This window comes from Massilia consociata, from assembly GCF_042432755.1.
Classification (GTDB): Bacteria; Pseudomonadota; Gammaproteobacteria; order Burkholderiales; family Burkholderiaceae_D; genus Telluria; species Telluria consociata.
The window spans coordinates 112,202-167,247 of record NZ_JBHLWP010000003.1 but is presented as its reverse complement, the minus strand read 5'-3'; the positions used below and the strand labels follow the sequence as shown (position 1 = coordinate 167,247).

The 55,046-nt window shown below is 65.2% G+C and carries 54 protein-coding genes and 1 pseudogene (2 of these 55 running past the window's edge); 25 read left to right on the top strand and 30 right to left on the bottom strand.

Going from position 1 to position 55,046, the window contains the following annotated elements:
* The 5 genes from ACFFJK_RS02340 to ACFFJK_RS02320 form a co-directional block, all read right to left on the bottom strand.
* On the bottom strand, positions 1-164 hold the 5' portion of the coding sequence (locus tag ACFFJK_RS02340; RefSeq protein ID WP_379677477.1) for an electron transfer flavoprotein subunit beta/FixA family protein. Its footprint begins 586 nt before the window's first position; 164 of the gene's 750 nt are visible here — the first part of the coding sequence; its start codon is at positions 162-164; the stop codon falls past the left edge of the window.
* Between the two features lie 228 nt (positions 165-392).
* Positions 393-620, bottom strand: a complete 228-nt coding sequence (locus ACFFJK_RS02335; protein WP_379677654.1) for a sulfurtransferase TusA family protein — start codon at positions 618-620, stop codon at positions 393-395.
* Positions 621-1,033: 413 nt separating this feature from the next.
* Positions 1,034-3,643, bottom strand: a complete 2,610-nt coding sequence (gene alaS / locus ACFFJK_RS02330) for an alanine--tRNA ligase (RefSeq protein ID WP_379677476.1) — start codon at positions 3,641-3,643, stop codon at positions 1,034-1,036.
* A 150-nt stretch (positions 3,644-3,793) separates the two neighbouring features.
* Complete coding sequence (ugpQ, locus tag ACFFJK_RS02325) at positions 3,794-4,546, bottom strand: glycerophosphodiester phosphodiesterase (RefSeq protein WP_379677475.1); 753 nt, start codon at positions 4,544-4,546, stop codon at positions 3,794-3,796.
* Between the two features lie 22 nt (positions 4,547-4,568).
* Entirely contained in the window at positions 4,569-4,919 is a 351-nt protein-coding gene (locus ACFFJK_RS02320; RefSeq protein WP_379677474.1) for a DUF1294 domain-containing protein, read from the bottom strand.
* A 148-nt stretch (positions 4,920-5,067) separates the two neighbouring features.
* Here ACFFJK_RS02320 and ACFFJK_RS02315 point away from each other — a divergent pair, with 148 nt between their 5' ends.
* Both ACFFJK_RS02315 and ACFFJK_RS02310 read left to right on the top strand, forming a co-directional pair.
* Complete coding sequence (locus tag ACFFJK_RS02315) at positions 5,068-5,607, top strand: hypothetical protein (protein WP_379677473.1); 540 nt, start codon at positions 5,068-5,070, stop codon at positions 5,605-5,607.
* Positions 5,608-6,234: 627 nt separating this feature from the next.
* Positions 6,235-6,702: a DUF3597 domain-containing protein gene (locus ACFFJK_RS02310; RefSeq protein ID WP_379677653.1), complete on the top strand. Its 468-nt coding sequence runs from the start codon at positions 6,235-6,237 to the stop codon at positions 6,700-6,702.
* 4 nt (positions 6,703-6,706) lie between these two features.
* Here the strand turns inward: ACFFJK_RS02310 and ACFFJK_RS02305 are convergent, their stop codons facing one another.
* A complete protein-coding gene (locus tag ACFFJK_RS02305; RefSeq protein WP_379677472.1) occupies positions 6,707-7,756 on the bottom strand; it encodes a serine endopeptidase in 1,050 nt (349 codons plus the stop codon).
* 186 nt (positions 7,757-7,942) lie between these two features.
* On the bottom strand, positions 7,943-8,983 hold the full coding sequence (gene trpS / locus ACFFJK_RS02300; RefSeq protein ID WP_379677471.1) for a tryptophan--tRNA ligase: 1,041 nt from the start codon (positions 8,981-8,983) through the stop codon (positions 7,943-7,945).
* A 319-nt stretch (positions 8,984-9,302) separates the two neighbouring features.
* On the opposite strand from trpS, the gene ACFFJK_RS02295 reads away from it, so the two are divergent.
* Positions 9,303-11,621 (top strand): SDR family oxidoreductase, encoded by a 2,319-nt coding sequence (locus ACFFJK_RS02295; protein ID WP_379677470.1) that lies wholly within the window; start codon positions 9,303-9,305, stop codon positions 11,619-11,621.
* A gap of 145 nt (positions 11,622-11,766) precedes the next feature.
* Here ACFFJK_RS02295 and ACFFJK_RS02290 read toward each other — a convergent pair whose 3' ends face one another.
* A complete protein-coding gene (locus ACFFJK_RS02290; protein WP_379677469.1) occupies positions 11,767-12,093 on the bottom strand; it encodes a hypothetical protein in 327 nt (108 codons plus the stop codon).
* On the opposite strand from ACFFJK_RS02290, the gene ACFFJK_RS02285 reads away from it, so the two are divergent.
* A complete protein-coding gene (locus ACFFJK_RS02285) occupies positions 12,056-13,039 on the top strand; it encodes an NAD-binding protein (RefSeq protein ID WP_379677468.1) in 984 nt (327 codons plus the stop codon). The two genes, ACFFJK_RS02290 and ACFFJK_RS02285, sit on opposite strands and share 38 nt — an antisense overlap.
* 39 nt (positions 13,040-13,078) lie before the next feature.
* Here ACFFJK_RS02285 and ACFFJK_RS02280 read toward each other — a convergent pair whose 3' ends face one another.
* Positions 13,079-14,110: an alpha/beta fold hydrolase gene (locus ACFFJK_RS02280; RefSeq protein WP_379677467.1), complete on the bottom strand. Its 1,032-nt coding sequence runs from the start codon at positions 14,108-14,110 to the stop codon at positions 13,079-13,081.
* Between the two features lie 185 nt (positions 14,111-14,295).
* Between ACFFJK_RS02280 and ACFFJK_RS02275 the strand changes: the two genes are divergently transcribed.
* Positions 14,296-15,549, top strand: a complete 1,254-nt coding sequence (locus ACFFJK_RS02275) for a CaiB/BaiF CoA transferase family protein (RefSeq protein WP_379677466.1) — start codon at positions 14,296-14,298, stop codon at positions 15,547-15,549.
* A 42-nt stretch (positions 15,550-15,591) separates the two neighbouring features.
* Here ACFFJK_RS02275 and ACFFJK_RS02270 read toward each other — a convergent pair whose 3' ends face one another.
* The 4 genes from ACFFJK_RS02270 to ACFFJK_RS02255 all read right to left on the bottom strand — a co-directional run bounded on the left by ACFFJK_RS02270 (position 15,592) and on the right by ACFFJK_RS02255 (position 17,304).
* Entirely contained in the window at positions 15,592-15,915 is a 324-nt protein-coding gene (locus tag ACFFJK_RS02270) for a hypothetical protein (protein WP_379677465.1), read from the bottom strand.
* 144 nt (positions 15,916-16,059) lie between these two features.
* On the bottom strand, positions 16,060-16,452 hold the full coding sequence (locus ACFFJK_RS02265) for a PilZ domain-containing protein (protein ID WP_379677464.1): 393 nt from the start codon (positions 16,450-16,452) through the stop codon (positions 16,060-16,062).
* A gap of 23 nt (positions 16,453-16,475) precedes the next feature.
* Entirely contained in the window at positions 16,476-17,006 is a 531-nt protein-coding gene (locus ACFFJK_RS02260; RefSeq protein WP_379677463.1) for a GAF domain-containing protein, read from the bottom strand.
* Between the two features lie 13 nt (positions 17,007-17,019).
* Positions 17,020-17,304: a hypothetical protein gene (locus ACFFJK_RS02255; protein ID WP_379677462.1), complete on the bottom strand. Its 285-nt coding sequence runs from the start codon at positions 17,302-17,304 to the stop codon at positions 17,020-17,022.
* Between the two features lie 330 nt (positions 17,305-17,634).
* Here ACFFJK_RS02255 and ACFFJK_RS02250 point away from each other — a divergent pair, with 330 nt between their 5' ends.
* The 4 genes from ACFFJK_RS02250 to ACFFJK_RS02235 all read left to right on the top strand — a co-directional run bounded on the left by ACFFJK_RS02250 (position 17,635) and on the right by ACFFJK_RS02235 (position 23,209).
* Entirely contained in the window at positions 17,635-19,653 is a 2,019-nt protein-coding gene (locus ACFFJK_RS02250; protein ID WP_379677461.1) for a TonB-dependent receptor plug domain-containing protein, read from the top strand.
* Between the two features lie 6 nt (positions 19,654-19,659).
* A complete protein-coding gene (locus ACFFJK_RS02245; RefSeq protein WP_379677460.1) occupies positions 19,660-20,157 on the top strand; it encodes a YfiR family protein in 498 nt (165 codons plus the stop codon).
* Entirely contained in the window at positions 20,154-22,001 is a 1,848-nt protein-coding gene (locus tag ACFFJK_RS02240) for a putative bifunctional diguanylate cyclase/phosphodiesterase (RefSeq protein ID WP_379677459.1), read from the top strand. Before ACFFJK_RS02245 ends, ACFFJK_RS02240 begins: the two co-directional genes overlap by 4 nt.
* Before the next feature lie 257 nt (positions 22,002-22,258).
* Positions 22,259-23,209: a hypothetical protein gene (locus tag ACFFJK_RS02235; protein WP_379677458.1), complete on the top strand. Its 951-nt coding sequence runs from the start codon at positions 22,259-22,261 to the stop codon at positions 23,207-23,209.
* 14 nt (positions 23,210-23,223) lie between these two features.
* Here ACFFJK_RS02235 and ACFFJK_RS02230 read toward each other — a convergent pair whose 3' ends face one another.
* From ACFFJK_RS02230 to ACFFJK_RS02210, 5 genes are all read right to left on the bottom strand, one after another.
* Complete coding sequence (locus ACFFJK_RS02230) at positions 23,224-24,423, bottom strand: MFS transporter (RefSeq protein ID WP_379677457.1); 1,200 nt, start codon at positions 24,421-24,423, stop codon at positions 23,224-23,226.
* Between the two features lie 10 nt (positions 24,424-24,433).
* A complete protein-coding gene (locus ACFFJK_RS02225) occupies positions 24,434-25,306 on the bottom strand; it encodes a hypothetical protein (protein WP_379677456.1) in 873 nt (290 codons plus the stop codon).
* Between the two features lie 17 nt (positions 25,307-25,323).
* Positions 25,324-26,118, bottom strand: coding sequence for a hypothetical protein (locus ACFFJK_RS02220; RefSeq protein WP_379677455.1), 795 nt, complete (start codon positions 26,116-26,118; stop codon positions 25,324-25,326).
* Positions 26,115-26,627 (bottom strand): hypothetical protein, encoded by a 513-nt coding sequence (locus ACFFJK_RS02215; RefSeq protein ID WP_379677453.1) that lies wholly within the window; start codon positions 26,625-26,627, stop codon positions 26,115-26,117. The genes ACFFJK_RS02220 and ACFFJK_RS02215 overlap by 4 nt, the downstream gene beginning before the upstream one ends.
* Positions 26,628-26,706: 79 nt before the next feature.
* Complete coding sequence (locus ACFFJK_RS02210; protein ID WP_379677452.1) at positions 26,707-26,997, bottom strand: DnaJ domain-containing protein; 291 nt, start codon at positions 26,995-26,997, stop codon at positions 26,707-26,709.
* A gap of 322 nt (positions 26,998-27,319) precedes the next feature.
* Here ACFFJK_RS02210 and ACFFJK_RS02205 point away from each other — a divergent pair, with 322 nt between their 5' ends.
* From ACFFJK_RS02205 to ACFFJK_RS02195, 3 genes are all read left to right on the top strand, one after another.
* A complete protein-coding gene (locus tag ACFFJK_RS02205; protein WP_379677451.1) occupies positions 27,320-29,077 on the top strand; it encodes a glutamine--tRNA ligase/YqeY domain fusion protein in 1,758 nt (585 codons plus the stop codon).
* A 280-nt stretch (positions 29,078-29,357) separates the two neighbouring features.
* The gene (locus ACFFJK_RS02200) at positions 29,358-31,172 is read left to right on the top strand and encodes a sensor histidine kinase (protein ID WP_379677450.1); all 1,815 of its coding nucleotides are present in this window, start codon (positions 29,358-29,360) and stop codon (positions 31,170-31,172) included.
* Between the two features lie 257 nt (positions 31,173-31,429).
* On the top strand, positions 31,430-32,362 hold the full coding sequence (locus tag ACFFJK_RS02195) for a glycine-rich domain-containing protein (protein WP_379677449.1): 933 nt from the start codon (positions 31,430-31,432) through the stop codon (positions 32,360-32,362).
* A 50-nt stretch (positions 32,363-32,412) separates the two neighbouring features.
* Here the strand turns inward: ACFFJK_RS02195 and ACFFJK_RS02190 are convergent, their stop codons facing one another.
* From ACFFJK_RS02190 to ACFFJK_RS02180, 3 genes are all read right to left on the bottom strand, one after another.
* Complete coding sequence (locus ACFFJK_RS02190; RefSeq protein WP_379677448.1) at positions 32,413-32,556, bottom strand: hypothetical protein; 144 nt, start codon at positions 32,554-32,556, stop codon at positions 32,413-32,415.
* Positions 32,557-32,994: 438 nt separating this feature from the next.
* On the bottom strand, positions 32,995-33,222 hold the full coding sequence (locus ACFFJK_RS02185; protein ID WP_379677447.1) for a hypothetical protein: 228 nt from the start codon (positions 33,220-33,222) through the stop codon (positions 32,995-32,997).
* Positions 33,219-34,124: an NAD(P)H-binding protein gene (locus ACFFJK_RS02180; protein WP_379677446.1), complete on the bottom strand. Its 906-nt coding sequence runs from the start codon at positions 34,122-34,124 to the stop codon at positions 33,219-33,221. The genes ACFFJK_RS02185 and ACFFJK_RS02180 overlap by 4 nt, the downstream gene beginning before the upstream one ends.
* Before the next feature lie 170 nt (positions 34,125-34,294).
* Between ACFFJK_RS02180 and ACFFJK_RS02175 the strand changes: the two genes are divergently transcribed.
* The 3 genes and pseudogenes from ACFFJK_RS02175 (at position 34,295) to ACFFJK_RS02165 (ending at position 36,021) form a co-directional block, all read left to right on the top strand.
* Positions 34,295-35,323, top strand: coding sequence for a CDP-6-deoxy-delta-3,4-glucoseen reductase (locus tag ACFFJK_RS02175; protein WP_379677445.1), 1,029 nt, complete (start codon positions 34,295-34,297; stop codon positions 35,321-35,323).
* A gap of 44 nt (positions 35,324-35,367) precedes the next feature.
* A pseudogene (locus ACFFJK_RS02170) lies at positions 35,368-35,493 on the top strand (MFS transporter); the annotation flags it as partial.
* Positions 35,494-35,643: 150 nt separating this feature from the next.
* Positions 35,644-36,021, top strand: a complete 378-nt coding sequence (locus tag ACFFJK_RS02165) for an HPF/RaiA family ribosome-associated protein (RefSeq protein WP_379677444.1) — start codon at positions 35,644-35,646, stop codon at positions 36,019-36,021.
* A gap of 54 nt (positions 36,022-36,075) precedes the next feature.
* Here the strand turns inward: ACFFJK_RS02165 and ACFFJK_RS02160 are convergent, their stop codons facing one another.
* On the bottom strand, positions 36,076-36,915 hold the full coding sequence (locus ACFFJK_RS02160) for a helical backbone metal receptor (RefSeq protein WP_379677443.1): 840 nt from the start codon (positions 36,913-36,915) through the stop codon (positions 36,076-36,078).
* Positions 36,916-37,019: 104 nt separating this feature from the next.
* On the opposite strand from ACFFJK_RS02160, the gene ACFFJK_RS02155 reads away from it, so the two are divergent.
* Positions 37,020-37,994 carry a GGDEF domain-containing protein gene (locus ACFFJK_RS02155; protein ID WP_379677442.1) on the top strand — a complete coding sequence of 325 codons (975 nt, stop codon included), beginning with the start codon at positions 37,020-37,022 and terminating at the stop codon, positions 37,992-37,994.
* 90 nt (positions 37,995-38,084) lie between these two features.
* Positions 38,085-39,542: an exodeoxyribonuclease I gene (gene sbcB, locus ACFFJK_RS02150; RefSeq protein ID WP_379677441.1), complete on the top strand. Its 1,458-nt coding sequence runs from the start codon at positions 38,085-38,087 to the stop codon at positions 39,540-39,542.
* Between the two features lie 60 nt (positions 39,543-39,602).
* Here sbcB and ACFFJK_RS02145 read toward each other — a convergent pair whose 3' ends face one another.
* The 3 genes from ACFFJK_RS02145 to pyrF form a co-directional block, all read right to left on the bottom strand.
* On the bottom strand, positions 39,603-40,895 hold the full coding sequence (locus tag ACFFJK_RS02145) for a PQQ-dependent sugar dehydrogenase (protein ID WP_379677440.1): 1,293 nt from the start codon (positions 40,893-40,895) through the stop codon (positions 39,603-39,605).
* Positions 40,892-41,323 (bottom strand): DUF2231 domain-containing protein, encoded by a 432-nt coding sequence (locus tag ACFFJK_RS02140; protein WP_379677439.1) that lies wholly within the window; start codon positions 41,321-41,323, stop codon positions 40,892-40,894. The genes ACFFJK_RS02145 and ACFFJK_RS02140 overlap by 4 nt, the downstream gene beginning before the upstream one ends.
* 118 nt (positions 41,324-41,441) lie before the next feature.
* Positions 41,442-42,263, bottom strand: a complete 822-nt coding sequence (gene pyrF, locus ACFFJK_RS02135) for an orotidine-5'-phosphate decarboxylase (RefSeq protein WP_379677438.1) — start codon at positions 42,261-42,263, stop codon at positions 41,442-41,444.
* A gap of 148 nt (positions 42,264-42,411) precedes the next feature.
* Between pyrF and ACFFJK_RS02130 the strand changes: the two genes are divergently transcribed.
* The 8 genes from ACFFJK_RS02130 to ACFFJK_RS02095 all read left to right on the top strand — a co-directional run bounded on the left by ACFFJK_RS02130 (position 42,412) and on the right by ACFFJK_RS02095 (position 48,021).
* Positions 42,412-43,023, top strand: coding sequence for a LemA family protein (locus ACFFJK_RS02130; protein ID WP_379677437.1), 612 nt, complete (start codon positions 42,412-42,414; stop codon positions 43,021-43,023).
* 30 nt (positions 43,024-43,053) lie between these two features.
* A complete protein-coding gene (locus tag ACFFJK_RS02125; protein ID WP_379677436.1) occupies positions 43,054-43,917 on the top strand; it encodes a TPM domain-containing protein in 864 nt (287 codons plus the stop codon).
* Positions 43,918-44,427, top strand: a complete 510-nt coding sequence (locus ACFFJK_RS02120; RefSeq protein ID WP_379677435.1) for a TPM domain-containing protein — start codon at positions 43,918-43,920, stop codon at positions 44,425-44,427.
* A 115-nt stretch (positions 44,428-44,542) separates the two neighbouring features.
* Positions 44,543-44,938, top strand: a complete 396-nt coding sequence (locus ACFFJK_RS02115; RefSeq protein ID WP_379677434.1) for a hypothetical protein — start codon at positions 44,543-44,545, stop codon at positions 44,936-44,938.
* Positions 44,939-45,015: 77 nt separating this feature from the next.
* Complete coding sequence (locus ACFFJK_RS02110; protein ID WP_379677433.1) at positions 45,016-45,780, top strand: SDR family NAD(P)-dependent oxidoreductase; 765 nt, start codon at positions 45,016-45,018, stop codon at positions 45,778-45,780.
* A gap of 595 nt (positions 45,781-46,375) precedes the next feature.
* Positions 46,376-46,690, top strand: a complete 315-nt coding sequence (locus ACFFJK_RS02105) for a hypothetical protein (protein WP_379677432.1) — start codon at positions 46,376-46,378, stop codon at positions 46,688-46,690.
* Between the two features lie 80 nt (positions 46,691-46,770).
* The gene (locus ACFFJK_RS02100; protein WP_379677431.1) at positions 46,771-47,172 is read left to right on the top strand and encodes a VanZ family protein; all 402 of its coding nucleotides are present in this window, start codon (positions 46,771-46,773) and stop codon (positions 47,170-47,172) included.
* A gap of 162 nt (positions 47,173-47,334) precedes the next feature.
* The gene (locus ACFFJK_RS02095) at positions 47,335-48,021 is read left to right on the top strand and encodes a hypothetical protein (protein ID WP_379677430.1); all 687 of its coding nucleotides are present in this window, start codon (positions 47,335-47,337) and stop codon (positions 48,019-48,021) included.
* 225 nt (positions 48,022-48,246) lie between these two features.
* Here the strand turns inward: ACFFJK_RS02095 and ACFFJK_RS02090 are convergent, their stop codons facing one another.
* The 5 genes from ACFFJK_RS02090 to ACFFJK_RS02070 form a co-directional block, all read right to left on the bottom strand.
* Complete coding sequence (locus ACFFJK_RS02090) at positions 48,247-50,073, bottom strand: glycoside hydrolase family 2 protein (RefSeq protein WP_379677429.1); 1,827 nt, start codon at positions 50,071-50,073, stop codon at positions 48,247-48,249.
* Positions 50,070-51,158 (bottom strand): galactokinase, encoded by a 1,089-nt coding sequence (gene galK / locus ACFFJK_RS02085; RefSeq protein WP_379677428.1) that lies wholly within the window; start codon positions 51,156-51,158, stop codon positions 50,070-50,072. The genes ACFFJK_RS02090 and galK overlap by 4 nt, the downstream gene beginning before the upstream one ends.
* Position 51,159: 1 nt before the next feature.
* Positions 51,160-52,296, bottom strand: a complete 1,137-nt coding sequence (locus ACFFJK_RS02080; RefSeq protein WP_379677427.1) for a M24 family metallopeptidase — start codon at positions 52,294-52,296, stop codon at positions 51,160-51,162.
* Positions 52,293-53,387 (bottom strand): galactose-1-phosphate uridylyltransferase, encoded by a 1,095-nt coding sequence (gene galT, locus ACFFJK_RS02075; protein ID WP_379677426.1) that lies wholly within the window; start codon positions 53,385-53,387, stop codon positions 52,293-52,295. The genes ACFFJK_RS02080 and galT overlap by 4 nt, the downstream gene beginning before the upstream one ends.
* 514 nt (positions 53,388-53,901) lie before the next feature.
* On the bottom strand, positions 53,902-55,046 hold the 3' portion of the coding sequence (locus ACFFJK_RS02070; RefSeq protein WP_379677425.1) for a dipeptidase. Its footprint extends 448 nt past the window's final position; only the last 1,145 of its 1,593 coding nucleotides appear in the window; the start codon falls outside the window, past its right edge — the gene reads right to left on this strand; it ends in the stop codon at positions 53,902-53,904.

Here is a 55,046-nt window from a genome sequence, read left to right as displayed (position 1 = left end):
ACCTTGCCGGCTTCCTTCAGGCGCGTGGCTTCTTCCAGCGCGATCTCGTCGAACGGGTTCATCGACATTTTGACGTTGGCGATATCCACGCCGCTGCCGTCGGATTTGACGCGGACCTTGACGTTGTAGTCGACCACGCGTTTGACGGGTACCAGGACTTTCATAGGGTGCCTTTAGAAAATGGAATGGGTGACAGACGAAAATGGCCTAGATTATAAGAGAAATTCGGCTTCAGTTCAGAATTAAAGCACGATCGTGCGATTTTTAGTTAGAGGATTCCGACTAAAACACAATGATGACGGTTTCGGGGAATCGGGTGCGGGGCCGGCGCAGGCCTGCCCCGTTTGCGTGGGTCCTGGGCGTGCGCTCGTGGACGCGCCCAGGATCGCGCCTTACTTGCGGCGCATCAGGAAGGTGAATTCGCCGTTCTCGGCAGTGTGGGCCAACAGGGCGTTGCCGGTCTGCTTGGCAAACGCCTGGAAGTCGCGCACCGAACCGGTGTCGGTCGCCACGATGCGCAGCACCTGTCCGCTCTCCATCTCGGCGAGTGCCTTCTTGGCTTTGAGGATAGGCAGCGGACAATTCAGCCCGCGCGCATCCAGGTCTCTCTGGAAGTCCATGGTGTCAATGTCGATAGTCATGTCGCTCATCGCTTGCCCTACTTAATGGGTGGTGCTGGGAACTCGAATACTACTCCAATTCCGGCAGTATGACGCAGCGCACCAAAATAGTCACACATTGTTGCAGGCCTGCAACCGAATGTCAAATTAACCATGCTTGTGCACTCTTTTGCAACAAAACGGCCGCCGGACGGCACCCGCGTGGTGCGCTGCCACGTAAATGCGGTGTGAGAGCGTGGATTGCAAGCAAGCACGGCGGCAGGAGCAGAGGGGTGCCGACGCTCCTGGCAAGGCCCTTCCTCGTTGCAAATAGTGCAACTCACGCAATATGCATGAATCCTGCGGGTTAGACGGTGCGCAAACGCAAACGCCGCCCGAAGGCGGCGCTTTTCCAGCAGAGGATCGGAACCCGCTTACGCGCGCTCGCCCACCCAGCCGGCGACGCCGGCCAGCGCCTGCGGCAGGCTCGACGGATCGGTGCCGCCCGCCTGCGCCATGTCCGGCCGGCCGCCGCCCTTGCCGCCCACCTGCTGGGCGACGAAGTTCACCAGCTCGCCGGCCTTCACTTTGCCGGTGGCGTCCTTGGTCACGCCCGCGATCAGGCTGACCTTGCCCTCAAGCACGCTGGCCAGCACGATGGCGGCGGTCCCAAGCTTGTCCTTCAGCTTGTCCATGGTCTCGCGCAGCGCGGTGACGTCGGCGCCTTCCATGGTCGCCGCCAGCACCTTGATGCCGTTCACGTCCACTGCCTTGGTCACCAGCTCGTCGCCCTGCCCTGCGGCCAGCTTCGACTTGAGCGCGGCCACTTCCTTCTCCAGCATTTTCACCTGGTCCTGCACCTGGGCGATGCGCGACGGCAGTTCGTCCGGGCTGGTTTTCAGGGCGCCTGCGGCTTCCTGCAGCTTGCGGTTGATCGACTGCACCAGCGCCAGCGCGCCCTCGCCCGTCACCGCTTCCACGCGACGGATGCCGGCGGCGACGCCGCCTTCCGAGACGATCTTGAACAGGCCGATGTCGCCGGTACGGGTGACGTGCACGCCGCCGCACAGTTCCTTCGACGAGCCGATGTCCAGCACGCGCACGGTGTCGCCGTACTTCTCGCCGAACAGCGCCATGGCGCCGTGCTTGACGGCGTCGTCAAAGCTCATGTGCTGCGCCTGGGTCGGGTGGTTCTCCAGGATCTCGCGGTTGACGATCATTTCGACTTTCGCGATTTCGTCAAGCGTGAGCGGCGCGCCGTGGCTGAAGTCGAAGCGGGTCTTGTCCGGATCGACCAGCGAGCCTTTCTGCTGCACGTGGCTGCCCAGCACTTCGCGCAGGGCCTTGTGCATCAGGTGGGTCGCCGAGTGGTTGCGGATGGTGCGCGCGCGCTTGACGGTGTCGACCTGCGCATCCACCGTGTCGCCGACCTTCAGGCTGCCTTCGCGCAGCAGGCCGTGGTGGCCGAAGACGTCGGCCTGGATCTTCAGGGTGTCCTCGACTTCGAACACGTTGACGCCATTACCGATCACACCCTGGTCGCCCACCTGGCCGCCCGATTCGGCGTAGAACGGGGTGGTGTCGAGCACCACGATGCCTTCCTGGCCGGCCTTCAGTTCCTGGACCGACACGCCTTCCGAATACAGGGCCAGCACGTGGGTGTTGTGGGCCAGCGATTCATAGCCGACGAACTTGGTCTTCTCGCCCGCATACTCGACCTTGGCGGCCATCTTGAACTTGCCGGCGGCGCGCGCGGTCCTCTTCTGTTGCTCCATGGCGGCCGCAAAGCCCTCCTCGTCCAGGGTCACGCCGCGCTCGCGGCAGATGTCGGCGGTCAGGTCGAGCGGGAAGCCGTAGGTGTCGTACAGGGTGAAGGCGGTGGCGCCGTCCAGGTTCTTCGCATCCTTGGCCAGTTGGGCTTCCAGGATCTTCATGCCGTTTTCGAGCGTTTCGCCGAAGCGCTCTTCCTCGGCCTTCAGGACCTGGGCGACGCGCGCTTTCGCCTCGCGCAGTTCCGGGTAGGCTTCGCCCATCTCGATGTCGAGATCAAGCACCAGCTTGTGGAAGAACGGTTTCGTCTGGCCCAGCTTGTGGCCGTGGCGCAGCGCGCGGCGGATGATGCGGCGCAGGACGTAGCCATGGCCTTCGCTGCTCGGGATGATGCCGTCGACGATCAGGAAGGAGGCGGCGCGGATATGGTCGGCGATGACCTTCAGCGAATTGTTGGCCAGATCAAGCGCGCCGGTTTCGCGCGCGGCAGCCTTGATCAATGCCTGGAACAGGTCGATCTCGTAGTTGCTGTGCACGTGCTGCAGCACGGCGGCCAGGCGCTCCATGCCCATGCCGGTGTCGATCGACGGCTTCGGCAGCGGGGTCAGGACGCCCTGCTCATCGCGGTTGAACTGCATGAACACCAGGTTCCAGATCTCGATGAAGCGGTCGCCGTCTTCTTCCGGCGAGCCCGGAGGACCGCCCCAGATATCGGCGCCATGGTCGTAGAACACTTCGGTGCAGGGGCCGCACGGGCCGGTGTCGGCCATCTGCCAGAAGTTGTCGGAGGCGTAGCGCGCGCCCTTGTTGTCGCCGATGCGGATGATGCGCTCTTTCGGCACCCCGATCTCGTTGGCCCAGATGTCGTAGGCCTCGTCGTCCTCGAAATAGACGGTCACGGTCAGCTTCTCGGCCGGCAGCATGTACACCTTGGTCAGCAGCTCCCAGCAATACTGGATCGCGTCGCGCTTGAAGTAATCGCCGAAGCTGAAATTACCCAGCATCTCGAAGAAGGTATGGTGGCGCGCGGTATAGCCGACGTTTTCCAGGTCGTTGTGCTTGCCCCCGGCGCGCACGCAGCGCTGCACGGTGGTGGCGCGCGAGTACGGGCGCGTATCCAGGCCCAGGAACACGTCCTTGAACTGCACCATTCCGCTGTTCGTCAGCAGCATGGTCGGGTCGTTGCCCGGCACCAGCGGGCTGGAACGGACGATGGTGTGGCCTTTGGACTCGAAGAACTTGAGGAACTTTTCGCGGATTTCGGAGGATTTCATGTCTTGGGGAGCGGAAATGGGGAGCTTGCGCTATAAAAAAACGATTATAGCGTAGCTGCCTGCGGGATTATTAGTCGGCTGGATATTTACGAAAAGGCAGGTGTGGCGCCGTCAAGGTCGGGCCAGGCCCCGGCCGAAGCCGGGCCGAGGTCAGGCCATTTCGGGGCCGATCAGGTCGATGCGGTCCGTGCAGAAGGCGTCAACACCCCATGCGAGCAGTTCGCGCGCCCTGGCCGGCTCGTTCACGGTGTAGCAGAACAGGCCGAAGCCGGCGTCGCGCACGGCCAGCGCCAGCGCCGGGGTCAGGTGGCTGTGGTTGGCGTGGATGGCCACCGCGTCGACCGAACGCGCCAGCGGTTCCCAGCCGGGCGGCAGTTCGCTCATCAGGATGGCGCGCGGCAGGTCCGGGGCGGCGTCCTTTGCCGCCTGCAGCGCGGCCAGGCTGAACGAGGACAGCAGCGGCGCCCGCTCCCCCTGCCCTGCCGTGATCTCGTCGGCGAACATGGCGCGCGTGATGCGCGCCACGGTCTCGCCGGTTTCACGATCGAAGCCGCGCGCCGGCTTGATCTCGATGTTCATCCAGATGCCGTGCGCCTTGCAGAACTGCGCGTATTCGACGAACAGCGGAACCGGCTCGCCACGGTAGTCGGCGCCGCACCAGCTGCCGGCGTCCATCTGCGCCAGTTCGAGCGCGTCGTAGTCGAAGACATGGCCGGCGCCGCTGACGGTGCGGCCGAGGTAGGGGTCGTGCATCACGACCGGCACGCCGTCGCGCGCCAGCATGACATCGAACTCCACGGCGCGGAAACCGAAGTCCATGCCGCGCCGCAGGCCGGCAAAGGTGTTCTCGGGAGCGAGCGTGCCGCCGCCGCGGTGCGCCAGGATCCGGGGATAAGGCCACATGCTCCACTCCTTCGTGCAGGAATCAGGTCATTGCCGCTGTGCCGAACTGGTGGGACAGGTACAGGAACAGCCCCAGGTTCAGCACGACCGTCACATGAAACTTCCACTGGAACGACGTCTTCGACGTCTTGTGCCGCAGCCACTGCTGCGCCAGCAGGCCGCCGGGCCAACCCCCGACCAGGCCGAGCAGCAGCAGCGTCGTCTCCGGCGTGCGCCAGTTCCCCGCCCGCGCTGCCGACTTGTCGATCGCATAGGCCAGGAAACAGCCGAGGCTGACGGCCAGGTAGGCAAGCCCGGCCAGCAGGGGAAGATCCCAGGCCACGGTGGCGAACCCATACGCGGCGGCGAACAGCAGGAGCGGCAGATAGGACATTCGGAAAGCTTACCCCGGCCAGCGCGTGGATGTCTACATGGAAAGCAAATACTGCTTTTGGACCGCGTCCGTTGAATACCGAACAGAGCGTGCCATCTCAAAGCGCCTACGCTCGATCTTCCTGCATCTGAAAGCAAGGGAGTACGACATGGCATTCGATCTTGGCAATCTCTTGAACCAATACCTGGCCGGCGCAGCCGGTGGCCGCCACCAGCAGGCCAACGACGACTTCGACCGCGTGGCGCAAAACGCCCCACCCGACGTGCTGGCCCGCGGCGTGACCGGGGCGCTGCGCTCCGACCAGACCCCGCCCTTCCCGCAGATGGTGAGCCAGATGTTCGGCCAGAGCAACCCGAACCAGCGTGCCGGCATGCTGAACCAGCTGCTGGCCACCCTCGGCCCGGCGGTGCTGGCACAGCTCGCCAGCGGGCGCTCCGGCGGTCTTGGCGGCCTGGGCAGTATTTTCGGCGGCGGCCGTGCCCCTGCACAGGTGACGCCCGAGCAGGCATCGCAGGTCTCTCCCGAGGAGGTGCGCGAACTGGCCGAAAGGGCCGAGCAGCAAAACCCGAGCATCGTCGACCGCATGGGCGATTTCTACGCCCAGAACCCGACCCTGGTCAAGGCCATCGGCGGTGCCGCCCTTGCCATCGCGCTGGGCCATATGGCGCAGAACATACGCCGCCAATAGCCGGAGCAGAGACTTCTTTGGCCAGCCACCGTTGGGTAGCGAACAGAGCAAACGATGTCAAAACGCCTACGCTCGACCCTCAACCCTTGAAGGCAGGAGAACGAGATGGCATTTGATTTGGGTAATCTCTTATCGCAATACCTCGGCGGTGGCAACCAGGACAAGGCAGCGGACGACTTCGACCGCGTAGCCCAGAGCGCCCCGCGCGCGACGGTTGCCGAAGGCGTCGCCAGCGCGCTGCGCTCCGACCAGACGCCACCCTTCCCGCAGGTGGTCAGCCAGCTGTTCGGGCAAAGCGATCCGAACGGCCGCGCGGGCATGCTGAACCAGATGCTGGGGTCCATGAACCCGGCGTCGCTGTCGTCGGTGGCAGGCGGCGTCTTCGGCAAGCTGTTCGGTGGCGGCCAGGTCACGCCGGAACAGGCGTCGCAGGTCTCCCCGGAGCAGGTACGCGAGCTCGCCGAGAAGGCCGAGCAGCAGAATCCCGGCATCGTCGATCGCATGAGCGCGTTCTATGCCGAGCACCCGACCCTGGTCAAGGCAATCGGCGGCGCCGCGCTGGCGCTGACGCTCGGCCATGTGGCACAACGCATGCGTTCCCAATCCACCATCCACGAAGGAAATGACATGGGCATCCTAAGCAATATCTTTGGCAAAATCTTCCCAAAATCGCATGCGGCCAACAAGGGCCCGCAGGCACAGGCCCAGCCGCAAGCGCAGGCACAGGCCCAGCCGCAAGCGCAAGCCGCTCCTCAGGCTGCTCCGCAAGCCCAGCCACAGGCCCAGCCTCAGGCCCAGCCGCAAGCGCAGCCCCAGGCTGCCCCGGCCATGATGGACCAGGTCGACGTCGAGGCAATCCTGACCGACATGCAGAAGTCGTCCGGCCAGCAGCTGAACTGGCGCACCTCGATCGTCGACCTGCTCAAGCTGCTCGGCCTGGACAGCAGCCTGCAGGCGCGCAAGGAACTGGCCGCCGAGCTGAACTACACCGGCGACACCGGCGACTCGGCCAGGATGAACATCTGGCTGCACCGCCAGGTCATGAACAAGCTGGCGGCCAACGGCGGCAAGGTGCCGGCCGACCTGCGCGACTGACCCCTTAATCGGCCAGGCTGGTGTTTGCCGCGGTGCCGCACGAGAAGCAGAAGCGCGCAAAGGCGTTCTTGCGGCTCGCGCAGCCGCCGCAACGGTCGAACAGTCCGATGCCGCAGTGCGGGCAGTAGTCGATGCCGGTGTCCTTCAGGTCCACGGGCCGCTCGCATCCCGGGCACACGCCCTTGCCCAGCCGGGCAAGGGCCGCGTCGTAGCGCAGCGTCTGGCGGCGCTCGGCGTCGGGCAGGGCCTCGGTTTCCTTCTGGCGGGCCAGGTAGCGCTGCAGCGACCCGATCGCGTAGCGCCCCACCAGCACGGTGATGGCGATGCCGACGATGTAGCGCACGTAGCCGCCGTAGCTGGGCAGGTAGGGCACCAGCTCGAAGAAGAAGGCAACCAGCGCAAAGATGATGAAGCCCCAGGCAAAAGGCCAGTAAGGTCCCTTGCGCTTGTGGGCGAACAGCCAGCCCGCCAGTACCAGCAGCGGCAGCGTCAGCGCCAGGCGGTATCCGAAGACACGCAATTCCTTGCCCCTCGACGCCTTGGCCCAGGCCGTGTAGGCCGGCCCCTCCATCTGCCGCCAGCGTGCCTGCGCACGCTCCAGCGCATGGCTGGCGTCGAGCGCCACCTGCTGCTGGGCCTCGACGGCAGCGAGCGCGGCGCGCTCCGCGGCTTGCAGCGTGTCGAGCGCGCGGGTGCGTTCGATCAGCTCGGGATCCTGGTCGGGCCGTGCGGTGGCGCGGCGCGTGGCCAGCCAGTTGTCGAAGGTCTCGCGCGACGAACGCGTATTGGCCCGTGCGACCTCGTGTTTTTGCTGCGCCTGTTCCAGCGCCAGTTGCGCCGCGTCGCGGCGGTCCTGCGCCCGCGCCTGTTCGGCGCGGACCGCGGCCACCTGGGCCGGGTCCATGAACTGCTCGAGCGTCAGCTGTTCCTCGACGTCCCACAGGTTCTCGACGATCTTGCCGCCCAGGCCGATCAGGAACGCGGCGAACGCGAACGCGACCAGCCACAGGGCGCGCTGCATCCATTTCTCGGTCAGGCGCAGGCCTTTGCTCATGGGGGAATCCTCCAGTGACGATGAAGGCGTCAGCTTGCCACTGGCGGGATGTACGTTCCACCGTGGAACGCAAGGGAGGAGTGCGGCGGTACCGTGGGTATCAGCTCCCGATACCGGCACCTGGTTTTGGTAGCGTGGTTTGAACGCGCGGTCGGCAGAGCCGACCACCCTACGATTCGCGACTAATCAAAAATAGGAAAGACCCAGCGCCTTCTTCACCTCATCGGTGGTTTGCGCCGCCACTTCGCGCGCCTTCATGGTGCCCTCCTTCAGGATCTGCAGCACCTGGCCGCGGTCCTTGGCGAACTCCTCGCGGCGGGCGCGGATCGGGGCCAGCAGCTCCTGCAGGATGCCTTCCAGACGCTTCTTGACCACGCTGTCGCCCAGGCCGCCGCGGGTGTAGTGGGCCTTCATCTCGGCCAGGCCTTCCTTGTCGGTGTCGAAGGCGTCGAGGTAGATGAAGGCCACGTTGCCCTCCAGGTGGCCCGGGTCGGACACCTTCAGGTGCAGCGGGTCGGTGTAGACCTGCTTGACCGCGGCGCGGATCTCGTCGGGCGAGGCCCCCAGGTTGATGGTGTTGCCCAGCGACTTGCTCATCTTGGCGCGGCCGTCGATGCCCGGCAGGCGGCCCACTTCCGGCACGATGGCCTTGCACTCGACCAGGATGTCCTTGTCCTGGCCGTAGGTGCGGTTGAACTTGCGCACGATCTCGTTGCACTGCTCGATCATCGGGATCTGGTCCTCGCCCACCGGCACCACGCTGGCCTTGAAGGCGGTGATGTCGGCGGCCTGGCTGGCCGGGTAGGTCAGGAAGCCGGCCGGGATGTCGCGCTCGAAGCCGCGCTGGATGATTTCCTGCTTCACGGTCGGGTTGCGCTCCAGGCGCGCGACGGTGACCAGGTTCAGGTAATAAAACGTCAATTCCGTCAGTTCCGGAATCTGCGATTGGATCAGGATGGTGGTGCGGGCAGGATCGATGCCGACTGCAAGGTAATCGAGCGCCACTTCGACCACGTTCCGGTGTACCTTACCGATGTCATCCATATTGTCGGTGAGCGCCTGGGCGTCGGCCAGCATGACGAACTGGCGGTAGCTGTCCTGGTAGGCGACACGGTTGCGCAGGCTGCCGACGAAGTGGCCGAGGTGCAGCGGCCCGGTCGGACGGTCGCCGGTCAGGATGATTGGCGCGGAGTTGGAGGGGACTGCGGAAGGGTTTTGCGAGCTCATCGAGTTTCCTTGGTTTATTCTCTAAACTAAGCCCCGACCCGCCTGCGCAAAAAACGAAACGCCACCTGGATCGAGGCGGCGTTAATTGAAATACACATCAATTCCTGTGGCCGCGCGCTGTCAGCGGCGCCACCAGGTCAGAAAAAGATGATGTGTTTTCAGAAAATTCATGGCCTGCATGGTTGCAGGTTGGCGCTCGGCTGTCAACCGCTTCCCGCACCGTGACCTGGCAGGCGCGGCTCCCTTTCAGACATTTTTGTACCGGGATGCCCACCTGTTGTTTTTTTGTTGCAATTATTTTAATAAATTGGTGAAAAGCATGGATTCAAACAAGAGCACGAACAGCCCGGCCCGCCCACTGGAACTCTGGGGCGGCCTCGAATGCACGGTCAACCGTGTGCAGGACGAGTATTTCAGCCAGCTCGACCGCAACGGCCATGCCGGACGCGCCTGCGACATCGCACGCTTCGCGTCCCTCGGCATTCGCGCCATCCGCTATCCCGTGCTATGGGAACGTACCGCGCCCGAAGGCGTGGACAAGGCCGACTGGAGCTGGCCGGACGAGCGCCTGCCGGCCCTGCGCGACGCCGGCGTCACGCCGATCGCCGGCCTGATCCACCACGGCAGCGGCCCGCGCCACACCAGCCTGGTCGACCCGCTGTTTGCCGAGCAGCTCGCCGAATACGCCGGCGCCGTGGCCGCCCGCTATCCATGGCTCGAGTACTACACCCCGGTCAACGAACCCTGCACCACCGCCCGCTTCGCCGGCCTGTACGGCGTGTGGTACCCGCACGGCCGCGACGACCGCACCTTCATCCAGGCCCTGCTGGTGCAGTGCCGCGCGGTGGTGCTGTCGATGCGCGCGATCCGCGCCGTCAACCCCAACGCCAAGCTGGTCCAGACCGACGACCTCGGCAAGAACTACGCCACGCCCGAACTGGCGCATGTCGCCGAGTTCTACAACGAGCGCCGCTGGCTGGCCTGGGACCTGCTGTGCGGCATGGTCGACGAGAAGCACAAGCTGTGGAAGTACCTCGTCAAGACCGGTATCGACGCCTCCGAATTCCTCTGGTTCCGCGACAATCCCTGCCCGCCGGACATCATCGGCGTCAACTATTACGTGACCTCGGAGCGCTGGCTCGACCACCGTCCCGAGCGCTTCCCGGAACACCACCGCGGCGTGGCCGACGGCATCCCCTGCGCCGACATCGAAGCCTCGCGCGTGCTGGCCACGCCGACACCTGGCATCGCTCCCTTGCTGGCCGAGGTCTGGGACCGCTACGGCATCCCGCTGGCCATCACCGAAGCCCACATCGACGCCAACCGCGAAGACCAGCTGCGCTGGCTGCTCGAAATCTGGGAAGCGGCCCAGCAATCGCAGCAGAACGGCGTGGACGTGCGCGCCGTCACCGTCTGGTCGCTGCTCGGTTCCTTCGATTGGAACTGCCTGGTCACCCAGAACAAGGGGTATTACGAACCGGGCCCGCTGGACGTGCGTTCGCCGCTGCCGCGTCCGACCGCGCTGGCGCGGATGATGCAGGAGTTATCCGCCGGCAAGACCCTGTCCCACCCGGTGCTGCGCGGCCAGGGCTGGTGGCGCCGCCCGGGCCGCTTCCTGTGCCACCCGCCGGTGGCCACCCCCGCGGCGCTGACCTCGATCTCCGCCGACGGCCACCGCCTGGTGGGCACGGGCGCGGCACCGATCCTGATCCTGGGCGCCACCGGCACCCTGGGCCGTGCCTTCGCCCGCGTCTGCCGCAAGCGCAACCTGAACTACCGCCTGCTGTCGCGCAAGGAGATGGACATCGCCGATGCGGCATCCGTCGAACGGGCGCTGGCCGAGCACCAGCCGTGGGCCGTCATCAACACCTGCGGCTACGTGCGCGTGGACGAGGCCGAGAACGACATCGAGCGCTGCTTCCGTGAAAACACCGCCGGCCCGGCCATCCTGGCCGCGGCCTGCGCCCGCCACGGCATCCACCTGACGACCTTCTCCAGCGACCTGGTCTTCGACGGCAAGCAAAGCCGCCCGTACGTGGAATCGGACCCGGTCGCGCCACTGAACGTCTATGGCCGCAGCAAGGCCGAGGCCGAGGTGGCGGTGCTGGACGAGAACCCGGCCGCCCTGGTGGTGCGCACCAGCGCCTTCTTCGGCCCCTGGGACCAGTACAACTTCGTGACGCTGGCGCTGGACGCCCTCGAACGCGGCGAGTCCTTCGTGGCCTCGAACGACCTGACGATCACGCCGACCTACGTGCCGGACCTGGTGCATGCCTGCCTGGACCTGGCGATCGACCGCGAGGCCGGCATCTGGCACCTGTCGAACGGCGGCGCCCTGAGCTGGGCCGAACTGGCCTTGAAGGCGGCCGAGCGCGCCGGCATCGATGCCAGCCGCCTGGAAGCGCGCCCGATCGCCTTCCCGGCGGCGCGTCCGGCGTACTGCGCCCTCACCAGCGAGCGCGGCATCCTGCTGCCGCGCCTGGATCAGGCGCTCGACCGCTACTTCGAGCTGCGCAACGTCGACGATCCGGAAATCGAAGAGCTGCAGCACACCGCCGAAAGCCGCCAGCCGGTGGCCAGCGGGCACCGGCAGCAGGAAGAGACGCCACCGGAGGCGGTGCAGGCCGGGAGTTGCTGAGGCCTTAGCGATACGCGTGCAAACCCTGGATTCCCGCCTCCGCGGGAATGACGGTCTCGGGGCTACGTAATGATGACCTGGTTATCGACACGCGGCCGAGAAACCGTCGTCCCCGCGAAGGCGGGGACCCAATTTCGTCGAGCTGCTACCAGCTCGCTCCCCTGCTCCGCTGCACGCACGCTACAATTGCCGCGCTATTCACCTTTTTGCGGGCGCAACAACCGTGCAAGAGCAACATGCCTTCCCCTTCCTGCGGGAAATCCTCCTCTTCCTGGTGCTCGCCGGCATCCTGATTCCCACCCTGCAGCGCCTGCGCATCAACCAGGTAATCGGCTTCCTGGCTGCCGGCATGCTGGTCGGCCCCTTCGGGCTCGGCCTGCTGGCCGGCGATATCCCTGTCCGCGGCTGCCGGCCTGTCGATGGCGCTGGGCGCGATGATCGCGGGCCTGCTGCTGGCCGAGACCGAGTTCAAGCACGAAGTCGAACTGATGGTCGAGCCCTTCAAGGGCCTGCTCATGGGCCTGTTCTTCATGACCGTCGGGATGAGCATCGACACCCGCCAGGTCCTGGACGCGCCCCTGCTGCTGGCGGCCCTGGTGGGCGGCCTCGTCCTGATCAAGGCGCTGGTAGTGGCGCTGCTGTTGCGGATCGGCGGCCTGCCCTGGGGGCGTGCGGTCGAGGGCGGCCTGCTGCTCGGCCAGGGTGGCGAGTTCGCCTTTGTCGCGATCGGCTACGCGGTCACCTCGCAGGTGCTCGACCCGGCGCTGGGCGCGCGCGTCATGCTGGTGGTCGGGCTGACCCTGTTCATCACGCCGCTGCTGGCGCGCCTGGGCCGAACGGTCGGCGACCGCTACGACAGGGCCGCGCGCGAACGCGCCGCCGCCCTCGACGACCATGAATCGGTACATGCGCTGGCCAGCGCGCGCGGGCGCGTCATCATCGCCGGCTTCGGCCGTGTCGGCCAGCAGCTGGCCAAGCTGCTGGGCGAGCAGCAGATTCCGTTTGTCGCTTTCGAGTGCGATGCCAAGCTGGTCTCACAGCTGCATGCCGAAGGCAAGCCGGTCTATTTCGGCAACGCCGCCCGGCCCGAACTGCTGCGCCGCGTCCATGCCGACGAGGCGCCGGCCATCGTGCTGACCATGGACCATCCGGCCTCGGCGCTGCAGGCCGTGCGCGGCATCCGGCGCGAATTCCCGCATGCGCGCCTGTACGTGCGCTCGCGCGACGAGAAGCACGCGCGCGACCTGCGCAGGGCCGGCGCTACCGTGGTGGTGCCGGAAACGCTGGAAGCGAGCCTGCAGCTGTCGGCCTTCGTGCTGGAGGCGATGGGCCTGGACGAGCGCACCGTGGACGGCATCGTCGACCAGGAACGCAAGGTGTTCGCCGCCCGGCTGCTGGAACCCGACCGCCCGCCCTGAACGGCAGCTCCTGCCCGGCCATCCGGCGCGGACAAGCAATCAGCGCGCGGCGGCTGCCGCGTCGCGCAGCACCTGGAGCAGCGCAGCCTGCATCGGCTCGTTCGGATCGTGGCCGGCGCGCGGCACCACGACGAAACGCTTGTGGGGAGCCTCGATCCTGTCGAAATAACGCCGTGCCACGCCGGCATCGGAGAGCATGTCCTCCTGCCCCATCACGAAGTACACCGGCAACGCGAAGCGGGTGCCCATCCGGTACAGGTCGTAGCGCGAGAGCATGCCGTCGCCCTTCAGACCGACGAACTGGATGTACGAATAATCCTCGCCGGCCGTGTAGTCCGCCTTGTACTTCGGCGTCGTGTATTGTGGCGCCGGCTGCCACCATGAGGACGGCGCCGGATCGGTCACCTTTGCCTCGAACTTGCGGTCGATGCGGCGGGCGATGCCGAAGGCGCGCGGATCGGTCCAGGGCGGCGTGCCCAGCGCTTCGAGCTTGCTTACCGAATCCGTGTCGTTGGCGGCGCGCGCCGCCTGCAGCAGCCTGGTATAGAACACCGTCGCGTTGGTCTTGTCGTCGATGATCTGCACCACGCCGATGTAGGCGTCGAACAGGCCGGGGCGTGCATGCGCCATCTGGATGCCGAGCATCGAGCCCCAGGAACTGCCCCACAACAGCAGCTTGCGCTTGCCGAGACGGCGCGTGACGTGTTCGGCGACGGCGAGCCCGTCCGCCGTCAGCTGTTCCATCGTCAGGGGCTCGTCTTCAGCGGGCGGATTGCGGCCGTAGGTCATGCCGGCGCCGCGCTGGTCCCAGTGCACCAGCGTGAACTCCTTCTCCCACGGACCGTAGAGCTTGTGCGCGTAGGGTGTGAGCGGGTTGCCGGGCCCGCCGTGCACCATCAGGACGACGGGATTGGCGCAGCGTTGGCCCTTGATGGTCACCCACTGCTCGATGCCGTTGATGGGAACGAAGCCCTGTTCGTCGATTCCCTTGTCCGGGTCTTCGCACGCGGCGTGCGCGGCGAGGGGCAGCGACAGGAGCAAGGCGCACATCAGGGTGAGGATTCGATGCATCGGCCTCTCCGGCAGGATGGAAACCGCCAAGATATCGGTTTGCCGGTCCCGTCGCAAGCACCGGCAAGGAATTACCCCGCCTGCATGACCGTGGCGCTGCCCGCGCAGGCAAGCGGCCTGATTTCCGTCACACGCCGCCCTCGCGGCTATAATCCGGCCATCCCGACAGCTTGCGCAGGCTCACGATGACCGATACCGTTTCCTCGTCCCCTTCCTCCTCCAAGGCGCTCGGCCACATCCGCGTGCTCGACCTGTCGCGCGTGCTTGCCGGCCCCTGGTGCTCGCAGAACCTGGCCGACCTCGGCGCCGACGTCATCAAGATCGAGCGGCCCGGCAACGGCGACGACACGCGCGCCTGGGGCCCGCCCTACGCCAGGGACGAGGAAGGCCGCGACACCAGCGAAGCGGCCTACTACCTGTCGGCCAACCGCGGCAAGCGCTCGGTGACGGTGGACATCGCCAGCAGCGAAGGCCAGAAGCTGCTGCATGAGCTGGTGAAGCATTGCGACGTGGTGCTGGAAAATTTCAAGGTCGGCCACCTGAAGCGCTACGGCCTGGATTACGAGACGCTGAAAGGCATCAAGCCGGAGCTCGTGTACTGCTCGGTCACCGGCTTCGGCCAGGACGGCCCCTACGCGCACCGCGCCGGCTACGACTTCCTGATCCAGGGCATGGGCGGCCTGATGTCGGTCACCGGCGAGCGCGACGACGTGCCGGGCGGCGGGCCGCAGAAGGTCGGCGTAGCGCTCACCGACCTGATGACCGGCATGTACGCCACCGTGGCCGTGCTGGCCGCGCTCATGCACCGCGACCGCACCGGCCAGGGCCAGCACATCGACATGGCCCTGCTCGACACGCAGGTGGCGATGCTGGCCAACGTGGGCAGCAATTACCTCAGTAGCGGGCAGCCGCCCAAGCGCTGGGGCAACGCGCACGCCAACATCGTGCCTTACCAGACCTTCGCCTGCGCGGACGGCCACCTCATCGTCGCCACCGGCAACGACGGCCAGTACCAGAAATTCGTGGAAGCGGGCGGCCGCCCGGAACTGGGGAGCGACCCGCGCTTCACGACCAACCCGCTGCGCGTGCAGAACCGCGACGTGCTGGTGCCGATGCTGGCCGAGATGGTGAAGCAAAAACGCCGCGACGAATGGATTGCGCTACTGGAGTCGGTTGGCGTGCCCTGCGGGCCGATCAACGACATCGGCGAAGTGTTCGCCAACGAGCAGGTGCGCGCGCGCGAGGTCGCCATCGAACTGCCGCACCCGACGGCGGGCAAGGTCAGGCTGGTACGCAACCCGATCCGGATGTCCGCCACGCCTGCGACCAGCGACAAGGCGCCACCGCTGCTGGGCCAGCACACCGACGAAGTGCTGCACGATGTGCTTGGCCTGGGCGTGGAGGAGATTGCCGCACTGCGCGACAAGGGTGTCGTGTAGTGTCGTGTGAGGAGGACGGCGCTGCCGTCCTCCCCGCGAACCTCAGTGCAGCTGGTGCTTGAGGTCCGACAGCACGTCATGCACCCGCGTCACCACCGAGGTGACCTGGGGTGACGGTTGCGAATCGCGGCACATGCGCTTGGCCTCGTCGCCCATTTCTTCCAGCCGGTCGATGCATTGGATGATATCGGACTGGTCGTTCGACTGCATCACGCGCTGCGCTTCCGGCATCTCATGTGCAATCTTCTGTATGCAATCCCGGATCTCTTCCGGCGCCCCCTCGTCGTTCCGGGTTACCTCTTCGGCCTGGTTGATCGTCTGCTGGATCTGGCTGAAACGCTGTTGAATTTCGGCAGGTTGCAACATGATTGACCTCCTGAAAGTAATGCGGTGAATCCGCTCGGATCAATCACTTTAGTCTTCCCGGCGACGATATCAAGCGCGTATTTCAGCGGTGCCCGCGTCAAAGCAGGGTCAGGAGCGCGGCACGGTACGGCGTTGCGGCAAAACTCAGCGGACGAAGGCGCTCAGCTTGCCCCTGGTCTGCTCGTCCAGTGAGGTGAACCGCAATCCGACACGGACACTCGTGCTCAGGAAGACGCTGTTCGACACCTCGGCATCGGCGCTGATGTGCTGGAGGGCGCCGTGGAGATAGAGTTTGAAACTGACGCGGCAGGCGCTTCCCGCCTTCAGCGCCCTTGGTATCAGCACAGCCACACCTGCGGGTCCCAGGTCCACCGTCCGCCCTGCCTGCGGGGCCTGCCCCAGCGCCTGCACCATGGCGCTGACGCGGCATATCCGGCGGGGCGCATCGCGCTGTTCCGTATCGGCGGCGCGCCGTCGTGCGGCGGACTTGGCAGTCTCGGGCGACGCCGTGCCGGGCATCTCCCGGGGGAACTCCATGGCGATCCGGTACTGGCGCCGCGTCAGGCTCCGGCGTTGCGCCGGGCTTCGATGCGGCGGACGGCCTCGGCTGCAAGCGTGCGCAGGACCTGCATCTCTTCTTCGCTGAAGCTGCGCGCTTCGGTGCCAGCGACGCAGAACGATCCCAGGGCGTGGCCGCGGGAGGTGATCAGCGGAATACCTGCATAGCAACGCAAGCCATCTTCGGTGACGAGCGGATTGTCCTTCACCCGTTCGTGGACATGGGCGTCCTCGACCACGAAATCGGTGCGGTCGCGGACGGCGAAGCGGCAGAACGCCCACTCGACCGGGGTGCCTTGGGCTTCGGCGATCCAGCCGCCAACACCATGGTGCGCGGCAATGTACTGGGCTTCGTCGAGCACGATGTTGACCATTCCCAGCGGCAAGTCGAGCTTCTGGCTGGCTTCCTTGGCCAGCTCGGACAGGATGCCGCTCACTTCGGGAGCAAACAGGTCCAGGTCGGCGATTTCCTGCAACCTGGCCACGTCCAGGACCGGATCCAGCTCGGGGATTGGTGCGTGTGGATCATTCATGATCGTTTACCTCTTACTTAGCATTCATCAGGGAGAGCGTCCGGTAGGACTTCAGTCGCACCAGGATCGAACTGGCGGCGACCGCGGCGAGGCCGGCACTCTGCTTCAGTTGCAGCAGCACCTTCTCGAACTGTTCCAGCGACAGGATGGCACCCGACCGGGCACCGGCCTGGCGGCAGGCGCTCGTCCATAGCCGGCTCGATTCATCGGGGCCGACAAGACGGGTCAGGGAGGCAAGCACATCCTGCTCGCCTGGCGGAGAAAGGTTGTAGCGCTTTACAGCGGTCGGGGCTTCCATTTGTACCTTATGAGAGAAATAGTGTTTCTGGATCGCGAACAGAACATTGTCGGATGCACGACATCCCGCAACGAACGCAGTGATCAAGCTAGCGTTGACAACCGTACTCTACACTCAAATTCATCATTTTTCAATGCACCTAGGAAACAAATGTTGCCATGATTAATCAAATTAAGTCATTTCTTATGTCAGTCCAGTGATAATTTGTTGTATTTGCGCACTTAAGTAATGCACAGATAGTAGCGAAGACAAGTCATACTGCTATGATAACTTCCTATATGCAACATTTGTTGCATATATGAACTATTTCTCCGCTAAAGTTTGCTCCCTATGTTCACCTACCCCTTGCGTCCGCTGTGCGCGGCTGCGATTGCGCTTACCGTTGCTTCGGGCGGCGCCATGGGTCCAGCCCATGCCGCTGGCGTACCTGAGTCGCAGGCTACTGCCCTCGATGCACTGCCTTTCGAACAGTTGGTCACGATGCGCACGGTTACTGCTGCATCGAAATTCGAGCAGCTCATCAGCGAAGCGCCCTCGGCAGTGGTCATCCTGACCGCAGCCGACATCAAGGAATTCGGTTGGCGTAGCTTGGGCGATGCCCTCGCGTCCCTGCCTGGAGTGTATGTCACCAGCGACAGGAACTACAGCTACCTCGGCGCCAGAGGCTTCCTGCGGCCGGGCGACTACAACAGCCGCTTCCTGCTCCTGGTCGATGGCGCGCGCGTCAATGACGCCGTCTACGACCAGGCCCCGCTCGGCAGCGAAGGCCTGGTTGACATGGATATGGTGCAGCGGATCGAGTTCGTGCCCGGTCCAGGATCCGCCGTGTACGGCTCGAATGCGCTGTTCGGCGTCATCAACGTCATCACCAAGGACGGCAGCGACATGCACGGTGCGCGAACCGCCGTGGCGTCCGGCAGCCACGGCGAACGCAAGCTGCGTGCAAGCTGGGGCTGGCATGGACAGAATGGCGCGGACCTGGTCATGTCCGCCAGCGTCTACGGGCGCGATGGCGCGAACCTGTATTTTCCGGAATACGACACGCCGGAACAGAACCATGGCGTGGCCGAGCGCCTCGACTATGACCGGGCGCGCAACTTCCTCATCAAGGCCAGCTATGGCGGCCTGGTGCTGTCGGCTAGCCACGTGCACCGGACCAAGGGCGTTCCCACCGGCTCGTTCGGAGCAATCTTCAATACCCCGAACCGCACCACTGACGCGCAAAGCGTGGTCAACCTGGGTTATGCCCGCGACTTCACACCCACGTTGAGCCTGTCGGCCGAGGCGCTCTGGGGCAAGGCAGACTATCTTGGGGTCGGTGATTATCCGGGCGAGACTGTTCCGCGCGTCACCAACATCGACGGCGACCACGCGCGCTGGTATGGTGCAAGCCTGCATGCCACCTACACCGGGCTGCGCCGGCACAAGATTCTGTTTGGCATGGATCTCCAACATGACGCGCGGCGCGACCAGTTCAACTACGACCTGGCACCCTACCGCATCCTGCTCGACGACCGTCGGACGGGGCAACGCAGCGGCGTGTTCTTCGAGGACGAAATCCGGCTGTCCGGCACGATGCTGCTCAACCTCGGCCTGCGCCATGACCGGTACGAGGCCGGCCCGCGCAGCACCAACCCGCGCGCGGCCCTGCTCTACAAACTGAGTCCAGCCGATACGGCCAAGCTCATCTACGGTACGGCCTTCCGCGTGCCGAATGCCTACGAGATGTATTACGGACCGGGAGACGGCAGCTACCAGTCCGGCAATCTTGCGCTGGCGCCGGAACGTATCCGGACGCACGAGTTGGTGTTCGAACATGCGCTTGGCACGGCAGGGCACGCCACGCTGTCGCTCTTCCAGTACGCCATGAAAGACCTGATCACGCAGGAGACCGACGAGACAACCGGCGTCCTCATCTTCCGCAACGTGGCACGGGCAAACGCAAGCGGATTCGAAACCGCATTCGAGCGTCTGCTCGACGGCGGCGCGCGGATTCGCGCCAGCTATGCCTGGCAGCGTTCGAGGGACGGCGACGGTGCGGCACTGGTCAATTCGCCACGCCATCTTGCAAAGCTGAACCTCGTAGCGCCGTTGGCAGCCCGTACGCACCTGGGCGTCGAACTCCAGTGCCTGTCCTCACGGCTCACCGAACATACCCGTACTGGCGGTTATTGTGTCGCCAACCTGACCCTCACAGCCGGCAAGGTGCTGTCCGGGGCGGACCTGTCGCTCAGCCTGTTTAATGCAGGAAACAAACACTACGCTGATCCGGCCGGGCCGGCATTCATCCAGGAAGACCTGGCGCGCCAGGGCCGCACACTGTTTGCAAAGCTTGGCTACCAGTTCTGACCAATGATGCCCCGGCCATTTATCCGATCCATAGGCTTTGCAGCAATCGGCGCGCTTGCCTGCGCGCTGGCGGCTGCCCAGGTCAGGGACGTCGAGCTGAAGGCCGCCTACATCTACAACTTCGCGCAGTTCACGGTCTGGCCGGAGACCGCGCGCCCAAAGGCATCCTTCATCGTCTGTGCCAGTCCGAACAGTACCCTGTGGACCAGCCTGCAGTCCTTCAACGGCAAGCCGGTCAACGGCCGGGCATGGAGTACGGTCGATGTGTCCGGCCGTTTGAAGGAAGGAGACTGCGATGTGCTGGTACTGACGCGCTCGGCCGAGCGTCCGCCCGCCCTGCCGGGCACGCTGGTCGTGCGCGACGGCGCAGGCCGTGGTGCGGCCGCCATCACCCTGGTCGATGGCGACGAGCTTATCCGGTTCGACGTCGATACCGAAGAGGCGACGCGCAACGGCCTGCGCTTCAGTTCGAAACTGCTGCGCCTTGCACGAAACGTCATATGAACAACCGCCCCCGACAACCGAAATCGCGGCTGGCGAGCTTGCTCGGCACGGGCCAGCTCGCTGCGGTGGTGGTGGCGCTGGCTGTCGCCGGCAGCATCCTGCTGGCATACCAGTTCATCACGCTGCGCCGTACCCTGGTCGGCGACATGGCGGTGCACGCCTCGATCATTGCCGACAATATCGCCGCACCGCTCATGTTCCAGGACAGGGATGCGGCCACGGAGATGCTGCGCTCCTTCCACCCGGCCCCGTTTCTCACGATGGCAACCGCGCTCGACCGGAACGGGACGATCTTCGCTGAATACCTCCGCGATGGCGGCAAGCAATCGACGCATGCGGATTCCTGGTTTGCGCCCGTCATCGTGACTCGCGCCGTGGTCTACCAGGGCCGTACGCTGGGCCAGGTCCGCCTTGTTGCCGACACGACCGGCATCCGCGACGGCCTGCTGGGCTATGGCGCGCTGCTCGGGCTTGCCTTCCTTGGGGCCCTGCTGACGAGCGGATTGGTCTCCCGCAAGATCCGCTCACGGATGGCACGGGCGGAACGCGAACTGGCCTACCTCGCCTATACAGACCCGGTCACCGACCTGCCGAACCGGCGGGCAAGCAATGAAACGCTCGACGCAATGCTCGAGCGCGCCGGCACCCAGGGCGAAAAGGTCGGCGTGCTCCTGATCGACCTGGACAACTTCAAGGTGGTCAACGATACGGCCGGGCACGACGCGGGAGACCAGTTGCTGCGCGAAGTCGCCCGCCTGCTGCGTGCGCAGGTAAGGGAGACCGACCTGGTGGCGCGCATCGGCGGCGACGAATTCATCGTCATTGCCGGCGCCATGCGCACTACGGAAGAACTCGACCATCTTGCCCACCGCATCATCGAGGCGCTGCAGCGTCCCCTGCAGTTGAATGGCACCGAATTCCTCGCCACCGCCAGCATCGGCGCCGCGGTATTTCCCGACGATGCGGCCAGCGCTCCAGAACTGGTCAGCAATGCCGACACGGCACTGTACGAAGCGAAGGATGCTGGGCGGAACCGCCTCGGCAGGTTCCGCCGTGAAATGATCATGGCGGCGCAGCGTCGCGCCCAACTCGAGCGCGACCTGCGCCGCGCCCTCGCCACGCGCTCCCTGGAAGTGTTCTACCAGCCGCAGTTCGATTGCGCATCCAAGCAGTTGGTCGGCGTCGAAGCACTGGTACGGTGGCGCCACCCGGAGCATGGGTTCATCGGACCGGACGAGTTCATTCCGATTGCCGAGAGCTGCGGCCTGATCGGTGAGCTGGGCACCTGGGTCCTCGAACAGGCCTGCATCGACGTGATCGCCTTGGGCGAACATACCGGCTTGCCGCTGAGTGTGGCGGTAAACGTTTCTGCACGACAGTTCCGCGACAACGAGTTCATCGAGGTCGTACGCAATATCCTGGGAAGCACCGGCTTGCCGGCTGCGCGCCTCGAACTCGAACTGACCGAAACCGTCCTCATGGATGACGTCAGCCGGGCGGCCGGTTTCATGCATGCACTACGCAGCCTCGGGGTGAGGATGTCGATCGATGATTTCGGTACCGGCTACTCGTCGCTGGCCTATCTGCAGTCCTTCCCGATCGACCAGCTGAAGCTCGACCGCAGCTTTGTTCGCCCCCTTCCCCGAGACGGCGCGACCCTGGCCGGCGCCGTGATCGCGCTGGCGCACAGTTTCAACCTGACGGTCGTCGCCGAAGGTGTCGAGACAGCAGAGCAGCTTGCATGGTTGCGCGCGGCCGGCTGCGACGTCATGCAGGGTTACCTGCTGGGCCGGCCTGCGCCGCTCGAGGCGCTGCGCTCGGCGGCAGGCCTGGCGGTCGCCTGAACAGGCAGTCGATGGATGCTGCTCGAGGAAGGCCGGACACTCCCTGGTGGAGGGCGATGGAGCCGGACGGCGCTCCGCCATATGGCCGATCTGCTCCAGATGATGCGTTCTACAATAGTGGGCCTCTATCTATTGCATGGAAGAAATTTAACTGAAGGGCTGATCGACAAGAAAGTAGATACCGATCAAAAGGAGAGGCCGAAAACCGCACCTCACCATGAGGTTCTCGGGTTTTCCCTGGCGGAAGCGTCACTACAATGCACAAGGACTTCCATTCTCAGTTCCTTTTCGACGCCATGCATGTCCCCGCTTTCGCCCTGAAGCAATTACCCCTTCGATGCGCCGGCCTTGTTCGTCCTTGCCTGGCCGCCGTGCATGCCATGTGCTTGCTTGGCGGCGCACTGCCCTGCCATGCGGCGAATGCCACCATGGTAGTCAATGGCATCCTGACCTCGCGCTTCCTGGAACAGGAACGGTGCGACAACTTGGGCCTGATCAGCGCCCAACTACTTCAAAACCTGAACAGCGGCGTCGGTGTGAACCAGCGTCCCGAACTCTCGCACCAGCAGGTCCGGGAGATCGCCACGCGCTACGTCGAGATCAATGAGCAGCTGTGCGACGCGATCACCCCCGTTCTTTCCGGAACCGATGCCTGGGCGCGCGTCTATGACAAATATGCCGGCTCAACGCTGTCGGACAAAGCCTGGGCCAGGTTTCTGGCCGACGAGCGAGCCATGAAATGGGCTGCCATCACCGCCCAGTTCCGGACCGAGCTGATCGCACTCAACAGCGCCATCAATCTTGCAATGGCATTGCGTCCCGATGCCTTCAATCCGGACGCAAAGCGGCTGCACAATCTTCACTTGCCGGAAACGCGCAAGCTGCTTGCGGACATACGTCGGGTATCGTTGACCGATGAAGAAGCGAAGGTCAGATTTGCGCTGGCAAGCCTGCACGACCAGCCGGCGTTTCGCGAGATGCTCCCGGCACGCTTCAATGTAGTGCGCCTGGCCGGGATCGAAGCCAGGACGCGCGAAATCGGGCTGCATCTCGTGAACAAGCATGAGGTCCACCTGGAAGACTTGTATAACGCCAGAACCCGCATGTTGCTGTTCACGCGCGAGAACGATGCACTCGAACTGAAGCTGGACGCTACGATCCGTACCGCGACGACACAAATCAAGGCCCTGGTGTCCAAATACCGCTAAAGTCTGGAAGATTGCTAGCGGACCGGCGCAAGCCGGCGCAGACGCAGCGCGATACCGATGGCCACGCCGAGCAAGGCCCCGAGCGCCGCGATCACGCCGGGCCAGCCCCGGTGTTCCCACACATGGCCGATGAACCAGCCCACCACGCTCGATCCGACGTAATAACTGAAGAGATAGATACCCGAAGCCAGCGCCTGGGGCGGCCGTGCGCGCCGGCCGACCCAGCTGCTGGCGACCGAGTGCGCCGCGAAAAAGCCGAAGGTCGCCAGCCCGGTACCGAGCACGATGGCGGCCACCGATTCGTGCAGCGTCACCAGCAGCCCGGCGATCATCACGGCAATGAACAGCCACAGCACGTTGCGCCGCCCCAGCCGGTCGGCCAGCTTGCCCGCCCACATCGAGCTGAACATGCCCAGCAGGTAGAGCAGCGACACCGCGCCGACCGCGCTCTGGCTCAGGCCAAAGGGCGGCGCCAGCAAGCGGTAGCTGATGTAGTTGTACAGGCTCACAAAGCATCCCATCAACAGGAAGGGCAGCACGAACAGCCAGGGCAGGCCTTCGTCGCGCAGGTGCGTGCGCAGCCCGTCGAGGAAGCCCGGGCCCTTGGTCCGCTGGGCGCCCGCATGGCGCGACGGCGGCAGGCTGCGCGAGAACTCCCAGGCCGCAACCAACCCGGCCGCGCCGAGCAGGCCGAGCGCGATGCGCCAGGAGACGAAATCGCTGATCACCGAGGACAGCACCCGTCCGCTCATGCCCCCGAACGCACTGCCGCTGATGTACATCCCCATCGACCGGCCCAGCGAGGCCCCGTCTATTTCGTCGCTGAGATAGGCCATCGCCACCGCGGGCAGGCCGCCCAGCACGAGGCCGAGCAGCGCGCGCGCGGCGACCAGCTGGGTGTAATCGAAGGCGAAGCTCGAGAGCAGCGTGAGCAGCGCGCCGCCGGCCATCGACGCGACCATCAGCTGCTTGCGGCCGATGCGCTCGGCCAAGCCGCCGGAACCGAGCAGCGCGACCGCCAGCGTCGCGGTGGACACCGACAGCGCCAGGCTGCTTTGTGCGGGAGTGAGGGAGAAGTCCTGCGCCAGCAGCGGCATCAGGGGCTGGACGCAGTAGAGCAGCGCGAAGACCGAGAAGCCGCCGAAGGCCATGGCGCGGTTGATGCGGCGGAAGTCCGGGCTTCCGGCCGCGATCGGACCGCGCACAGGGCTCATGATCGACGTACTACGGCAGGTCCGCGTCGAGCTCGGAACCGGCGTAGTTCTCCAGCTCGGTGAAGAGCTGCTTCATGGTCGCCTTGGTCTTGATGTGCTGCAGCACGGTGCAGTGCTCGCGGTAGGTATTGATGCGCTCGGCGATGATGGGCTGGTGCGCCGCCGGGATGCGCGCCATCAGCTCGGCCCAGCCGGCTTCGAAGTCGGGATCGTTCTTGCGCACCGATTTCACGAAGCGCTCGAACTCCTTCTGGCCGGTGCGCGCCGTGATGCGTGCACCCCCTTCCACGGCGAAGATGACCGCCAGCGCGATCACGCCTTCGGCGTTCAGGTCGGGATCGTTGATCGGGCCTTCGTAGTGGTGGCGGCGCAGCCACTGGGCCGCGCGCACGATCGCCTGCACGTCCTGGCGCTGCTTGAGCTGGCCGAGATAGCGCTCGTAGCCGGACCAGGTCTCGCCCGGGTCGGCCGTGCACAGGTCGACGAACAGTTCCTTCAGGCGGCGCTGCGCGTACACCGGATCAAGGTCGTATTCGCCCACCAGGCTGTCCTCGGGCAGCGCCGCCAGTTCCTTTACGAGTCTGAAGCCCTGCTGGAATACCAGCTCGGCGCCCTCCTCGATCAGGATGTCGAGCGCGTCGAGGTCGTCCTCGGTGTCGAGCAGGTGCTCGAGGCCGAGCGACACCCCGCCCACGGTCAGCAGCAGCGCGCGCTGGATGCCCTCGGCGGTGCGGTCGTTGGTGAATTTCTCGGCGACCATGGCGGTGATGCCGGACAGTTCGTCCGCCAGCACCACGGCTTCGTCGGGCGTTGCCTCGGTCGGCAACAGCTTGATGGCGCGCACCAGGCGCGGCAGCTTCTCGATGACGATTGCAGGCAGCATTGTTCCTGGCGCCCCGCTCACGAGAAGATGTCCGTGCCCATGCTGCGGCGGGTACCACGGCGCGGCATGCTGCGCACCGACGGCACCTGCTTGCGCAGGCGGTACAGCAGTTCGCGCGTCGAACGCTGCATGAATTCCGATTCCTCGTCCGGGTCTTCCGGCAGCTCGACGTCGGCCATCTCCGCACTATGGCGGAAGTCAGGGAACAGCTCGAGCAGCGAACGCTCCCAGCCGTCCTCGCTGGCCCTGGCCAGGTCGATCGCCAGCGGCACGATGTCGCTGTCGGCGCTGGTCTGGCCGGTGACGTAGCGGCCCTTGGAGAGGATTTCGCCGGCCACTTCGAGGATTTCGCGCGGCGCCAGCGACCACAGGATGGCGAACACGGTCGCGCCGTGGTCGGTGCTTGACGCCTCCTGCAGCAGCTCGTGGCGGCGGTCTTCGTCGTCGTTGGCGTAGACGATGCCGTGCACATGGTTGAACAGGTTCTCGGCGATACGCTCGGGATCGTCCTCGATCATGTTGTCCGGCCAGGTGGCGGCGATGTAGGCCAGGCTGTCGGCCCAGGCCTTCGGCGGCACCAGCAGGGTCGCGACCGAGGCCTTGGCGCCGTCGAAGCCGGCCAGGTGCAGCGCCGTCACCTGCGGCGGCAGGGTCGACAGCACTTCGGCGACGGCGTAGTCGCCGTGCGCGTCGGCGGCTTGCGAGAACGCTTCCTCGGCGTGCTCGAGCGAGCCGGCCAGCACCAGTTCGCTGACCTGCCTGGTCAGCGCCGGCAGGTTGGCGCCCTTGTTTTCGTTGGCTTCGTCGCTCATTCGCGCTCTCCTCCTTCAGGATCGAACAGCTGGGTGAAGTCGTCGCTCGCGGCGGTGCCGTCCATGTCGTCGTCGTCGCCTTCGTCGCCCTCGCCCAGGCGGTCGAGCGAGCGGTCCTCGTCTTCCCAGCGTCCCTGGTTCTTGTACAGGAAGGCGGTGATGATGGCCTGGCGCGCCAGTTCCGGATAGTTGGCCGTCATCGCCTCGTACATGGCGCGGCCTTCCTCGCTGGTGCACTCGGCCATGGCGAACACGCGCGCCGGATCGGTGCCTTCGTAGTCGGCGGCCTCGCGCATCAGGCCCTTCGGGTCCTTGAACTTGATGCAATCAACGAGCGCAAAGGCCATCAGGTTGACGTCGTCCAGGCCCGAGCCGCCGGCATATTCCGAGACGAGCGCGCCGACCATCATGTCGTAGTTCTTCTTGTTGGGCGGGTCGCCCAGCGTGCCCTCGATCTGCCCTTCCAGTTCGCGCGACTGGAACGAGAATTCGGGATGTACGTTTTTCATTGTGTGTCCTGTTGATTCGTGGTTGGGCCGGGAGGCAGCCGGATGCACCGGCCAGCCGGTCCGGCATCGCGCCTGCAGCTCAGTGTTGCAGGTTCACGCCGTTGAGCGCGAACAGCGAGCGCCACAGTTCGAAAGCCTCGGCCTCGGCATCGAGCACGATGCGGTGGTTGACGCTCTGGTTGTACTCGGCCCGCTTGACCGGGTCCGACAGGACCTCGTAGGCCTTGGTGACGGCCTTGAAGCGCGCCTCGGCGCCCGGCGCCTGGTTGCGGTCCGGGTGGTAGCGCATCGCGAGCGAGCGGTAGACCTTCTTGATCTCGTCGTCGCTGGCATTCGGGGCGACGCCGAGGATCGCATATAAATTTTCCAAAACATCTCTCCCGGCAAGGGCCGCAAATCGGCAAAGAACGAGATTATCCTATAGAAAACGATCGGCTGGCGAGGGCCTGGGAACTATCGCCCACAAGCCGGGCAGGCGGCAGCGGCATGCCGGCCAGGACCGGCGGCCAGGCGCGGACCGGCTCCGGATGGGTGGCGAAGGTTTTCATGCTTGAGCCTTGCAGAATGACCGGGTTGCCCCAAGTATGTATTCTTCCCATGCGCCACACCGTGCGCTCCACCACATAGGCGGCCGGCAGGGCCCTGCCTTACGGTAAAATGTGCGCAACTTACCTTTCCCAAACTCTTCTTTCATGAGCAACGAAAAGAATACCCCGGCTGCGGCGGGCAATCCTCCGTCGTCCAATTTCCTGCGCGCCATTATCGAAAACGACTTGGCGGCAGGCACCCACGTGCGCGAAGGCATGCCGCCCGTGATCACCCGTTTCCCGCCGGAGCCGAACGGCTACCTGCACGTGGGCCATGCCAAGTCGATCTGCCTGAACTTCGGCCTGGCGCGCGACTACGCCGGCCGCTGCCACCTGCGCTTCGACGATACCAACCCGGAAAAAGAAGACCAGGAATACGTCGACACCATCATGGATTCCGTGAAATGGCTCGGCTTCTCCTGGGAGCAAGGCGGCCAGGAATACCTGCACTACGCCAGCGACTACTTCGACAAGCTGTACGAGATGGCCGAGTACCTGATCCGCGAAGGCAAGGCCTACGTGGACAGCCAGACTCCTGAAGAAATGGCGAAAAACCGCGGCAACTTCAGCACCCCGGGCACCAACTCGCCGTTCCGCAACCGTCCGGTGGAAGAATCGCTGCAGATTTTCCGCGACATGAAGGCCGGCAAGTACAAGGACGGCGAGTACGTGCTGCGCGCGAAAATGTCGGAAGACGCGATGTCCTCGCCGAACATGACCAACCGCGACCCGGCCCTGTACCGCATCCGCCATGCGCACCACCATCGCACCGGCGACAAGTGGTGCATCTACCCGATGTACGACTACACGCACCCGATCTCGGACGCGCTGGAGTCGATCACCCATTCGATCTGCACCCTGGAATTCCAGGACCACCGCCCGATGTACGACTGGCTGGTGGATACCCTGGCCGACGGCGGCTTCTTCCCGCGCCCGGTGCCGCGCCAGTACGAAATGGCGCGCCTGAACCTGACCTACGTCGTGACGTCGAAGCGCAAATTGCGCGAGCTGGTGGATACGGGTGTGGTGACGGGCTGGGACGATCCGCGCATGCCGACCATCGTCGGCCTGCGCCGCCGCGGCTATACGCCGGAGTCGATCCAGCTGTTCTGCGAGCGCATCGGCGTGTCCAAGGCCGACGGCTGGATCGACATGAGCACGCTGGAAGGCGCGTTGCGCGACGACCTCGACCCGAAGGCGCCGCGCGCGATCGCCGTGCTGCGTCCGCTCAAGCTCATCGTCGACAACTTCCCGGAAGGCGAGTCGGTCGAGTGCACCTCGCCGGTCCACCCGCACCATCCGGAATGGGGCGTGCGCACCTTCCCGTTCACCCGCGAGCTGTGGATCGAGCAGGAAGACTTCTTGGAAACCCCGACCAAGGGCTACCACCGCTTCACCCCGCCCGTGGGCGACCAGCCGGGCGCGCGCGTGCGCCTGAAGTACGGCTTCGTGGTCGAGTGCACCGGCTTCGACAAGGACGAGAACGGCAAGGTCACGGCCGTGCACGTGAAGTACTTCGAGGATTCGAAGTCGGGCACGCCGGGCGCGGACAACTACAAGGTCAAGGGCAACATCACCTGGGTCAGCGCCGCCACCGCCCTGGAGGCCGAGGTGCGCCTGTACGACCGCCTGTTTACGGAGCCGCAGCCGGACGCCGGCGGCAAGGATTTCAAGGCCGCGCTCAACCCGAACGCCCTCGAAACCGTGACCGCCTACCTGGAGCCGGGCTTGAAGGATGCGATGCTCGAGCAGCGCTTCCAGTTCGAGCGCCACGGCTACTTCGTGGCCGACCGCGTGGACTCGAAGCCGGGCAAGCCGGTGTTCAACCGCGTGACCACGCTGAAGGACAGCTGGGGTAAATAAACGGAAACAAGGGACAAGTAAACTTTCCCTGAACCATCAGCTCTTTCCTACAGAAGAGCTGATGGTTTCTTCCAGCAACAAATTCAACCGGCAGGAAGGTTTCCACCTCACAAGTCCCGTTGGTTTTCTGGTAAACCTATCCAATCTGATAGGTACTTCGTGGTCTGAAGACGCTTAGCGTATGAATGTGTGTCGCATTATCGCGACGCGTACCCTTTCGCAAGCGAGACTTTGGACCATGTCTTCACGCCGCCCCCCTTCCAGACTGGCTGCGCTGCCGATGACCCTCCTGACTGGCGCGCTGCTGTCGGTAACAGTCGGCACCGCCTTGTACCTGGTCACCGCCGAGGCCATCGAGAGCGATGCCCAGGAGCGTTTCCGCGGCATGGCACGCGCCGCGCAGTACGCGATCGACGCCCGCATCAAGAGTTATACCAACGTGTTGCGCGGCACGGCCGGGCTGTTTCACGCGAATCCGGAAGCCAGCGCCGACGATTTCCGCCACTACGTCGAGCAGCTCGACACGCCCCGCAACTTCCCAGGCATCGAGGCCATGAATTATGCGCGCACCGTCGGCCCGGCCGAACTGTCGGCGGTGGAAGCCGACGTGCGCCGCCGCCTGCGTCAATATGGCATGCCCGAGCCAACCAGGGAGCTGCGTCCCGTACCAGGCCGCGACAGCTACACGATCATCGTCTACATGGAACCGGCCATCCCGGAATCGCTCGACAAGCTCGGCCTGGATCTGGAAGCGCGCAGCTACGCCCGACGCACGGCGGCAGAGGCGCGCGACAACAATACCATTGCCGCCTCGGGCATTCGCGTCAACATACCCTCTGGTCCGAAGCAGAACATCCTCGCAATGCGCTTGCCGGTGTACCGCAGCAATATGCCGCTCGGCACCGTCGCCCAGCGCCGCGCCGCCTACATCGGCTCCGTCGGTATCGGTTTCGGTGTCAACAAAATGGTCAACGGCATACTCGAGGGATTCCTGGTCAAGGGCGCGCGCCTGGTCCTCACCGACCTCAGCGATGTGCCGCCGGAGCCGGGCGAACACCGGCCCAGCGCGGTCCTCTACGACAGCCATGCAGCGGCGAAAGTCCGACCATCAATGCGCGACGACGCCGGCATGCTGAGGGCCAGCCTGCCGATCGAATTCAACCAGCGCCAGTGGCGCGCCGATTTCAGCATCGCCAAGTCGGCACTGTACACCCGCTTCGACCTCTTCTATCCCTGGCTGGCCGCGCTTGCCGGCACGCTCAGCACCGCCCTGCTCTACGCGCTGTTCCAGACCATGGCCACTTCGCGCCGTTCGGCCCTGCGCATGGCCGAGGACATGACGCGCGAGCTGCGCGCCAGCCAGGCCAAGCTGCAGGCCACCAACGAAAAGCTGCGCCTGCTGGCTGCGCATGCGGAACAGATCAAGGAAGGGGAGCGCAAGCGCATTGCGCGCGAGATCCACGACGAGCTCGCGCAGAACCTGCTGGCGCTGAAGATCGAGGCGGAGTTCCTCGCCAACCGTACGCGCGAGCGCCATGGCCACCTGCACGAGCGCGCCAGCGCGACGGTACGCCAGATCAATGTGACGATCCGCAGCGTGCGCCAGATCATCAATGACTTGCGCCCTAACGTGCTCGACCTCGGGCTGAACGCGGCGGTGGACTGGCAGGTGACCGACTTCGCGCGCCGCACCGGCATCGAATGCGAGCTGGTCGAGGACGAAGCCGAACACTACCTCGACGACCACTGCGCCACCGCCCTGTTCCGCATCCTGCAGGAATCGCTCAACAACGTGGCCCGGCACGCGCGCGCAAGCAAGGTACGGATCGACCTGCACCAGCATGCCGACATGCTGACGATGACGATCCGCGACAACGGCGTCGGCATGCAGCCGGGCAGCCGCAACCGAAACGGTTCCTTTGGCCTGGTGGGCATCGAGGAGCGCGTCAACATCCTCGGCGGCAGCTTCTCGATCAGCAGCGGCCCCGATACCGGCACCACGATCGTCGTCACGATTCCGGTAGGCGAAGGCGGGACAGGACCACGTCCCCTGCCCGCCCAGGACAACGATTTCACGCTGTCCGCGCTGGCTTGACGCACGCGCGAACCGTCAACGATTCGTATCAATTGTTGTAGCGTTTCCGCACAGCAGTTCCTTACTTGACAGAGCTCAACATTAACACTGACCTCGCGCAGGACAATTGTTATCACTGCCACCGGTCAAGACGCTCTTCTTGGCTTCCGATTAACGCGAACCACATACTCAGGAGGAAGTTTCTGGAGTACCGCAGCACCAAAAACTAGGGAATAAGAAATGCCTACATAAATCGTCCAAAACAAAAGGTGATCATCATGTCGACCAATGAATTCGCAGCGTTCCAAGCACTTGACCTTGCCCCGATTAAAATGAAACTGATGCATGTGGAATCCGGCGAAGGCTGGTCCGCATTGCGCGCAGACGCAGTGGAAACCGAATACCGCCGTTTCCTGTTCCTGATGAAGAAATACCCCAACGCAGAGGCTTCGCCGACTGTCGACGTGGACACCTTCTGGCATTACCACATCCTCGACACGATGAAGTACGCACGCGACTGCGCCGCCGTATTCGGCTACTTCCTGCACCACTATCCTTACGTCGGCATCGGCGCCAGTGCGAACGACAGCGATCACGTCGCCGCCGGCGAACGCATGCGCGAAATCTATGAAGCGGAATTCGGCGCCGCAGCTGTCCCCTACGCCGCCTGGAACACGTCTGACAGCAAGCGCCTCGACATCAGCGCATGGTACAAACTGCCTGGAGAGCGACGCGAAGCCGCCAACACAGCATACGCGTACTGCACCGCACCGGGAACGCCACGCCAGGCCAGTAACGCCGCATATGCCTACTGCACTGCCCCGGGAACGCCACGCCAGGCTGCCAACGCTGCCGCGTACGCCTACTGCACCGCGCCGGGAATGCCACGCGAAGCTGCCAATGCCGCATACGCCTACTGCACCTCGCCGGGAGTGCCGCGCCAAGCTGTCAACTCCGCGTATGCTTACTGCACCTCGCCGGGAATGCCACGCGAAGCTGCCAACGCCGCCGCGTATGCATATTGCACGTCGCCGGGTGTACCCGCCCAGGCCGCCGACGCCGCGTATGCTTACTGTACCGCGCCGGGAGCGCCGCATGACGCCGCCAACGCCGCAGCGTACGCATTCTGCTCCTCGCCGGGAAAGCAGCCGCAGTCCGATGCCGCGGAACCTTGCGCCGCACCGGGCAAGGAACTGGCGCACGCAGCCTGACTCCCCCGTCGAAGGCCGGTATGGCGACAGGCCGTACCGGCCTTTTTCATTCACGCCGCGAGCGGCTCCACCACCTCGTCCGGCCTGACCATCAGTTCGCGCAGTTCGCGAATGCTGAATTCGCTCACCTCATGCATGCGCAACAAGAGCGTTGCTCCGATCGGCAGCGTGTTATGGCGGATCTTGCTGATCACGGACGGCGCCACTTCGAGCACGCGCGAGAGCGCGGCATCGTTCTTCAGGCGCAGCCTGGCGATCAGGGCGTCAAGGACGCGGTTGGGGTCGTACTCCGCTCCCGGCGGCAGTCATCTGATGGGCATCTTGGCTTCTTTCAGGAATATTAATTATTTGTCACTTTTCGTGATCTATCGTGGAAAATTTGCACACGCTGCCGAAACGGCATCGTTTATGTGGCTTTTTTCGCCAGGGGCGAAATGATACACAGTGCGCTTGCTTGTTGCGCAAGACGGGGACGTTTTTGAAGAGCCGAGGGTGCGGCGATGTGCATCCTTCCGGTGGAGCCGGGACACGGACGCATGGGGGGAAGCCACCCGGCGGCGCGGGTGGCCGATGTGAAGTCGATCGACTCGTCGGGCTAAATTTTCTGGCTGAATCGTGCCGGATTCGCAGCCTTATTTCTTCTTGCCTGCCCCGGCCTTGGCCAGGCCGCTGGCCTGGTACAGGGTGCGGGCATCGGCATGCGCGCGCTCCAGGGTGCGCATGCCGGGCTTGTCGTCGTGCGGCACGAAGTATTCCTTGTCCTGCGCATCGACGACGATCTTGATCGCGGCGGCATCCGGGACGCCGTATTTTTCGACGATCAGCGTGGTGACTTCGTCGAGGTATTCTTCATAGGTCATGCTGGCTTCTCCTCCTGGGGCCGTGATTGTACGCCGGCCAGCGCCGTCGCGACATCGGGAAAGCGCAGCCGCGCCCGCAATTCGCGCTTCAGGCGGGTGTTGTCCAGGCGGCGCGACTCCGACATGAAGGACAGCAGCGTCGGCGTGACCACCGCTTCCAGCTCGGTGCGCGGCAGGCGCGGCGGGCGGGCCAGCGCGAAGGCGTCGGCCACGGCATCGAAATAGTCGCCCATCTTCATGCGCGTGTCGTCCACCGCGTGGACCACGCGTCCCGGCAGTCCGCGCAGCAGCGACAGCAACACGATGCGCGCCAGGTCGTCGGCGTGGATGTGGTTGGTGTACACGTCATCCTCCGGCCGCAACGCCGGCGTGCCCTGCTCCAGCCGCTTGAGCGGCAGGCGGTCGCCGGCATAGATGCCGGGCACGCGCAGGATCGACAGCCGGGTGCCGTTGGCCAGCGCCCACGCGCGCAGCACGCGCTCGGCATCGACACGTCGCCGCGCACGCGCATTGCGCGGCGCGACCGGCCGCGATTCACGCACCAGCGCGCCGCCGCAGTCGCCGTACACGCCGCTCGTGCTCACGTAGGCGAGCCGCGCCACCCTGCCGAGGGCGGCCACGAGGTGACGCGTACGGCGGTCCAGGACGCCCTCGGGCTGCGGCGGGGCCAGGTGCAGCACCCAGTCGGCCAGTCCGTGCAGGCGGCGCAGGCTGGCGGGATCGTCGAGGTCCGCCACCACCGGCACGGCGCCGGCCGCGCGCAGCGCGCGGCAGCGCTCGCGCTGGCTGGTGAGCGCAAAGACGCGGAAACGCGCGGCGACCAGCGGCAGCAGGCGCATGCCGACGTCGCCGCAGCCGACGATGAGCAGGCGCGGTCGGTGGAAGGCGGCAGGCTGGATCATGGGTGCAAAAGAATAACGGGAGCGATGGGAGCGCGCTACTCTAGCACAGCGCCGGCCTGGCCCAGCCGGCCGGCGTTTCACGGCCGGGAGGCCGGCGGTGTAGAATACGCCCGAAAAACATTTGCCGATTCAACGGTTTGCCGCGCGCAGGCCCCAATCCAACATACCGCATGAGCTTCCAGATCACCGTCCAGCCAAGCGGCCACCAGTTTACCTGCGAGGCCGATGAAACCGTCCTTTCCGCCGCCATCCGTGCCGGCATCGGCCTGCCCTACGGCTGCAAGAACGGCGCCTGCGGCTCGTGCAAGGGCAAGGTCCTGGACGGCGAGCTGACCCACAAGCCGCACCAGCAGCGCGCCCTGACCGACATCGAGAAGACCCAGGGCATGTCGCTGTTCTGCTGCGCGGTGCCGCAACAGGATCTCGTGATCGAGGCGCGCGAGGTGGGCGGCAGTTCGGAATACCCGGTGCGCAAGATGCCGACCCGGATCGCGGGCATCCGCAAGGCCGCGCCGGACGTCGCCATCGTCACGCTGCAGCTGCCCGCCAACGAGGCGCTGGCCTACCGCGCCGGCCAGTACATCGAATTCCTGCTCAAGGACGGCAAGCGCCGCGCCTACAGCATCGCCTGCGCGCCCTCCTTCAATGGCCCGCTCGAGCTGCACATCCGCCACTTGCCGGGCGGCCTGTTCACCGACCACGTGTTCGGCGCCATGAAGGAACGCGACATCCTGCGCTTCGAAGGCCCGCTCGGCACCTTCTTCCTGCGCGAGGAGTCCGACAAGCCGATCGTGCTGCTGGCCTCCGGCACCGGCTTCGCGCCGGTGAAGGCGCTGGTCGAGCACCTGATGCACCTGAAATCCACGCGTCCGGTCCGCCTGTACTGGGGCGGACGCCGCCCGCAGGACCTGTACATGGACGAGCTGTGCCGCGCATGGGAAACCACGCTGCCGGACTTCCGCTACGTGCCGGTGGTGTCGGACGCGCTGCCGGAAGACGCCTGGCAGGGCCGCACCGGCTACGTGCACGCGGCCGTCATGCAGGACATCCCCGACCTGTCCGGCTACCAGGTGTACGCCTGCGGCGCGCCGGTAATGGTGGATTGCGCGCGGCGCGAGTACGTGGCGCAGTGCGGACTGCCGGAGGACGAGTTCTTTGCGGATGCGTTCACCACGGAAGCCGATCTGGCACAGCCGTGATCTGCCGGCGTTCGGCCGGTTACAGAAAACCGCCGAAAGCCTGCATGTTTCCGCTGTCGCCTCCCGGCCGCCTGGCCGTCCTGCGCAACCGTAACCTCTCCTTCTACCTCTCCGCCCGCTTCCTCGGCACGCTCGCCGTGCAGATGCAAAGCGTCGCCATCGGCTGGCAAAGAGCGCAACGAGGCCGCAACAAAGACGGGATGAATGCCTACATGTGGTCGGGCTTGCAACTGACGGGACAAGCCCCACCTGTCATACAGGCGCGGCCAAAATATAGCCGCAGGTAACATACAGCCGACCATGACAACAGGAGCCATCATATGCAAATCAACGTCAATACCAACAGCAGCATCTCGGGCAGCCAGGGGCTGGAGGAACACGTGGAGACCGTGCTCCGCAGTTCGATCGAACGTTTCGAAGAACATATCACGCGCGTCGAAGTGCACCTGAGCAATGAGAACAAGGAAAAGCACGCTGACGGCGGCAATTCCTGCACGATCGAAGTCCGCGTGCGGGGTCATCAGCCGATCGTGGTGCACGAACACTCCGACGACCTGCGCCAGTCGATCAAGAATGCCGGCAGCAAGATGGCGCGTGCGCTCGACAGCATGTTCGGCCGCCTCCAGGACAAAGGCAGGCACGGCATTGCCGCACCAGCCGTCGATGCATTGGCGGACAAGCACCTGACCGATTCCTGATCGGCGCTTCCTTGCCGGAAAGTGGCGCGCCCGGCTCCTGGGCGCGCCACCCGGTCAGGTCCTGCCTCCCTCCACCATCGCCCTCACCTCGCGCAGGTAGCGCAGGCCCGCCAGCGCGCGGCTGCCGTACCACGACATCATCTCGCCATCGACCAGGAACACCGGGATGCCCAACTGCTTCTCGAGCGCATCGGCATGCGCTTCGGTGAAGCGATACGGCTCGGTCGACAGCAGCACGGCATCGAGCTGGCCGACCAGTTCCTGCGACCAGCCAAAGCTGGGATAGCGTTTCGCCTCTCCTTCGCCGAACACCGGCATGCGCCAGCCGAGTTCGCGCAGCATGGCGGCAATATACGTGTCGTCCGACACGCTCATCCACGGATCCTGCCAGATGCAGTACAGCACGGTGCGCGGCGGCGTGGCCGGCAAGGCGCGCAGGGCCGCGTATTCGGCTTCGAAGGCCGCGCACCAGGCCGCGGCCGCCTCCTGCGCACCGAAGATGCCGCCCATCAGCCGCGCCAGCGCCAGGTTGTCGCGCGGGCCCAGGGGATGCGTGACCACGATGTTCGGCACGAATTCCGCAAGCGCCTCCACCGTCGGCTTCTCGTTCTCGTCGATGTTCACCACCAGGTGGGTCGGCGCCAGCTTGCGGATCTTCCCGATGTTCACGTCCTTGGTGCCGCCAATCTTCGGGATCGCTTCGACCAGCGCGCGCGGGTGGATGCAGAAGCCGGTGCGGCCGACCAGCTGGCTCGCCAGGCCGAGGTCGCACAGCAGTTCGGTGATCGAGGGGACCAGCGACACGATGCGCGCCCCGGGGGCCGGCAGGTGCTGCCGGCCGAGCGCGTCGATCAGATGATCCGGATGGGGCGATGGGAAGTCGATAGTCGTCATGGCCGCTATTGGACCACTGTTGTTTCTGGAACGCCAGCCCGCGCGAGAGAGTTGCAATGGGTTATCATGCCGGAACGTAATGACGCTTTCCGCAAGAGACTTCCTTGGACCAGACCAGCACTTTCGGTGCATCGCGCTATACCCTGCGCGACCTGCAGCTATTCAGCGGCGCCGACGACCCGGCCGTCGCGGCGGCGCTCGCCCCGTGCGCAGTGATGCGGGTTGCCGGAGGGCGGCGGGTCGAGGACGGCTTGCGGGCACGGCTCTACATCGTCCTGTCCGGCACGCTGGAAGTGGCGCCGGACGCCCACAGCGACGGTGACGGCGGCACGGAGACCGGAACGACGCGCGTGCTGCCCGGCGAAAGCGTGGGCGAGCAGGCGGTCCTGGATGACGCCGTCAACCTGGCCGGCATGACCGCGCTTGAGGACTGCGAACTGCTGGTGATCGAGCCTGAGCTGGTATGGCAGTTGATCGACCGCTCGAATGTGCTCGCGCGCAACCTGCTGCGCCTGCTGTCCTTCCGCGTGCGCGCCGCCAAGGTCCAGCTGCGCCAGCGCCAGAAGCTGGGCGAGTTCTACCGCCAGCTCTCGCTCAACGACGCACTGACGGGCCTGTACAACCGCGCCTGGCTCAACGAGATGCTGCCCAAGCTCGCGACCCGTGCGCGCCAGGACGGCAGTCCGCTGTCGGTCGTCATGATCGACCTCGACCACTTCAAGCGTTTCAACGATACCCACGGCCACATTGCCGGCGACGCGGCCCTGTCAAGCGCGGCAAGCGTGATCCGCGACTCGCTGCGCCCGTCCGATTTTGCAGTGCGCTATGGCGGAGAGGAATTGATGGCCGTGCTGCCGGACACCCACACCCGGCTGGCCGAAATGGTGGCGCAGCGCCTGGCCGAACGGCTGCGCACGGCACCGGTCTTCCCCGACATGCGCCTGCCGCTGCCGCACATCACGGGTTCCTTCGGCGTGGCCAGCCTCGGGCCGGGCGGCGACGAGCACACCCTGCTGGCCGCGGCCGACGCCGCGCTGTACCGCGCCAAACAGGCGGGACGCGACCGCGTCTGCATCTGATCCAGCTCTGCCCCGCGAAGCTGACGCGGGGCGCATTCTGTGCCACCATGGCGCCTGCCCGCCTCTATCCTGGCGACATCACAAGAATACATGAGCACGCATACCTTCCTCTGGCACGACTATGAAACCTTCGGCGCGACCCCGCGCCGCGACCGCCCGGCCCAGTTCGCGGCCATCCGCACCGACGCCGACCTGAACGAGATCGGCGAACCGATCATGCTGTACTGCCAGCCGGCGCCGGACTTCCTGCCCGACCCGCAGTCCTGCCTGATCACCGGCATCACCCCGCAGCACTGCCTGCAGCACGGCGTGCCCGAGCACGAATTCGCGAAACGGATCGAAGCCGCCTTCAGCGAGCCCGGCACCATCGGGGTCGGCTACAACACCATCCGCTTCGACGACGAGGTGACGCGCCACCTGTTCTGGCGCAACCTGATCGACCCCTACGCGCGCGAGTGGCAAAACAATTGCGGCCGCTGGGACCTGCTGGACGTGGTGCGCATGACCTACGCGCTGCGCCCGGACGGCATCGAGTGGCCTTGCAAGGAAGACGGCAAGCCGAGCTTCCGGCTGGAACACCTGACCGCCGCCAACGGGCTCGTGCACGATGCCGCCCACGACGCGCTGTCCGACGTGCGCGCCACGATCGCGCTGGCACGCCTCATCCGGCAGAAGCAGCCCAGGCTGTTCGACTTCTGCCTGGAGCTGCGCCGCAAGGACCGCGTCGCCGCCGAGATGGGCCTGCACCTGGACCCGGGCCAGCGCCAGCCCTTCCTGCACGTGTCCGGCATGTTCCCGGTCGAGAACGGTTGCCTGGGCCTGGTGTGGCCGCTGGCCCAGCACCCGACCAACAAGAACGAAGTCCTGGTGTGGGACTGCCGCCACGATCCGTCGGAACTGTTCACACTCGACGTCGAAACCATCCGCATGCGCATGTTCACGAGGAGCAGCGAGCTGCCGGAAGGCGTGACGCGCCTGCCGATCAAGAGCGTGCACCTGAACAAGTCGCCGATGCTGGTCGGGAACCTGAAAACCCTGCACCCGAGCATGGCGACGCGCTGGGAGATCGACGTCGAACGCAGCCGGGCCCATGCGGCGCTGGCGGTGCAGGCGGCGGCGGGCCGCAACATGAGCGCGATCTGGGCCGAGGTGTTCAAGAAGCCGGCCCCGGCGGTGGCGGTGGATGTGGACGAGGACCTGTACGGCGGTTTCATCGGTAACGGCGACCGGCGCAAGCTGGAATCGCTGCGCCACGAGTCGGCCGACGCCCTGGCCGGCATGCGACCGTCCTTCGAGGACGAGCGCCTGGGCGAGCTGTTCTTCCGCTACCGCGCGCGCAACTTCCCGCAGACCCTGTCGCCCGATGAAGCGGAGCTGTGGGAAGCACACCGCGCCGCCCGCCTGTTCGAGGGCATGGCCGGCGCGCGCACGGTCGACCAGCTGTTCATGGAGATCGATGCGCTGTCCGAGAATGCGGACGAGCGGACGGAGGAGATCCTGGGGGCCTTGTATGACTACGCGGAGACGATTGCGCCGAGCCGGTATTGAGTGCTGCCGGCACCCGGGAGTCCCGCCGGCGGCCTGGCTCCCGAATCCCGTCAGGCTGGCTCAACGGGCCGGCGCCACCCGCCACACGATGTTTGCCAGGTCGTCCGCCACGATCAAGGCCCCGCGCGGATCGACGGTGACGCCCACCGGACGCCCGCGGGTCTTCCCGTTGGCGTCCCGGAAGCCGGTCACGAAGTCGATGGGTTCCCCGGCAGGACGTCCATTGTTGAATGGTACGAAGATCACTTTATAGCCGACGGGATTGGCGCGGTTCCAACTACCGTGCTCGCCGACGAAGGCGCCCCCGGCAAACGCTGCGCCCATCGCGGGCACGGAAAAGTCCAGGCCCAGTGCCGCGACGTGCGATCCCAGGCTGTAATCCGGCTTGACGGCGGCGGCCACCTTTTTCGGGTCCTGCGGCTTGACACGGGTATCGACGTTGTTGCCCCAATAGCTGTACGGCCAGCCGTAGAACGCGCCTTCGCGCACCGAGGTCAGGTAATCCGGCACCAGGTCCGGTCCCAGTTCGTCACGTTCGTTGACCACTGCCCACAACTGTCCGGTGTCCGGATGAATCGCCAGCGCCGTCGGGTTGCGCAGGCCGGTCGCATAAGGCTTGTGCGCCCCTGTCGCAGCGTCGATCTGCCACACCAGGGCCCGGTCGAGTTCCACCTCCATGCCGCGTTCCCCGATATTGCTGTTCGAGCCGATGCCGACATAGAGATAGCGCCCGTCGGGGCTGACGGTGAGCGCCTTCGTCCAGTGGTGATTGATTTCCGCAGGCAGCTTGGCGATCGAGGTCGGCGGGCCGCTGGCCTTGGTCTGGTTTTCCTGGTAATCGAAGCTGACCAGTTCATCCTGGTTCGCCACATACAGTTTGTTATTGGCGAACGCTAATCCGTACGGGGCATTCAGGTTTTCGGCGAAAACGGTCCTCGTCTCATACTGCCCGTCGCCGTCTGTATCCCGCAGCAAGGTCAGGCGGTCGCCCCCTTCGACTTTGGTGTTTCCCTTTGCCTTGATGTAGCCGGCAATCACGTCCTTGGGTTTCAGCTTCGGCGCATTGCCTCCACGGCCTTCCGCCACGAGGATATCGCCATTCGGAAGCACCAGGCTTTGTCGCGGGATTTTCAGGTCGGTCGCGATCGCGGTAATGGTGTACCCCTTGGGCACGGTCGGTTTTTCGTTGCCCCAGGCGACTGGCTCGGCAATCTTCATGTCGGGCAGCAAACCGCGTTTCGGTTCCGGCAATGTAGGGTCTGCCCCGCGTGACAGTGTGCTTTCTCCCTTGTCGGCGCATGCGGTCAAGAGCAGCGTCAATCCCAGCAAGCCCAGGATGTTTGGTCGCTTCATGCCGGTCCTCCCGAGCGCAGGTTGAGTCCCATCCAGGCCGTGACACAGGCCAGCAGCGTGACCACGACCGACAAGACCAAACCGGCTGGCATTACCGCCCAGCCATCCTTCGCGTGTTCGAAGGCATTGACCAGCCCTAGCACGAACATCACCAGCAGCAACAGGAAGTAGACCAGAGGACGTCCCGCTTTCTTCGGTGCCCGGACCAGATTCACGAGCGCGAACACGAGAGCGAGGCCGCAGAACAGCAAGCCTCCGGCAATGAGCCACGATGCGAAGTTACTCCATTGAATCTGGTAGGAGTTGTAGTAGGCAATATCACTCAGCAGTGCACCGAGAAACAGGGGGACTGTCCCGGCAAGCAGGGTCGCATGAAGCGGCCCCGGCGGGCTTCGATAGGTCAGCGAGGGCGTAACAGGAGAAGACATCGCATGTCCTTGGTCGTGATTTGGCTGGCCAAATCATATCGACTATGCAAGTAGCCTGTCGCATTGTTGGCTTGCAGATGGTCCGGACCGTATCCATTCGACGCATCACCAGGCCGGCTTACCCCCGCGCCGCATTGATCGCATCGCGCGTCTCTTGCGCCACCCGGCGCGCCGCCGCCGCGAAATCTTCCCCTGCCGCCGGCTTGGCATACAGGATCGCGCGCGAGGAATTGATCATCATCCCGGTCCCGCCCGCCGTACGGCCGGCTTTCACGGTCGCCTCCACATCGCCGCCCTGCGCGCCCACGCCCGGAATGAGCAGCGGCATGTCGCCCACCAGCTTGCGCACCTGCGCGATCTCGTCCGGGAAGGTTGCGCCGACCACCAGCGCCAGCTGGCCATTGCGGTTCCATTTCTCGGCCACGAGCTGGGCCACGTGCTGGTACAGCGGGCGGCCGCCCACGTCGAGGAACTGCAGGTCCGAGCCCCCGGCGTTCGAGGTGCGGCACAGTACGATCACGCCGCGGTCGGCCCATTCCAGGTAAGGCTCGACCGAATCGAAGCCCATGTAGGGGCTCACCGTCACCGCATCGGCGCCGTAGCGCTCGAAGGCTTCGCGCGCGTACTGGTGGGCGGTGGCGCCGATGTCGCCGCGCTTGGCGTCGAGCACCAGCGGGATGTGCGGGTAGTTCGACCGCAGGTAGGCGCAGATCTCTTCGAGCTGCGTTTCGGCGCCCAGCGCGGCGAAGTAGGCGATCTGCGGCTTGAAGGCGCATGCCAGGTCGGCGGTGGCGTCGATGATCGCCTTGCAGAACTGGACGATGGCGTCCGGCTGGCCTTGCAGGTGGGCGGGGAAACGCGCCAGGTCCGGGTCGAGCCCGACGCACAGGAGCGAGTCGTTGCGGGTCCAGGCTGCGGAAAGCTTGTCGATGAAAGTCACGTGGTGCCCCTTGTCGGTCGGTTAATGCAAACCCAATATTGTACCTGCCGGGCATCCATGCCGGCTTGTGCACCGCGACGATGCGCCGGAATATCTTTACATCATGTATATTTTGACCATTCAACAACTTGCTACTGACTGAACGATCATGACATCCACCCTCTTCTCCCGTTGGACCCGTACCCTGGCTACCGCCCTGCTTGCCGGTTCCCTGCTGTCCGGCTGCGGCTACAACGAGTTCCAGACCAAGGACGAGGCAACCAAGGCCGCCTGGGGCGAAGTGGTGAACCAGTACCAGCGCCGCGCCGACCTGATCCCCAACCTGGTGAACACCGTCAAGGGTTACGCTTCGCACGAACGCGAGACGCTCGAGGCCGTTACCCGCGCGCGCGCCGCGGCGACCAGCTTCCAGATCACGCCGGAGGTGCTGAACGATCCAGCCGCATTCAACAAATTCCAGCAGGTGCAGGGCGAACTGTCCGGCGCGCTGTCGCGCCTCATGATGGTATCCGAGAAATATCCCGACCTGAAGGCCGACACCAGCTTCCGCGACCTGCAATCGCAGCTGGAGGGCACGGAAAACCGCATCACGGTGGCGCGCCAGCGCTATATCGCCTCGGTGCAGGACTATAACGTCACCGTGCGCAAGTTCCCGACCAACCTGACGGCGATGGTGTTCGGATACGAGACCAAGCCTTCGTTCACGGTCGAGAACGAAAAGGCGATCTCGACCGCTCCAACGGTCGACTTCGGCAAATAAGCGATGCGGGTGCTGACGGAAGGTCCTCGCATGCATCCCACGTGCGCCATGCGCGCACTGTGGACCGTCCTGGCGGCATGTGTGCTGGCGTTCGTGCTGGCCAGCCCGGCGTTCGCGCAGCTCAAGCCGGTCCCGGCCCTGAGCGGCCGCGTCGTCGACGAGGCCGGCATGCTCGACCCGGCCCAGCGCGAACGCCTGGCGGCGGTGCTGGCAGACTACGAAGCCCGCACCGGGAGCCAGATCGCCGTCCTGCTGGTCAAATCGACGGAACCTGAAGCGATCGAGCAGTACAGCATCCGCGTGACCGACGCTTGGCAGCTCGGGCGCAAGGGCGTGGACGACGGCGTGCTGCTGATGGTCGCGCGCGACAACCCGAGTGCGCTGCGCCGCTTGCGCATCGAGGCCGGCCGCGGCGTGCAGGGCGTGCTGACCGATGCGCAATCCAAACGCATCCTGCAGGACGTCATCGCCCCGCACTTTCGCCAGAACCATTATTACGAAGGCCTGGTGGCCGGCGTCGGCGCCATCGCCACGCTGCTGAACAAGGAAAGCTTCCCTGCCCCCGCGCAGCAGCAACCGGTACCGCAGCGGCAGGCGTCGTCCGACGAGGGCGGCTTCCCGATCTTCGGGCTCCTGATGCTGTTCTTTGGTATCGCCATGCTGCGCTCGATATTCCGTCCGCGCCGCAGCAGGCTGTCTCCCCACCATTGGGGCCGCCGCAGCAGCAGTGGCTTGGGCAATGTTGCCACTGGCATCATCCTCGGTAACATCCTCAGCGGCATGGGCCGCGGCGGTGGCGGCTTCAGCGGCGGCGGTGGCGGCTGGGGCGGCGGCGGTGGATGGAGCGGCGGCGGCGGCAGCTTCGACGGCGGTGGTGCCTCGGGAGACTGGTAAATGAGCCTAGGACAAAAAATCAGGCGCGCCTGGCGCCACCTCACCAGCAGCAATGCCGATGCACAGCGCGCTTTTCCGGAAGCGACGCTCACGGCCATCAGCGAAGCCATCACGGCCGGCGAACAGACCCACCGCGGCGAAGTTCGCCTGATCGTCGAAAAGGCCCTGCCCTTCGACGATGCCTGGGACGGCGTGACCAACCGCCAGCGCGCCCTCGCCCTGTTCGCCGACTACGGCGTCTGGGACACCGAGGACAATTGCGGCGTGCTCATCTACATCAACCTGGCCGAGCACAAGGTCGACATCGTGGCCGACCGCGGCATCGACCGCAAGATCGACCGCGCCACCTGGCAGGCGGTGTGCCGCACGCTGACCGAGGGTTTCAAGGCCGGGCATTTCCACGACGCGACGCTGGCCGCCGTCGGGCAGGTCAATGAGCTGTTGCGCCAGCACTTCCCCGCAAACGGCGCCCGCGCCAACGAGTTGCCCGACAAGCCGCTGATGCTGTAAACCGGCGGGTCCGGCATATGCCGGCCCGCTTGCGCGATCCGGCGTTCGGGTTGCGGCGATGTGCGTATCATGAACAGCCAGATTGTGCAGTTTCGCTCACCCACTGGCGGCCACCATGGACACGTATGTCGAATTCGATTCGGAACTGTTCCGTCCCTACCTGCCCGACGAATCGCAGGTCAGTCCCGGCCACTATGGCGCCGAGCTGGCGTTCTGGCTGTCCCGGAAGCTCGCGCAGCGCGGCGTGATCACCTCGTATCCGCAGCGCGAAGACTGGGGCTGGTTCATCGACTACCGCTCGCAGGATGGCCACGCCTACCGGCTCTGCTGTGCCAGCAGGGAATCGTCCGGAGACAAATGGCACTGCCATGTCGACCGCAAGACCAAAAGCTTGTTTGGACGGAGCAAGGCGCCCATCGAAGGCGCTGCGCCCCTGATCCGCGCCCTCTACGATGTCCTCATGGAAGAGCAAGGCATCCGCAATGTCAGCTGGGATGTGCAGGAACGATGAGCTGTGGCCGCTCCGGCCGAAACCCTCCCTCGCCCCGCCGGATTACAATTGCCGCTTTATTATTTCCGGAAGCCGCCATGAGATTAGCCAACAAAACCGCGATCGTGACCGGCGCCAGCCAGGGCATCGGCCTTGCCTGCGCCCAACGCCTGGTGCGGGAAGGCGCACGCGTCATGCTCGTCGATATCCGCCCGGAAGGCGCGGACGCCGCTGCCGCGCTGGGCGACGCGGCGCGTTTCCACCATGCGGATGTCAGCGTGAAGCGCGAGGTCGACGCCATGCTGGCAGCCACCCTCGCGGCATTCGGCCAGATTGACATTCTCGTCAACAATGCCGGCGTCACCCACGCCGCCGACTTCCTCGACCTGACGGAAGACGACTTCGACCGCGTCCTGCGCATCAACCTGAAATCGATGTTCCTGTGCAGCCAGGCGACCGCGCGCGAGATGGTCAAGCGCCAGAGCGGTTGCATCATCAACATGTCCAGCGTGAACGCCGAGCTGACCATCCCCAACCAGGTGCCGTATGTGGTGTCGAAAGGCGGCGTGAACCAGCTCACCCGCGTCACCGCGATCAGCCTGGCCCAGCATGGCATTCGCGTCAATGCCATCGGCCCCGGCACGATCCTGACCGAACTGGCGAAGAATGCCGTGCTCGGCAGCCCGGAAGCGCGCCACACGATCCTGTCGCGCACGCCGCTCGGCCGCTGCGGGGAACCGGAAGAAGTGGCATCGATCGCCGCCTTCCTGGCAAGCGACGACGCTTCCTACATCACGGGCCAGACCCTGTATGCGGACGGTGGGCGCATGGCCCTGAACTACACGGTGCCGGTGCGGGAGTGAGCCCTGCACCAATAGACGGGAAACGCGCGACAGATATGCTGAATATAAATGTCTGGTATCCAAATTCGCAATTGGACATATATTTGGCGACGCAACATAATGGCATCTGTCTCCACTATTCTCCTCCAAGAAAATAGTTTTAAGCCCGCCTCGAGCGGGCTTTTTTTTATCCGGTTATGGTCCTGCATTGGCGGCGACAGGCCCTTCCTGGGCAATATTGTTGAGATTGCGGATCGCTGGTACGGTTCAGCAGCGTGGGGGCACATTTGATCAGTGTCACAGCGTGGTCACAATCAACCCATATACTTTGAATCACCTGCGATACACGCAACCGATATGCGTGGTTGCAGCAGGTGTGCTGCACCCAGGGTGCAACACACCAACCGATCACGCGTCTCTTGGCCCGATCTTGGGTTGTGCCCACCAGTTCCTGGTGGGCATTTTTTTCTTCACATTAGCAACACGTTCACAAAAATCCGCCGGAAAGACTTGAAGCAGCGCGGGATTTGACTATGATGAAGCTCGCGCCCTGTATTTCGCTCATCCGCAGGGTTGCGCACGACAACACGACCACACGACAACGGGAGCCTGTCCGATGAGTTTACGTGTATCCGAAACCTATGCGCATCCGCCCGAGCACGCCACTTGCCGCCGCCACCATGCCGACGGTAACCTGGTCCTGGTTGAACTGAGCCCGCAAGCCGTGATCGATCAGCCCCGGGACGCCAGCGTCCCGCTGGAGCTCCTGACGTTCGGCAGCGTGCGCGAAACCTGTCCCAAGTGCCAGCATACCCACCTGCAACTGGTGCTGCGTCAAAGCAGCGTGCGCGTGGCGCACCTGTTCTGCGCCGACTGCGAAAGCTGCTTCGACGCCCACTACAGCAACGGCACGCCCGCACTGACAATCTGAGCAGCCGGGCCGCATGGCCGGCGGTGTGGCCTTATTTTCGGTAAGCATGATATTGTTGGCTTTTGCCCGACGCCGATGTCATGCCTGCCTTCCTGTCGCTCCTGCTGATCGATCCCCGCCTGCGCCCTGCCCGCATCAAGCTTGCCCTGGTACTGTTCGCCGGCATCGTCATTGCCGGGTCGATCCCGGGCGCACGTGCGGAGGTAGGCGAGTATGCGCCGGGCGTGGTGCTGCACGGCCTGACCTATGCCTTCCTGACGATGCTGTGGTTCCTCGGCAGCGCGGGCAGCGGGCTGGCGCGCGCCGTCAAGTCCGTGGTGGCAATTGCACTGATGGGTGCCTGCGACGAACTCGTGCAAAGCTTCCTGCCCTACCGTTCGGGCGACGTGCGCGACTGGATGGTGGACGTCACCGCCGCGCTGCTGGCCAGCACGCTGATGGCCGTGCTCATGCCACGGCACGATCCCGTGCGCCAGCGCTGACCGTCCGCGTCGCATAAAAATCCGCTGTCCTGGCGGCCACATTGATTCAGCTCAGCTTCAACCCGGGTCAACTGGAACGCTGACGCGCTTCCTGCCTCTTATTCGAAGTGGCATGCGGCATCGTCACGCATCCGAATGAACATCCACCATAGGGAGTTGATCATGAAGCAAAAACACCAGAGCATGATCCTGGCGGGCTTGCTGGCTGTGGCGCTGGGCCTGACCGGCTGCGCCGGCATGCGCGGCGGCGGCAGCGGCGGCGGCGAGTCGTCGGGCAGCAGCATGTCGGGCGGCTCGAGCGGCACCACCGGCGCAACCGGTACCGGCGGTTCCAGCAGCTACGGCTCAGGCAGCGCAACGGACGCATCCGGCAATCCGACCGGCAGCAGCGGCAGTTCCAGCAGCATGGGCACCATGGGCAGCGGCACCTCCGGCTCGGGCAGCTCCGGTACGTCGGGTAGCTCGGGCACCTCGGGCACCTCGGGTAGCTCCGGCTCGTCGGGCTGGGACCAGTCGGGCAGCTCCGGGGCCAGCGGCAGCACCGGCTCCTCCGGCAGCATGGGTGCGCAAACCGGTGCGTCCACCAGTGCGAGCTCCAGCCCCAACAGCACCGTGCTTGCAATCGAAGTCATGCCACGCGAAAGCGCCAGCATGGGGAGTTCCGGCAGCACCGGCAGCACGGGTTCGAGCGTCGCCGGCGGGTCCAGCGACGCCAGCAGCAGCGCGAACAGCTACCGCGTCACGCTACGCATGGATGATGGCAGCACGCAAGTCGTCACCCAGAACACCACCCCCGACTTCCGCAGCGGTGACCGGGTCAACGTGACGAGCGGCGTCATCCAGCACTGACTCCTCCATCACAAGGCGGTACCACGTGCAGCAGCTCGCCAGCTAGGCGACGGAGAAAAAGAAACGCGCACCGTCTCCGGTGCGCGCTGTCATTGCGTCCGTACCTCGTCGAACACGCCTCGCGGCAACGCGGCTGCAGCGCCATGCCAGGCATGGACGGGACACGACGTACCCCGTCCATAACGCCAGCGCACGGCACAATGCCGGCGATGACGCTGCGGGCGCTTACGGCATGCCCGTACCGCCCGGAATGCCATCCCCTTCCGCTTCGACATCCCTCTTCTGCAGCGTGACATTGCGCGTCGCGGCGCTGATCACTTCCAGCGGCAGCTTCGGCGTCCGGTCCGCATTGAGCAGGCCATTCGCTTCCTGGAAGGTATCGGTGAATTGCGTGTAGCAGAAACCGCTGAACATGAAGGTCTCGTTCACCACCCTCAAGAGTTCGCGGTACAGCGACAGGTAGCTTTCGGCCGAATGCGCGCGCGAATAGCCCCAGGTCGTCTTGTCCGCCTCGGGATCCTGCTTCGGGTCGTAGGCGATGCCGCCGAACTCGGTCAGCACGATCGGCTGGCCGCGGTGCGGGAAGCCGTCCAGGGTCAGGATGCGGCCGCCCGGGCGCCGCTGGTCGAACAGGGTGCGCACCGGATCGCTCACGGCGTAGCGCGCCTGCAGCTTCTCCGGGTCGCAGTCGTAGTCATGGATGCCCAGGATGTCAGTGGCCGAAGCTTCCCAGCCGTCGTTGCCGATCACCGGCCGCGTCGAGTCGAGCGTGCGGGTCAGGTGGTACAGGGCCTCGACCGCGTTGCGGTGCGCCTGCGTCAGCGTCAGGTTTGGCACGCCCCACGATTCGTTGAACGCCACCCACACGATGATGCAGGGGTGGCTGTAGTCGCGCTGGATCGCCTCGGTCCATTCGCGCACCATGCGCGTGATGGCCCGCGAGCTGAAGCGGTAGGCCGACGGCATTTCTTCCCATACCAGCAGGCCGAGCTTGTCGGCCCAGTACAGGAAGCGCGGGTCTTCGATCTTCTGGTGCTTGCGCACGCCGTTGAAGCCCATCAGCTTGACCAGTTCGACGTCGCGTTTCAGGTGCTCGTCCGAGGGCGCGGTCATGAAGGATTCCGGCCAGTAGCCCTGGTCGAGCACCAGGCGCAGTTGGTACGGGCGGCCATTGAGCATGAAGCGGTCGCGGTTGATCGACACCGAGCGCAGCGCCGTGTAGGAGCGGATGCGGTCGAGCACGCGGTCGCCGCAGCGCAGCGTCACCTCGGCGTCGAGCAGGGTCGGCCGTTCCGGGCTCCACAGGATCTCGTTGCGCGAGTCGTCGATGCCGGGGTCGGACAGCGCGATCTTGCGGTTCGCCTCGCCGGCAAGCAGCTTGTAGTAGTCGTCCGCCAGCAGCTGCTCGCCGTGCCAGATCTTGACCTCGACAAACAGTTCCTGCTGGGTGTGGCCGGCGGCAAAGACTTCGCAGCCGATCTCGTAAGTCTCGAAGATCGGGGTCCAGCGCAGCGAGGCGATATAGGTGTCTTCCACCTGCTCGACCCAGACGGTCTGCCAGATGCCGGTGGTGCGCGGATACCAGATCGAGTGCGGCTCGAGCAGCCAGTCCTGCTTGCCGCGCGGCTTGGCCAGGTCGGCCGGGTCGTCTTCGACGAACACCGTAATCACCTGCTTGCCGTCAGGACGCATGACACCGGTGATGTCGGCCTGGAACGGCGTGTGACCGCCCTCGTGCTCCGCCACCAGTCGGCCGTTCACCCACACACGCGCCGAATAGTCGACCGCACCGAAGTGCAGGATGGTGCGCTTGTCGTTGGGTGCGAGCTCGAACTCGCGTTCATACCAGACGGCGCGATGGAAGCCCGTATCCTGGATGCCGCTCAGCTCCGTCTCGACAGCGAACGGCACGTTGATCTCGTGAGTCCATTCGGGACCATGGTCCGGCAAGTGGTATTTCAACTCGTCGTCGAAGCAGAAGCGCCATTTGCCGTTGAGGTTGATCCAATTGTCGCGCACCAGTTGGGGACGGGGGTATTCAAACTGATTCATTGTTGTCCTTTCTGTTCAGTCGGAACCGGAATCAGGATCCGGCCCTGTCGTCCGTTCTTGTCGTAGGCCGCCAGCGCGGCGGCGGCCGCTTCGTGCGCCTGCCCTTTCCTGCACAGCGCCACGCAGGCGCCGCCGAAGCCGGCGCCGGTCAGGCGCGCGCCGAGCACGCCGGGCGCGGCGCGCAGCGCCTCGCACAACGCATCGAGCTCGGGTATCGACACCTCGTAGTCGTCGCGCAGGCTGAAGTGCGACGCGTTCATCAGTTCGCCGAAGCGTTCGGCGCTCACGCCCTGCGCCGCTTCCAGCACGCGCAGGTTTTCGTGCACCACGTGGCGGGCGCGTTCGCGCATCGGCGACGGCAGGCTTTCCACCGCGGCCGGGTCCGCGACGTCGCGCAGCGCCTGCACGCCGAGCTTGCGCGATGCTTCCTCGCATTCGGCGCGGCGCTCGTTGTACTTGCTGGCCGCGAGCTTGCGCGCCACGCCCGAGTCGATCACGATCAGCTCGGTGTCGGGGGGCATCTGCACCAGCCGGTGCTCCAGCGTGCGCGCATCGATGAACAGCATGTTATTCTCGTCGCACAGGCTGGACGCCATCTGGTCCATGATCCCGCAGTTCACGTGCGCATACTCGATCTCGGCGCGCTGCGCGATACGGGCCAGCTTCACGTCGTCGAGTTCGGCGCCGAGCAGCGCGCGCAAGGCCCGCAGCGTGGCAACCTCGAGGGCCGCCGACGACGACAGGCCCGAACCGACCGGCAGGTTGGTCGTGACGTAGACGCGCAGCGGCGGCACGTCCACGCCCTCGGCCTGCAGCAGCCGGATGCAGCCCTCGATGTAGCTGCCGTAACCCTGCGGCGCACTGCCGTCGTACGCGAAGGTCACCGTGTTGTCGAAGGTCGGCGAGTAGAAGTGAAAATGGTCGTCGCCGCTGCGGCTCATCGCCACCAGCGTGCGCTGCGGCGTCGCCACAGGCAGCATGAAACCGTCGTTGTAGTCGGTATGCTCGCCGAGCAGGTTGACGCGCCCGGGGGCCGACGCGTTCACTTCCGGCGCGCCGCCGAAGAAGGTGTCGGTATTCACCATGTCATTGCGCCTCCAGCCAAAGGGGCCGCTTGCGGCCATGTACGTCCGCCGCCGGCCAGCCGGGGTCGAACGTGAGATTCTCGAGCCCGTCCGGGCCGAGCAGGAAAGTGTCTTCGATCTTCAGTCCCGCGAAGCTCGGGTTGAACGCGAACGCCATGCCCTCCTCGAGCTGGGTCGCGGTGCTCGGGCTCGCCACGATCTCGCGCGCCCGGTAGCCGGTGATGCCGCCCTGGTGGTGCTCGCGGATGGCGCCCTCGCGGTCGGCGTGCCGGTAGGCGGCGTCGAGCGCGTGGTACACGGCCGACAGCGACTTGCCCGGCACCACGGCCGCCAGGCCGGTCGCCTCGACCTCCATCAGCGCGCGCTGCTCGTCCAGCGGCGCCGGGCCGAAGGAGACGAAGCGGGTCAGGTTGGCGTACAGGCCGTGGCGGCGCGCGCAGAACACCAGCATGGCACGACTGCCGATGGGCTCGTTCGTGGGCACCGGATGGCGCCAGGCCGCCAAGCGGCGCTCGCCTGCGGCCAGCACCAGCGCCGGATGGATGCCGCGTCGCCACAGCGCTTCGGCTCCCGCACCGGCCAGCTGGTACTCGGTCCAGTCGGGCCGCGCGCGACGCAGTACCTCGCCCATCGCTTCGGACGCCTCGCGTCCGAGCGCCCGGTAACGCTCGCGTTCGTTCGCACCCAGCACCATGCGGCGCTGGCGCAGCGTGTTCGGCAGCGGCTGTTCGCTGTACTGGGTGCCGGCCACCGGCCGGTCCGACAGGACCGAGCGGCCGGCGGCGGCATTGAGGACGTAGCGCTCGCGCAGTTCCGGCTCGGTCCACGGCTCGGCATGGAAGGTGAAGCCGTCCGGGATCTCTTCGGCGCGCAGGCGTTCCGCTTCGATGGCGTCGGTCAGGATGCAGGCTTCCTCGGGGGTGACCAGCACCTCGGCCACGCCGGCATCGGTCGTGTGCAGCACGGCGCTCGAGCCGCCCGCCGTGATCCAGGCGAACCAGTCGGTACCACGCAGGCGGACCGCGCCCGCGCTCGCCGCGGCCAGGTGCGCACGGAGAAACGCCAGCTTGTCCGCGACCTCCGCCGCCCTGGCCTGGACCATCCCCGGTTGGCGCGCCCCGGGCTGGACGCCGGTCATGCGCTTTCCTCCAGGCTGACCTCGACCTGCTGAAGTTCGTAGGCGGTCGTTTCGGGCAGCACGTCCATCGCGAACATGCCAGCCGCCAGTTCCGTACCGGCCAGGTACTTCAAGCGGTCTTTCGTACGGTACGGCGGATAGAACTGCGCATGCAGCTGGGTCTCGGGATGTGCGGCGCCGTCGGTGGGCGCCTGGTACCAGGCCATCAGGTAGGGGAACGGACGGTTCCACAAGGCATCGAACTTGAGCAGGACGGTCTTGAGCGCGCGCGCCAGTCCTTCTCGCTGCGGCGGCGTGAGCGCCGCGAAATCCTTGCACGGCGCGGTCGGCATCACCCACACCTCGTAGGGATAGCGCGCGCACGCCGGCACGAAGGCGATCGCATACTCGTCCTGGTACAGCACGCGCTTGCCGTCGGCGGCTTCGTCGCGCGCCATGTCGCACAGCAGGCTGGTGCCGTGCTGCAGGAAATATTCGCGCTCCTGCGCCAGCATCCGCGCGGGCACCGACGGCACGAACGGGTAGCAATAAATCTGGCCATGCGGGTGGTGCAGGGTCACGCCGACCTCCGCGCCGCGGTTTTCGAATGGCAGCACGTAGTGGATGTGATGGCGGCCGCCGATGCGCGCGGTACGGTCGCCCCAGACCTGCAGCAGCAGCTCGATGCGCGACAGCGGCAGCGAGGCCAGCGAGGATTCCGGGTCCTGGGTGAACACGATCACCTCGCAGTGGCCGTTGGCTGGCGCGGTCGGGACCGTCACCGAGGGCGGATCATGCGACTCCAGGGCGAGCGACGGGAAGCGGTTGTCGAACACCGCGATCTCGTACTCGCCGGCCGGCATCTCGGTCGGGTGCTCGGGGTCGCCGGTCGGCGCCAGCGGGTTGTACTGCGGCGGCGGCTGGTAGGTGCGGTTCTGGCGGAAAGCGGCGTAGGTGACCCACTCGCCGCGCAGCGGGTGCCAGCGCAGGTGCGGATTCGCATGCTGGGGATCGGGAAATGGACTGGGCGCGGTAAGACCGTCCGGAATCGGCTGGTTGCTGTAAAGGGTGATATTGCGTCCGTCCGGCTTCTTGAGATCTTTGCTGTGCATGGCATCCAAAAAATGTCGGGCAATGGGTCAAGCAAATGAGCGCGAGCAATCACCGGCTGAACCGGTGTGCTTGCGTATCGAAGAACGATCCTATCATGCTGCTTGGGCCACATTTTCCCTCTAGCACGGGCGCATTTTCCAGCCATCAACGCAACAGTCGCACGGTGGAAAAACACCGGGTGAAGCCTGCCCTGTCGTTCCGAGGGAGAGGCAAAATCGGTCCTGGAAGGCAGCGGACTTTTGTAAGTACACTCCTACAGTACGATTAGAAGGTTTTACACATTTTGGCGAGTAAGACACCTACCAGCTCGACATGAGCGCGACAATGCGCGCACCGCCCGAAGCGCCTGCGGGCGAGCGGCCAGCCATTGCCGGAGTCCCCGTCGAATAACCCGACTGGAGCACAACGAGCATTGGGTGAACCACAGGCTGGCCGATGCGCCCGCCGCCGCATCCGCAAGCGGCGCAAAAAAAACCCGGCCGAGGCCGGGTCGCGTCGGGGTGGCCCGGCAGCCTACTTCGCCAGCTCCACCAGCACCGCCGTGTACATCTGCAGGTTCAGCAGCAGCTGCTTTTCGGTGATGAACTCATGTTCCGAGTGGCCGGTGTAGACCTTGCCCGGCATCGCCGGGCCGAAGCTCACGGCGCCCGGGAACAGGCGCGAGTTGGTGCCGCCGCCGATCGCCACCGGCTGCGGGTTCTTCATGCCCGTGAAATACGAGAACACGTTCATCAGGGTCGGCAGATGCGGCGCGTTCTTCTGCACCCAGGGTTCGCCGATGCGCACCGTGATGTTCGACAGCGGCAGGCGGCGTCCCTGCCACTGCGCCAGGGCGGCATTGATTTCGTTGGCCAGCTGCTCGCTGCTCTTGCCTTGCGGGCGGCGCAGGTTGATCGACACCTCGATGCCTCCGTCTCCCTCGGCCTGCTTGATGACGGTCGGCGCGAAGGTCATCGGCCCCATGAAGCTGTCGCGGTAGGCGATGTTGCCGAACTTTTCGCCATGAATGCCGGTGCCCACCATCTCGTTGAGGAAGTTGACCACGCCGCCGGCCACCGTATCGGCCCACGGCCGCACCGCCAGCGCGTCGGCCAGCATGCTGACCGCGTTGACGCCGTGCTCCGGCTTGGACGAGTGGCTCGATACGCCCTTGGCCTTGATGGCCAGGCTGCTGCCCTGCCATGCGAAGCTGTAATGCATGCCCTCCTGCTTCGCGGCGCGCGCGCGCACCTGCTTCTCGATATCGGCCGTGGCGTTGGCGATCAGGGCGGTGGCGTCTTCCGGGATCTGGGTGCGGAAGTAGCCGCCGCCGAATTCGGCCACATACGGCTCGCCCTCGGGCGGGACGGCGGCGCCGGCCTTCGGCACCGTCACCGCCACCGTGCCGGAACCCTTCTCCGCCGTCACCGCCGGATACTCGGCGTCGAGCGTGATGTTGACCTGCGGCGGCTCGTGGGTCTTCAGGAATTCGGTCAGCGGGCCCCAGTCGGATTCCTCGCCCATGTAGATGTACAGCTCGATGCGCTTGGACAGCGGCACCTGGCGGTCGCGGATCGACTTCATCGCGTACAGCGCGGTGGCGATCGGGCCCTTGTCGTCCTCGGCGCCGCGCGCCAGCAGCTTGCCCGGCTCGCTGGTGCGGTCCAGCACGAACGGCG

What these genes read in the sequence shown, in the direction of transcription:
- ACFFJK_RS02335 (WP_379677654.1), bottom strand. Translation starts at nt 620, where the DNA reads ATGGACTTCCAGAGAGACCTGGATGCGCGCGGGCTGAATTGTCCGCTG.
- alaS (WP_379677476.1), bottom strand. Translation starts at nt 3,643, where the DNA reads ATGAAATCCTCCGAAATCCGCGAAAAGTTCCTCAAGTTCTTCGAGTCC.
- ugpQ (WP_379677475.1), bottom strand. Translation starts at nt 4,546, where the DNA reads ATGTGGCCTTATCCCCGGATCCTGGCGCACCGCGGCGGCGGCACGCTC.
- ACFFJK_RS02320 (WP_379677474.1), bottom strand. Translation starts at nt 4,919, where the DNA reads ATGTCCTATCTGCCGCTCCTGCTGTTCGCCGCCGCGTATGGGTTCGCC.
- ACFFJK_RS02315 (WP_379677473.1), top strand. Translation starts at nt 5,068, where the DNA reads ATGGCATTCGATCTTGGCAATCTCTTGAACCAATACCTGGCCGGCGCA.
- ACFFJK_RS02310 (WP_379677653.1), top strand. Translation starts at nt 6,235, where the DNA reads ATGGGCATCCTAAGCAATATCTTTGGCAAAATCTTCCCAAAATCGCAT.
- ACFFJK_RS02305 (WP_379677472.1), bottom strand. Translation starts at nt 7,756, where the DNA reads ATGAGCAAAGGCCTGCGCCTGACCGAGAAATGGATGCAGCGCGCCCTG.
- trpS (WP_379677471.1), bottom strand. Translation starts at nt 8,983, where the DNA reads ATGAGCTCGCAAAACCCTTCCGCAGTCCCCTCCAACTCCGCGCCAATC.
- ACFFJK_RS02295 (WP_379677470.1), top strand. Translation starts at nt 9,303, where the DNA reads ATGGATTCAAACAAGAGCACGAACAGCCCGGCCCGCCCACTGGAACTC.
- ACFFJK_RS02285 (WP_379677468.1), top strand. Translation starts at nt 12,056, where the DNA reads ATGATCGCGGGCCTGCTGCTGGCCGAGACCGAGTTCAAGCACGAAGTC.
- ACFFJK_RS02280 (WP_379677467.1), bottom strand. Translation starts at nt 14,110, where the DNA reads ATGCATCGAATCCTCACCCTGATGTGCGCCTTGCTCCTGTCGCTGCCC.
- ACFFJK_RS02275 (WP_379677466.1), top strand. Translation starts at nt 14,296, where the DNA reads ATGACCGATACCGTTTCCTCGTCCCCTTCCTCCTCCAAGGCGCTCGGC.
- ACFFJK_RS02270 (WP_379677465.1), bottom strand. Translation starts at nt 15,915, where the DNA reads ATGTTGCAACCTGCCGAAATTCAACAGCGTTTCAGCCAGATCCAGCAG.
- ACFFJK_RS02265 (WP_379677464.1), bottom strand. Translation starts at nt 16,452, where the DNA reads ATGGAGTTCCCCCGGGAGATGCCCGGCACGGCGTCGCCCGAGACTGCC.
- ACFFJK_RS02260 (WP_379677463.1), bottom strand. Translation starts at nt 17,006, where the DNA reads ATGAATGATCCACACGCACCAATCCCCGAGCTGGATCCGGTCCTGGAC.
- ACFFJK_RS02255 (WP_379677462.1), bottom strand. Translation starts at nt 17,304, where the DNA reads ATGGAAGCCCCGACCGCTGTAAAGCGCTACAACCTTTCTCCGCCAGGC.
- ACFFJK_RS02250 (WP_379677461.1), top strand. Translation starts at nt 17,635, where the DNA reads ATGTTCACCTACCCCTTGCGTCCGCTGTGCGCGGCTGCGATTGCGCTT.
- ACFFJK_RS02245 (WP_379677460.1), top strand. Translation starts at nt 19,660, where the DNA reads ATGCCCCGGCCATTTATCCGATCCATAGGCTTTGCAGCAATCGGCGCG.
- ACFFJK_RS02240 (WP_379677459.1), top strand. Translation starts at nt 20,154, where the DNA reads ATGAACAACCGCCCCCGACAACCGAAATCGCGGCTGGCGAGCTTGCTC.
- ACFFJK_RS02235 (WP_379677458.1), top strand. Translation starts at nt 22,259, where the DNA reads ATGCACAAGGACTTCCATTCTCAGTTCCTTTTCGACGCCATGCATGTC.
- ACFFJK_RS02230 (WP_379677457.1), bottom strand. Translation starts at nt 24,423, where the DNA reads ATGAGCCCTGTGCGCGGTCCGATCGCGGCCGGAAGCCCGGACTTCCGC.
- ACFFJK_RS02225 (WP_379677456.1), bottom strand. Translation starts at nt 25,306, where the DNA reads ATGCTGCCTGCAATCGTCATCGAGAAGCTGCCGCGCCTGGTGCGCGCC.
- ACFFJK_RS02220 (WP_379677455.1), bottom strand. Translation starts at nt 26,118, where the DNA reads ATGAGCGACGAAGCCAACGAAAACAAGGGCGCCAACCTGCCGGCGCTG.
- ACFFJK_RS02215 (WP_379677453.1), bottom strand. Translation starts at nt 26,627, where the DNA reads ATGAAAAACGTACATCCCGAATTCTCGTTCCAGTCGCGCGAACTGGAA.
- ACFFJK_RS02205 (WP_379677451.1), top strand. Translation starts at nt 27,320, where the DNA reads ATGAGCAACGAAAAGAATACCCCGGCTGCGGCGGGCAATCCTCCGTCG.
- ACFFJK_RS02200 (WP_379677450.1), top strand. Translation starts at nt 29,358, where the DNA reads ATGACCCTCCTGACTGGCGCGCTGCTGTCGGTAACAGTCGGCACCGCC.
- ACFFJK_RS02195 (WP_379677449.1), top strand. Translation starts at nt 31,430, where the DNA reads ATGTCGACCAATGAATTCGCAGCGTTCCAAGCACTTGACCTTGCCCCG.
- ACFFJK_RS02185 (WP_379677447.1), bottom strand. Translation starts at nt 33,222, where the DNA reads ATGACCTATGAAGAATACCTCGACGAAGTCACCACGCTGATCGTCGAA.
- ACFFJK_RS02180 (WP_379677446.1), bottom strand. Translation starts at nt 34,124, where the DNA reads ATGATCCAGCCTGCCGCCTTCCACCGACCGCGCCTGCTCATCGTCGGC.
- ACFFJK_RS02175 (WP_379677445.1), top strand. Translation starts at nt 34,295, where the DNA reads ATGAGCTTCCAGATCACCGTCCAGCCAAGCGGCCACCAGTTTACCTGC.
- ACFFJK_RS02165 (WP_379677444.1), top strand. Translation starts at nt 35,644, where the DNA reads ATGCAAATCAACGTCAATACCAACAGCAGCATCTCGGGCAGCCAGGGG.
- ACFFJK_RS02160 (WP_379677443.1), bottom strand. Translation starts at nt 36,915, where the DNA reads ATGACGACTATCGACTTCCCATCGCCCCATCCGGATCATCTGATCGAC.
- sbcB (WP_379677441.1), top strand. Translation starts at nt 38,085, where the DNA reads ATGAGCACGCATACCTTCCTCTGGCACGACTATGAAACCTTCGGCGCG.
- ACFFJK_RS02145 (WP_379677440.1), bottom strand. Translation starts at nt 40,895, where the DNA reads ATGAAGCGACCAAACATCCTGGGCTTGCTGGGATTGACGCTGCTCTTG.
- ACFFJK_RS02140 (WP_379677439.1), bottom strand. Translation starts at nt 41,323, where the DNA reads ATGTCTTCTCCTGTTACGCCCTCGCTGACCTATCGAAGCCCGCCGGGG.
- ACFFJK_RS02130 (WP_379677437.1), top strand. Translation starts at nt 42,412, where the DNA reads ATGACATCCACCCTCTTCTCCCGTTGGACCCGTACCCTGGCTACCGCC.
- ACFFJK_RS02125 (WP_379677436.1), top strand. Translation starts at nt 43,054, where the DNA reads ATGCATCCCACGTGCGCCATGCGCGCACTGTGGACCGTCCTGGCGGCA.
- ACFFJK_RS02120 (WP_379677435.1), top strand. Translation starts at nt 43,918, where the DNA reads ATGAGCCTAGGACAAAAAATCAGGCGCGCCTGGCGCCACCTCACCAGC.
- ACFFJK_RS02115 (WP_379677434.1), top strand. Translation starts at nt 44,543, where the DNA reads ATGGACACGTATGTCGAATTCGATTCGGAACTGTTCCGTCCCTACCTG.
- ACFFJK_RS02110 (WP_379677433.1), top strand. Translation starts at nt 45,016, where the DNA reads ATGAGATTAGCCAACAAAACCGCGATCGTGACCGGCGCCAGCCAGGGC.
- ACFFJK_RS02105 (WP_379677432.1), top strand. Translation starts at nt 46,376, where the DNA reads ATGAGTTTACGTGTATCCGAAACCTATGCGCATCCGCCCGAGCACGCC.
- ACFFJK_RS02100 (WP_379677431.1), top strand. Translation starts at nt 46,771, where the DNA reads ATGCCTGCCTTCCTGTCGCTCCTGCTGATCGATCCCCGCCTGCGCCCT.
- ACFFJK_RS02095 (WP_379677430.1), top strand. Translation starts at nt 47,335, where the DNA reads ATGAAGCAAAAACACCAGAGCATGATCCTGGCGGGCTTGCTGGCTGTG.
- ACFFJK_RS02090 (WP_379677429.1), bottom strand. Translation starts at nt 50,073, where the DNA reads ATGAATCAGTTTGAATACCCCCGTCCCCAACTGGTGCGCGACAATTGG.
- galK (WP_379677428.1), bottom strand. Translation starts at nt 51,158, where the DNA reads ATGGTGAATACCGACACCTTCTTCGGCGGCGCGCCGGAAGTGAACGCG.
- ACFFJK_RS02080 (WP_379677427.1), bottom strand. Translation starts at nt 52,296, where the DNA reads ATGACCGGCGTCCAGCCCGGGGCGCGCCAACCGGGGATGGTCCAGGCC.
- galT (WP_379677426.1), bottom strand. Translation starts at nt 53,387, where the DNA reads ATGCACAGCAAAGATCTCAAGAAGCCGGACGGACGCAATATCACCCTT.